This window comes from Acidaminococcus intestini DSM 21505, from assembly GCF_000425045.1.
Taxonomy (GTDB): Bacteria; Bacillota; Negativicutes; order Acidaminococcales; family Acidaminococcaceae; genus Acidaminococcus; species Acidaminococcus intestini.
On sequence record NZ_AULA01000015.1, the window covers coordinates 1 to 50,582 of the forward strand.

Genomic DNA, 50,582 nt, shown 5'->3' on the forward strand with positions numbered 1-50,582 from the left:
GAGGCAGAAGACTGAATTGGCTGCGAAGCGGGAGCTAAACAAATGGTTAGCTATGGTAATGGGCTACAACTTAGATGCTTTTAAAGGGATTTTAAGATCTTTTAAAGATTGGGAGGCTGCAATTATTCAAGCAATTATCCAGCCATACTCCAATGGATTCACAGAAGGCTGTAACAACCTGATTAAGACGGTTAAGAGAGTTGCATTTGGAATGCGTGATTTCAACAGATTTAGGAACCGGATTCTCTATGTGAATTGGCAAAAAAGGAACTCGGCAAATGCCTTGCCGAGTTCCTAAAAGGCGATTTAGTTGTGGGGCACCCCAACATTTGACAAAGAACCAAATAAAAAATCCCCAGTAATGAATCTCTCATCATTCCTTACTGGGGATTTTTGTCATCTCTCGATGAGGGGAGAAATTTCCGTGACCCCCTCCCCTCTAAGGGGAAGGAATCTTCTGCCGCCACACAAAATAAAAGAGGCGCCACCGAAGTGGCGCCTCTTTTGTTATCGTGTTTCACAAACACGAACCGTTGTGGGTTCTTAGATTAAAGGCCTTTTCTCAGTTTGAGGGCTTCAGCAATCGTGCCGATAGCTACGATGTAAGCACCTACACGCATGGTGGTGTTGTACTTCTTAGCAGCATCGTAAACGTTTGCGAAAGCTTTGACCATCATCTGTTCCTGTCTGTCAACAACTTCTTCTTCGGTCCAGAAGTATCTGTAGAGGTTCTGTACCCATTCGAAGTAGGAAACAGTTACGCCGCCGCCGTTAGCGAGAACGTCAGGAACAACTTCGATGCCTCTCTTATGGAGGATGACATCAGCTTTATCATCGGTCGGGCCGTTAGCAGCTTCGACGATCATCTTAGCTTTGATCTTGTCAGCGTTCTTTTCAGTGATCTGGAGTTCCAGAGCAGCCGGAATCAGAACATCAACATCCTGGAGAAGAACTTCGTCGCCGCTGATAGCGGTAGCACCAGGATAGCCTTTGATCAGGCCGTCATGAGCTTTGGCATATTCTTCAACTTTGTACGGATCCAGGCCGTTGGCATCATAGATACCGCCGGAGATATCGGACAGGGCAACAATCTTCAGGCCTTTATCGGCTGCGCATTTAGCAGTCCAGGAACCAACGTTGCCGAAGCCCTGGATAGCGATGGTTGCATCTTCCGGTTTGATGTTGTGGCGTTTCAGCAGTTCCAGCGTAGCGGTGATAACGCCACGGCCGGTAGCGGAGGTACGGCCAAGGGAGCCGCCCATGCAAACAGCTTTACCAGTGATAACACCCGGTTCGAACTGGCCTTTGATGATGGAGAATTCATCGGTCATCCAAGCCATGATCTGAGCGTTGGTGTTAACGTCAGGAGCAGGAATATCCATCTTTTCGCCGATAACCGGAGCAATCTTGTCGATGTAGCCACGGGTCAGTCTTTCGAGTTCGCCTTTGGAGAGCTTGCGAGGATCAACGATGACGCCGCCTTTGCCGCCGCCGTAAGGCAGACCAGCAATTGCGCATTTCGTGGTCATCCAGAAGCCCAGCGTCTTTACTTCATCCATGGAAACGTTCTGATGGAAACGAACGCCGCCTTTGCCCGGGCCAAGCACCGTGCTGTTGCAGGAACGATAGCCAGTGAATACTTCAACGTGACCATCATCCATCTTTACAGGGATGCTGACTTCAACCGTGCGTTCCGGGTTGGAGATGATCTTTTCGATGTTGGGATCCAAGTTGATCAGCTTGGAAGCTTCAGCCATAGGGATTTGTGCCATTTCAAATAAACTCATTTGTAGCGCCTCCTAAAAAATAGTATCTAATGAACCCTTACGAGCACATTATAGCACAATTCAGAGTTGACAGAGTATTTTTTTGTATTTTGTATACAATTTGTTTTTCTACATCGAAAAAGCTAGGCACAGCCTAGCTTTTCATTGTATTTGTAAATTGTTCGTAGACCTTGTCAAAAGGAATGCCAGCAATAATTTTTCCCTCATATTGCTTGGGCAGGGCCTTGATGACGCCGGCTAAATGACTCGAGGTGATGCCGCACTGGATGCTCAAAAACGCTTCCATAAAGGCCGCCAAGTGGTCGCAGCCCTTGAGCATGGCTCCGTCAATGGGTTCATAGCGGTCTTGGTTGTAGGCCTCGGGAATGTCCCCCGTAAGGAGCACCACACGCCCCTCTTTGCGGATCCGGTTCTGGAATTCATGCATGGTGAAGTTCATGATGTCGCCATGCCAGCTGTCAGGCAGGAGGGGCAGGAGGATTTCCTTCATCTGCCGGTTCTCGATTTCCTTGATCAGGTCATCAAGGCCTTCGATGGACCGTTTGATGGGCGAAATGATATCCCGCGTAAGGACTTCGGGCAGGTCATGCCAAAGTCCACCCAAAAAGTCATTGACGACACGGCTGCGGCAGGCCCCCAGCTTGCGGGCACAGAAATAACCCATGATGGCCACCACCAACACATGCCCCATGACGGAAGTCTCAGGTACGCGGGGCGACTGGCTCCAGCGCTTTTGGAACCGCAGTTTTCCAATGAGGTCGACGAATTTGCGGGTCTTTCCTTCCATGGCAATCTTCTGGACGCCGGCAAGGTTATAATGCTCTTCCAGTTCATCCCGAATGGTGCTTTTGATCTCTTCAACGCCAAAGATGCCTTCATTCATATGGTAGATGATGCGGAACTCCCATTCCGTGGCAAGATAGTGGGCAGCGCGGAGGATCTGCTTTTCAAGGCTATGATCCTTTTCATCATAATAATGGCGCATTTTTTTCATGAAGTGACTGCCTTTTAAGGAAGGAATGCGCTGCTCCAGTTCCCGGTAGACCCACTTATTGAGAAGAGGGCCCTTTTCACGCATGAGTTCATGGTAGATGGGCGGCTTGATGTCCGTCAGGACGACGCGGTGCAAAAATTCAAAGATGCCGCCTTCAACAAGGACTTCCCAATCAAGACGCGCTCCATGATCTTGTTCTTCACAGCGGGCAAGAACGTACATGATCATCATTTTATGGGCCTGCTTATCCAGTTCCGTAAAGCCCTGGGGCCGGATATGATCGTTCCAGCGCTGAATATGGGCAGCTTCAAAGATAAATTCAATAAGATCCCGGGGAAGTCCCAAGGTTTCAAGTGCGGTCATGGCAGCTCCTTTCCCCTGCTTTCCGGCAGGTGCCCTTCTTTATGGAATCATTCTTTTGATGCTCTTATTATACCCTTTTCTCATGGTCTCTGGGGGCATTTTTCGGGGCTCCATCGACTGTTTCACAAAAAATTCGTGCTTTTTTCCCTCTTTTTCAAAAATCACGGCCTTTTTCCGCAAAAATCTTTGTACAAATCCCGCCTATGCTATATAATGGTAAGACATCCTTAAAAATTTGCATGACCGCTGATTTTTAGCCAAATCAGCGCTTTTCTTGCGAAAATCCACTGATAGAGAAAGGTTGTGACACAACAAAGATGAAAGAGATGATCCGACTGGTAGGCATTACCAAGGAATTTGAACAAAATACCATCATCCCTACCTTGGACCTTACCATTGGCGACGGAGAATTTGTCACCCTCCTCGGCCCTTCGGGCTGCGGCAAGACGACCATCCTCCGCATGATTGCCGGCCTTGAGCATCCGACGACTGGTCATATTTATTTGGATGACGAGGACGTGACCTCCCTTGCGCCCTATAAAAGGAATGTCAACATGGTGTTCCAGCACTATGCCCTCTTCCCGCATATGACGGTTGAAGACAATATTCGCTTTGGCCTCATGATGAAAAAGGTGCCCAAGGAGGAACAGGATAAGCGCATCGATCAAGTGCTCTACCTCACGCAGCTGGAAAACCTCCGCTACCGCAAACCGCAGCAGATGAGCGGCGGCCAGCAGCAGCGCGTAGCCATTGCCAGAGCCGTCGTCAATAACCCTAAGGTGTTGCTTCTTGACGAACCGCTGGGTGCCCTTGACTATAAACTGCGCAAAAAGATGCAGCTTGAACTGAAGAATCTCCAGCGCGGGCTTGGCATCACTTTCATCTATGTTACGCACGATCAGGAAGAAGCCCTCACCATGAGTGATCGGGTCATCATCGTAAAGGACGGCCGCATTGAGCAGGACGACCCGCCTGCGGCCATCTACCAATATCCCAAGAGCCAGTTTGCCGCAGGCTTTATTGGTGAAAACAACTTCTTTGACATTGAAGGCGATGAGGACCACGTCCTTGCCGTAAGGCCCCAGTTCATCGAGGTCTCCAAGGAAAGCGAGGACCTTGAAGGAACGCCCAAGGAACCTTTCTATTATGGATCCGTTGTGGAACTGCTGTTTACGGGGACTTTTGATAAGGTCTTTATCCGGCTGGACAACACCAACCAAATGGTGACAGCCTACCAATATTATGATGACAAGAAACGGTGGAAGGCGGACGACCGCGTTGGCATCAGATGGAACGCCGAAGAAGCCGTGAAGGTGATAAAATGAAGCGGGGAAAGCTCCTTGTCGTCCCGGCCATGGGATGGCTGACCCTCTTTTTTGCCCTGCCCCTCCTTATCGTCGTGGTCGTGTCCTTTGCGTCCCGTACCGCCTACGGGCAAGTCGTCTTTAACTGGACGCTCGCAAACTACACTCGCTTTTTCGAGCCTCTGTACCTGACGATTTTTGCATCGACCCTCGTCACGGCCTTCGTGACAACGCTCCTTACTTTTGCCATGGGCTACCCCGTAGCCTACACCATTGCTATGATCCTGCCCAAAAAGTGGCAGCAGGCGGGCATCATCCTCGTCATGATTCCTTTTTGGATCAACTTCCTGATCCGCTCCTTTGCGTGGGTCATCATCCTGCGTTCCCAAGGACTTGTCAATACGTTCCTCCTCTACATGGGATTCATTGAAAAGCCGCTCAACCTGCTCTATAATGACGCAGCCGTCCTTCTGGGCATGGTCTACGCCTTGCTTCCTTTTATGGTGCTTCCCATCTATGTTTCCCTGGAACAGATGGATAAAAGGCTCCTGGAAGCAGCCAGCGATCTTGGTGCCCCGCCCAGCGTGGCCTTCCGCAAGGTGACCCTGCCCCTTACCATGCCCGGTGTAGCCGCAGGTTCCATCCTCGTCTTCATTTCTTCGTTGGGGATGTTCGTCGTTCCGGATATCATGGGCGGCGCCAAAAGCGCGCTCATGGGCAACATCATCCAGAACCAGTTCCTTGCTGCACGCGATTGGCCCTTTGGCAGTGCCCTTTCAATCATCCTGGCATTTTTGGCCCTGTTGATGATCCTTTTGTACTACAAGGCCCTTCAGGCCCAGAAAGGAGGCGCCCAGCATGCAAAAAACCTGGCGTAGTACGCTCCTTGTGGCCTACACCTTGGCCATCCTGGCCTTTTTGTACCTGCCGCTATTTATCCTTACCCTCTATTCCTTCAACGATTCCCGCATCAATGCCGTCTGGGCCGGCTTTACGCTCAAATGGTATGCGTCCCTGCTCAGCAATGACCGCGTCCTTGAGGCCCTGACCAATTCCCTGCTCATCGCTTCCATTACAACGGTCGTGACAACGATCATGGGAACCTTCGCTGCCATTGCCCTCCATCGCTACCAATACCGTTCGAAAACCGTTCTCAACAGTCTGCTCTACCTTCCGATCCTCATCCCGGAAATTGTCATGGGGCTGTCGCTTTTGATCCTTTTTTCCCAGCTCGGTCTTTCCCTTGGGAAACCGACCCTGATTGTGGCGCACATCACGTTCTGCCTGTCCTTTGTCATCATCACCGTCGGAGCCCGTCTGGAAGGAAGCCGGCAGGATATCGAAGAGGCCGCCAGCGACCTTTACGCGACGCCGCTGCAGGCCTTCCGCTATGTAACGCTTCCCATGATTGCGCCAGGCATCATCGCCGGGGCCCTCATGGCCTTTACCCTTTCCATCGATGACTTTGTCATCAGCTTCTTTGTGGCGGGCCCTGATTCGACGACCCTGCCCCTTTACATCTATGCCATGGTTAAACGGGGCATTTCCCCGCAGATCAACGCCCTTTCCACCTGTATGATGCTGGTCACGGTTTCCCTTGTGGTCGTAAGCCAGCTTTTGCAGATGAAGAGCCTCCATGATACCCGAAAGGAGTAAGCTATGAAAAAATTCCGCACCCTTTTTACCCTCATCTTGGCCCTTTTCCTCCTTGCTGCTGCCGGCTGCGGCGGCGGAAAGGAAACAAAAAAAGAAGAAGGCCGTGTCCTCAACATTTTTAGCTGGGCTGATAACTTCAATCCTGAAGTCATCAAGGAATTCGAGAAAAAATATGACTGCAAGATCAACTATGACGTCTTTGCCAATAATGAAGAACTCCTTGCCAAACTGCAGGCCGGCGGCGCCCAATATGATGTTATCCAGCCTTCGGACTACATGGTCACGACCATGAAAAAACTGGGCCTTTTGGAAAAACTCGACAAGAGTAAGATGCCCAATACGGAATTCGTCATGGATAAGCTCAAAAAGAATACCTTTGACCCCAATGGTGAATATTCCGTCGTCTACACCTGGGGTATGACAGGCATCATCTACAACAAGAAATACGTCAAAACGGCTCCGACCAGCTGGCAGGATCTGTGGAACCCTGTATACAAGGGACGCGTCATCCTCCTCAACGACAGCCGTGAAGTCATTGGCATGGCCCTCAAGAAACATGGTTTTTCCAACAACGCAACGGATCCGGGCCAGATTGACATTGCCTTCAAGGACCTCAAGACCCTGGCGCCGAACGTCCTTGCTTACGATACGGATTCCATCAAGCAGAAATTCATTGCTGAAGAAGCGTGGATCGGGATGATGTGGTCCGGCGATGCCCACTTTGTCCATAATGACAATCCCGATGTCGGCTTTGTCATTCCTAAGGAAGGAACCACCGTTTGGGCCGATACACTGGCCATTCCCAAAGGCGCCAAGCACAAAGAGCTGGCAGAAGCCTTCATCAACTTCCTCTACGATCCGGAAGTCAGCGTCAAAAACTATGAATACATTGGCTACAATGACCCGAACACGAAGGCCACTTCCCTTCATAAAAAAGACTTCATCAACGATCCCATGTTGAAGATGGCTGTTGACGAAATCGATAAGGGCGAATGGCTCACCGATATCGGCGATGCGATTACCCTTTATGACAAGGATTGGACGGAACTGAAGACCATCAAATAAATAAACTGGGACCGCTCTTGTGAGGGCGGTCTTTTTTTACGGCAAGAAAGACGCTCCTTACGGGGTATCTAGAATATCGATGGCTAAATGCCTTGTAATTTTTAGGAAAAGGACTACAATATTAAACGCGGCAGGGTGATTCCCCTGCCGCTGATTTTGCGAGGGGGTAATGACCATGACAGAAAAAGATTATGAAACCAAGGTCCAGGAGATTGCGCAAAGCGCCTGCTACGACAAGGCAGAGAAATTGGACCTTACCTATAAAGGCTACCACGTATTTGATGCCCAAGGGACTTCAAGTGTCCTTTCCGGCTATCCGCTCTTCATCCTTGCGGGAAAAGGAACGGTCCGCCGCGCCGATATCCATGAAACATACGATATCATGGGAGCACTGACGCAGGAAGCACGCTAAGAAAGTCAAAGGGCGTGCGAAGGAATGCAGATTTCTTCGCACGCCCTTTTTCTTGTCTGGGACAAGGTCCCATAGTATACTGAAGATATAAGAAATCATTTCATGAAGAAAGCAGCGTGATACAAGCATGGATTCTCAGCAAACTTCTGTTTTTTCAAATGGACTCCTCTGGTTTGGTGCCGGTATTTCCATTGCGGAAATCCTTACAGGCATGCTCCTCTCCCCTTTGGGATGGGAAAAGGGCCTCTGGGCCATCTTCATCGGCCATATCATTGGCGGTGCCGTCATGCTCGGAGCGGGCATCATGGGAGCCCGGAGCCGGTGCAGCGCCATGGAAACGGTCAGCTTTTCCTTTGGTAAGGAAGGCGCCAGGTTCTTTGCCGGCATCAACGTCATTCAGCTCATCGGCTGGACGGCTGTCATGATTGTCAGTGCGGCAGCAGCCGCCGAAATCATTGTGCCTTTGGGAATGGCGCTCTGGGACCTCATCATTGGCGCCCTCATTGCCCTATGGATTATCATGGGAATGACAACCCTTGGACGGGTCAACGTCCTTGTCATGACTGCCCTCTTTCTTTTGACTGCCGTCCTTTCAGGCACCATCTTTGGCGCTGACACTGCCGCGGCGCCAAGCGGCACCATCACCTTTGGAGGCGCCGTGGAACTAGCTGTCGCCATGCCGCTTTCCTGGCTCCCGGTCATTTCGGACTATACACGAGAAGCGGAAAAACCGGTGAAAGCAACCGTCGTCAGCTGCCTGACCTACTTTGCCGCCAGCTCCTGGATGTTTGTCATCGGTATGGGCGCGGCCCTTTTTACGGGTGAAAGTGACATTGCAAAGATTATGCTCGGTGCCGGCCTTGGCGTATCGGCCATCGTCATTATCCTCTTGTCGACGGTCACGACAACCTTCCTTGACGCTTATTCAGCGGGCGTATCCGGCCGGGCCCTGACAACATGCCTTTCGGAAAAAGGACAGGCCCTCATCGCAACGGCCCTTGGCACACTCCTTGCCATCACCGTTGACGCCAGCCGCTTTGAAGACTTTCTCTATTTCATCGGTTCCGTCTTTGCTCCTATGACGGCCATCATGCTGGCGGATTACTTTTTTATCCATGAAAACCACCAAAAAGAACGTGTAAGCGTCCTGAAACTCCTGATTTGGGCCATCGGCTTTGGCCTTTATCGCTATCTTCTCAATGCCGATACGCCGCTCGGCGTAACCTTCCCCGTCATTGTGGCCGTCATGGTGATGGATGTGGTTGTGAGTAAAATAGTAGGTCAGTCCAAAAATCGGGCTGATTTGAAGTAGAACGTGAGACCCTAACTTTAGAATAGATGAAAGGGAAACGGCGCGGCTTCTCATCCACCACCAATAAGGCATGCTTGCCTCATTTTATATGGCAACATGCAGCCTTCGCTTCCCGCCTTGGCAAAGGCAGATCGATGCTGCGCACCGAGTAACTAAGGCAGAACACGAAGGCGTGTCGTTCCGGAAGGTATCGCTATCTTTCTGCCTTTTCTGCCATCAACCACTTGCAAAAAATAGGTAAAATATAAGAGCCCTACCCCGAATCTGCGCTGATGTTCGGGGTAGGGCTTACTTGTAGGCTTATGTTTTTGGGTCTTTTGCCTTACGAGCAGGAGCAAGGCACATTCTTCGATGGTTCAAAGCCGTGAATCGCAAGACACCGCGAAGCGATTTGGCAGTAGGACCGTGTGACCAAAAAATCAATTCGGTGCCCTCCCTGAGGGCGGTTTGGTGCCGCATGTTTGGTTCTTTTTTCCTTAGCGGGGTTACTTTTACAACACAACACTGCCCTCCAGCGGCACGATGCTTGCTCTGACTCAAAATCAAAGCTTGACAGCAGCGCAGCCATGGCTGCTGCCAACACAAAAAAACTCCCCTTCCCGCAGGAAGAGGAGTTTTTTACTGTTAGGTTAGATGTGGAACAGGCCGAGAAGGGCACCGCAAAGAAGGGAAATCCAGGACAGGACCCACAGTCTCGGAGCACAGAACTTCAGGAGTTCCTTGATTTCGATCCCAGCAAGACCGCAGGCGAGGAAGGTCGTTGCAGCATGCGGGGTAACGAGAACGCCGTAGTTCTTACCAATGAGCATGGCCATAGCCATATCATGGGGATCAACACCGAACTGCTGACCAACGCCGATAGCCAGCGGCAGCAGACCAAAGAAGTAGGAGTCCGTACCGAGCATCATGCCGATAGGCACAGCAAAGATACCGAAGATATCCTGCAGGTGACCGCCCAGTGCCGTCGGAACGAGAACGATGAGCATTTTGGCCATTTCCTTCATCATACCGGTCTTGGACAGAACGCCCAGGAAGACACCGGAAGCAAGAAGGATCATCGGCATGGTCAGTGCCGTGGCAGCGTGCATTTTAATGGCACGAGCCTGATCGGCTGCAGAATGGAAGTTGGCGATCAGCGCAATGGCAAGGCCAAACATGAAGGCGGCATACATCGGAATCTTAGTGAAGCAGAGCAGGCCGATAACAAAGAGGGTCAACAGTCCGTTGAACCAAATCATCTTTGGACGAGCCATGAATTCCTTATCCGCATCACTCAAAGAGTCATCGCTGCTGTTGGAGTTTTCTTCAGAAAGTTCAGCGGCTTTGCCCGTCGGAACAAGGCCAGCACCGCGGCGTTTTTCCATGACGCCCATGTAGGCGGCAAAGGCAACGAGGATAACAAGGCCTACGCCCTGAAGAGGAATGAGTTCCTGCCACAGAACGTTGACGTCAGCATTGAGGACAACGCCCGTACGAGCGACAGGACCGCCCCAAGGAAGCAGGTTCATGATAGACATGGCAGCACCGATAATGCAGACGAGCACAACGGGGCGCATGTGAAGTTTCTTGTAGATCGGCAGCATAGCCGGGATGGTGATGAGCAGCGTGGAAGCAAGGGCGCCGTCAAGGTGGGAGATAACAGCGATGAGGCTCGTTGCAACCGTAACCATGACGATGTTGGAGCCCGCTTTCTTGACGAGCCAGTTAACCATCGGATCGAAAAGACCCATATCCCCCATCATGGAGAAGTAAACGATGGAGAAAATGAACAGAACTGCCGTGGACCAGGTCTTACCAACACCAGCCTTGACGAATTCAAAGATCTGTGCCGGCGTGAACCCGCAGATCAATGCGGCAATGACCGGTACAATAACAAACAGAGGCACAGGGTTCGATTTGGAACGAATCAGTGCCGCGACGATGATGACAATCATCGCAAAGCCAACAACACCCAAAAACATGATACAACCTCCTTAAGATTCTTTAGGTCCTAGAAACCGGGCGATGTCTCGGGGGCCGTTTTATGAATTGTAGGATAATTTCTTACTGTCAAGCGATCGGAAAGTATCGTTTGAAACAGTACGCCCTTCATCTTTCCTCTGAGAAGAGAATAGCATATGACAAACTTGAAAACTAATATAAGGTTTGAAATATTTTCTATAAGCTTATCCTTATGTTATGTCTATTTCCCTAGGAAGAATCAGGTGTTTCGGGTTTCGCTCTTATTTATCGAATTTAAGTTATTTTAAGAAAATTTTAAAATTAGGGATATCTAACCTTTTATTTTCAGTCATTTTCTTTTTTTTCTTCATTTTCCCGTCCCCTTTTTTGGCATCCAAGAAATCAAGAATAAGAGCGTCAAGGGGGTCCTCATGTTTTAGCTGTTTTTCCATAACACGCCGCTGTCAAAAGCGGCATGGATAAGCGCCCTATCTAAGCGTTCTTCCAAAAAAAGCTGACCCCCTTCTTTGGGGATCAGCTCATATGGTTGAAGTTTGCCGGTTAGGTCGACAGCCCTTGAAAAAGAGACTCCATACGGTAAAGGAAGATGGATAGGATGAGCAGGTCCGCACAGCCGCCAGGACTGATGTGACGGGCCACAAAATCATCGTTGAGCTTCCATACGGCAGCAAGTCCTTCTTCCGTAAAGGCCCCGCCCTTTTGTAGAATGTCCTGGGCTGCCTGTTGAGCATAGTATAGGGTTTGCCGGTCGCTCCGACTGAGGATATTCGTGTCTTCCACGCCAGCCATGAGGCGCAGGAGGGTTTCAATATAAATCTCATTGGTCCCCTTTTTTTCAGTAAAGAGTTCCCGTAAAGCCGGCAGGCCAATGGATGAAACAGCGGGGAACCCATCCATCGCTTCCCCGCGGATCCCGCGGCAGCCTTCCTTTATGTAAAGGACTTCCCCATGGGTGTGGGGATGATAGGGATCGATCTTGCGGAAGTCTTCTTCAAGGATGGGCGTCACGGTCTCCCCTACTTCCTTAAGGATGGTTTCGCCTTTGACCCTATGGTCCCGCTTCAGGGCCCGCAGCGTAAAGGCAGAGACCGTTCCTAAAGAAAAGATGATGCCTTTATGGGTATTGACGTTTCCCGTAGCCCGGAACATGGCCTTTTCCGCGGCAGCCCCCATGGGGCGCAGGGTACGAAAGAGCGCCTCACCACTTCCCGCAAAGTTCCATCCCGTTTCGGCCATGCTGAGGAGATGGGGCAGGATTGCTTCCGTGCTTTTTTTGAAGGTTTCCTGGTCCATATCATCATGAGCACCAGGATTGTCAAGGTCCACCAGACCCGGTTTGGGGGTTGCTGTCACTTCTCCCAAAAGGGCTTCTTTCATGGAATCCTGGGTATGGGAAAGGACGAAATCGGTTAGGATCCGCTCCACATTACGGATCAGGACGGGCAGGCTGTGTTTGCGGCTCCGGGCACAGCCTTTGGCGGGCTCACTGCAGACAAAGCAGCGCCGCTCAGGAAGGCCAAGTTCCTCCCGCGACAGCTTCCGTCCGTTGGTATCAAGGACATCCATATCAAAAAGACGGCCCAAACGGTCCTCATTTTCAAGGCGTGCCGCAATGTCTTTCACGGTTCCAGCGGCCCCGTCGAGGACATAGTATTTTTCATAGCCGGTCTTATAATCGATGACTTTATGAAAAAGGATGGGAATCCCTGCTCCTACAAGGGCCTTTTCCAGACGGCGTACGCCTTCTTCAAACCCTATACGGATAAGGGGCGACACCTTCTGCGGTCCAGGGATGTTCATCGTAAAAAACAGCAGCGGTTTGTGGAACCGCTCGAGGAGCTTCCGCTGAGCCAAGGCCCGTCCGTCCCGAGCCCGCAGCATATCGGGGACTTCCACGCGAAGTTCCGGAGGTACAGTGAGTTTATTTTTCATTCGTCGGATTGATCCTTTCTTTTTTCCCAAGGGTCCTGATGAGTTCGATAAAGGCCCGGGCATAGGGGCTCAGGTACGCGTCTTTTCTCGTGCAGACATAGCAGTAGCGCTTATTGGCAACGCCCAGGAGCGGATAAAGGACACAGTCACCCTGCTCCATAAAATAATGGTCCAAATAGACATCCGGACAGATAAAGACAGCATCCATGGTGCTGACAAGCCGCTTCCCCACTTCGATGCTGCTGGTTTCAAGGACCAAATGGGGTTTGATGTCGTATACGTCAAAAAGGGTATCCTGGACCTTACGGACGTTATGCCCTTCTGTAATGGAAATAAAGTCTTCATTCTTTGCTTCCGTAATATGGATGGGCACACCGGGATCGATGCGCTGGGCCAGCATGGTCAGCTTGTTGGCGACCAGTACGACGTCTTCGGTCTCGACAAGTTCGTAAATGAGTTCGTCGTTTCCCGGTGACGTCGTCATGATGGCAATATCGACATCGCCGTTGAGGACGGATTTTTCCGTAATGTTGCTCCCTGCTTCCTTGATTTCCAGTTTGATGTGGGGATAGCGCTGGCGGAATACGGGCATGACCCGGGGCAGCATCTGCATTGCCCGCTGAATAGGGATTCCCAGACGCAGGGTGCCGTACCCTTCATATTGGATGTCCGAGACTTCATGAAGCAGGTTCGTACTGATGGTAATGATCTTTTTTACGGCCGCAATATACTTTTTCCCCGCTTCTGTAAGCACGATGGGTTTAGTATTGCGAAGAAAGATCGGTGCACCAAGATATTTTTCCACAGCCTTGATGGTCTGGCTCAGGGCCGGCTGTGAAACATGCATGGTCTTGGAGGCATTGGTGATGCTGCCTTCCTTGATGATTTCCATGATATACTGCGCGTGCTTCAAGTTAAGTCCCATTCTTTGCTTCTCCTGTACAGGTTAGGATGGATCATTTCTCCGTGCTCTAAAAAAGCCCTCTTAGGGCTTTGCTTTTGCTTGGTTCCGGCAGGAGAAATGCATCTCATTTAACATCATTTGGTCCCGTATTCAGAATGTTTCTTAATTTCACGTCAATTAAGAAAACAGTGTCAATCGGGCCAACCCACAAGGGATGCGGGGTTTGACAATATAATAAGATTCGACTTATGGTCATTATACCATTATTTATATTAGTTTTCCAATTTTTCCTGTGCTACTATCAAGGTGTAAGACTGTAAACAGTTCTTTTCTAGAAATGAAGGAGGAATTTTCATGGAATTAAAGAAGGCAGCCATGGCTGGCACCGTTGAGTCCTCCGATGCCCAAATCACCGTTGAACCCGGTACGAATGGCATCGAACTCAATATTGAAAGCAGTGTCATCCAACAGTATGGCAGACAGATCAAGGCTGTTGTCTTGGAAACCCTGAAGAAACTCGATGTTAAAAACGCTAAGGTTTCCGTAGTTGACAAAGGTGCACTCGACTGCACGCTGAAAGCACGTGTAGAAGGCGCCGTTTTCCGCTCCATCAATGATGATCCGGATACGCCGAATCCTTGGGAGGTCTTATAATATGGCAGTGATCAATACGAACCCCAACTTCAAGCGTCTCAGAAGATCCATGATGTTCTTGAACGCTCAAAAACCGAGCCTCATCAAAGACCCGTATGTATATAAACCCGATTCCATCATGCTTGACCTGGAAGACGCCGTGGCTGAAAACCAAAAGGATGCCGCCCGCTATTCCCTGTTCCATGCCCTGAAGGAAATCGATTATCATGGCTGCGAACGCGTTGTCCGTATCAACGGCCTGGAAACTCCGCACTGGAAGGAAGATATCCGCGTCTGCGTAGCTGGCGGGGCCGATACAATTCGTATTTCCAAAACGGAATCCGCTCAAGATGTTAAACTCGTAGAAGAAGCCATCACGGCTGCTGAAAAGGAATTCCATAAGGAAGTGGGTTCTACCCTCATCATGGCCGCTATCGAATCGACGAAGGGGATCCTCAACGTCTACGATATCTGCCAGGCTTCTGACCGTCTTTTTGGTGTAGCCCTTTCCGGCGGCGACTACACCCGTGACCTGCAGACCTCCATTTCCAAGACCGGTGTCGAACTCATGGGCGCCCGTCAGCAGATGGTCATTGCTGCACGCGCTACGGGCCGTATGTGCTTTGATACGGTCTATACCGACCTGGATGACATGGAAGGCTTCCGCAAGGATGTCGAAATGATCAAGACCATGGGCTTTGACGGCAAATCCATCATCAACCCGCGTCAGATTCCGGTCTGCCACGAAGTCTTCACGCCGAACGAAAAACAGATTCGTTGGGCTGAAGCCGTTGTCCGCGAAATCGACACCAAGAAGGCGATGGGGATTGGCGTATTCACCCTGAACGGCAAGATGCTTGACGTAGCTTTCTATGATGGCGCAAAAAGAACGATCGCCCTGGCAAAAGCTGCCGGTGTTTATAAGGGGGATTTATAATATGAAGAATGCAGTAGGTAGAGAAATTCCAGAGGAAATCCTGAAAGCAACCGGTAAGGAACCGTTCCAGGGAAGCTTCTCCAAACACCTCGTTGCTTATCAGGCTGCCACCCATACGGTTGCACCTGTAATTGACCCGAGTTACAGCAAAGTTGTCGATTCCATTGAAGATGTCCTGAAAAAATGCGGCATCAAAGATGGCATGACCCTCTCCTTCCATCATCATTTCCGTGAAGGGGACTATGTTGTCAACATGGTCATGGAAGCCGTCCACAAGATGGGCATCAAAGACCTGACCATTTGCGCGACTTCCCTGGGTAAGGCCCAGACCCCGATTGTCCCGATGATCGAAGATGGCACCATCACGAACATCCAGGCTTCCGGCGTGCGCGGCAAGATTGGTGAAGCCATTTCCAACGGCAAACTGAAAGGCCTTGCCATCATGCGCGGTCACGGCGGCCGTGTCCGTGCCATCGAATCTGGTGAAGTCCATGTTGACATTGCCTTCATTGGTGCTCCTTGTGCCGATGATATGGGCAACTGCCGGGCTTTCGGCAGCGCTAACGGCAGTGACTGCGGTGTTCTCGGCTATGCAGCCGTAGATGCCCAGTATGCTGACAAAGTTGTCGTTGTCACCGATACGCTCGTTCCCTTCCCCAACGTTCCTGCTTCCATTGACATGACGAACGTTGACTACGTTGTCAAAGTTGACGCCATTGGCGATCCCAGCAAGATTGCTACGGGGGCTGCCAAACCGACAACGGACCAAAGAAAGCTCCTCATGGCCAAATACGCGGCTGATTTTATGACCTATATGCCTTGGTACAAAGATGGTTTCATCTACCAGACCGGTGTTGGCGGGGCTTCCATTGCTTCCACCAAATACCTGGCTGACCATCTGAGAAAAGATGGCATCAAGATTGGCGTAGCCATGGGCGGTATCGCTCAGCCGATCTGCGAACTGCAGCATGAAGGCCTCATCGACAAGATTGCTGATACGCAGGATTTTGATACGGCTGCCATTGAAGACATCAAGACGAACCCGAACCATTATGAAATCACGACGAGCCAGTATGCTGACCCCTTCAACAAGGGCGCTTACGTCAATAAACTGGACTTTGTCATCCTCGGTGCCCTCGAAGTTGATACGAAATTCAATGTCAACGTTGTTGTCGGCTCCGACGGTGTCATCACCGGGGCACAGGGCGGTCATCCGGATACGGCTGCCGGTGCTAAATGCACCATCGTCATTGCGCCTCTGCTTCAAGGCCGCAGCCCTGCAATCTGCACGGAATGCACGACCATCACGACGCCGGGTGAGACCGTTGACGTTGTTGTCACCGATTACGGCATTGCCATCAACCCGAAACGTACGGACATCATTGAAGCTGCCAAAGACTGCGATCTGCCGATCTGCACCATTGAAGAGCTTCGCGACAAAGCTTACGCCATGGTTGGCGAACCCGACCCCGTCCAGTTTGATGACCGCGTTGTCGGTATCATCGAAGCCCGTGACGGCTCCATCATGGATGTTGTCCGCAAAGTAAAACCTTACGAATTTAAATAATCTGTATGCTGAAAAGCCGCTCCCTTAGGGGCGGCTTTTTTTAGACATTAGGACCTAGTTTGCAGCCTCTTTTCTTTTCATTATAAAAGGGTCCCTTGCCTTATCCCCTCGTTTCAGCCTTTTCGATTATTCATTTCCCTGAACATAAAAAGAACCTGTAAAAACGAAATGTCAGCGTTCTTACAGGTTCTTCTTTTTATTTGTTACACTTTGGCTTCATCCTTGGTCAAAAATCCAAGGGCAATGATCATCGCATTGAAGATCCAGAAATATATGCCCAGCTGTAGATTAAACAGGGTATAATCCGTCATCCCTGCGACAAAGATGCCTACAAGGGACGCAATATAACCGCAGGCAAGGCCGCGGATCCAGGGCTCTGCCTCACGATGCCGGATGCTGCGGGCAAGGACCGCCAACTGATACATGATGTACAGGAAAAGGGCAAGGCCCGGAATGCCCAGCTCGGCCGCAATGTTGGTCAAAAGATTGTGGCTATGGTACATGATGACGCTGGGATCCACATAACCGAAATTATAGTCAGGGAAGGCAAATTGATAGCCGTACCAGCCCACGCCAAAAGGATGCTCCTCAATCATGGAGGTCGCACTGTCCATGTACATCAGACGCAGCTCTGCCGATGTATCCTTGATGGAAAAGATGGACATGATGCGGGCCGACAAACGGTCCCAGCCAATCCACAGGACCCCTAGTCCCCCACCGATGAAAGGCAGGAACGCTTTGTGGTAAAAAGCGCCGGCAAAGACAAAGAGGACAAAGAATAGGGCAATCCAATTGCCGCGGGAGAACGTGAGGATCAGACAAGTAATGGCAAGAAGAAAGATCACTGCAAGGGAGGCCCTTCTCTTGCCGCCTTTCAAGGGAGCAAAGAGGCCTTCACTGTAGGCCGCGGTCATGACAAGGAAACTGGCGAGGATATTGGGGTTTTCCAACGTTGAGACAGCCCGTTTGGTCATGAGCGGGAACGCGGCGTGATCGATCCATTCCGCATCCTGGATGGCAATGACACCAAAAAAGTACTGATAGATGCCGTAAAGCGCCACCAGACCGGCCGAGACCATAAAGACCTTGACAAGAAACAGGGACCGCCGGCCCGTACTGCCGTAACGCAGGACAAAATAGAATGAGCCGGCCTTGAGTCCTACCACAACAATCCAGTTATAGGCGCTTAAAAAAGGCTCCTGGGACCAACAAACACTCACAGCAGATAGGAGAAAGAGCGCCCATAAGGGGCGGCTGATCTTTTTGGGAACCGTCACCTTGGGCCAGAACTGTCCCGTCTTTAGGATATTCGCAAAATTCAGCACCACCATGACGAGAAACAGGCCAATGGCAAGATTCAGATGGATCGGCAGAAGGAAAACATACGCCACAAGGAGTCCGTAAAGGATCTGGTTCAGGTTCCAAGATTCGGGAAAGATTTGTTTATGTGTCATAGGAAATCCTCTGAGAGGCCCTTTGCCTTGAAGGTGCCCACAAGATAAAGGGAGCCGCAGACAAGGACCACATCATCCGGTCCGGCCTCATGGACCGCCGTTTCGAAAGCAGTCTTGAGATCATCCATAGGAATGGCCTTTTTATGTAGGCGACGGGCAAGGACATCGGGCTTTTCGGCCCGCGTGCCGTTATCAGCAAGAACGGTATAGATCGTATCCGTATCCCGGAAGAGGATCTGGGCCACTTCGCTTACATCCTTATCCCCCATCATGCCAAAGATGAAATAACGATGGCCATGGGGATAATAGGTATCAAGGGCCCGCCGCAGAACCGTCACGCCGGAAGGATTATGGGCCCCGTCCAGGATCACGTCGGGCCGTTCATGGATAAGTTCCATGCGGCCTGGCCAGGTCGTGAGATCCATGCCCTTGAGGATCTTCTTTTCTGTAATGGCAGGATCCTTTTTTGCCAGCACTTCCGCGGCTTTAAGGGCCACGGCAGCATTCACGATCTGATGGGCGCCGGCAAGATGGATGGTAACTTCCCGCTCACCGGAATGAAACGGATAGAGGAAGAGCTGTTCCTGCATGGATCCAGCAAGCAGGGTTGCGGAAAAATCCTCACCATAGACATAAAGAGGTGCCGATTTTTCTTCACTTGTGACCCGAATGACTTCAAGGGCACTGCCGTCAGCGGCGGTCACAACAGGAACGTGATCCTTGATGATGCCGGCCTTTTGTTCCGCAATGGCTTCAATGGTCTTTCCCAGCCGGTCCGTATGCTCCAAGGTAACGTTCGTAATGACGGAAAGCTCTGGCACAATGACGTTCGTCGAATCCCAAAGGCCGCCCATGCCGACTTCGATGACGGCATAATCCACCTTTTCCTTGGCAAAATAAAGGAAGGCCATGGCGGTAATGACTTCAAACTGGGTCGGCTGTTCGCCGCCATTTTTGAGGAATGTATCGACAGCAGCCTTGGTTTCTTCCGTCACAGCAGCAAAATCCTCATCGGAAATATCAACGCCGTCGATGGACATACGCTCATTATATTTAACAAAGTGGGGCGACGTATAGCACGCTGTCTTTTTCCCCGAAGCCGTGAGGATATGGGACAGGTAGGAAGCCACGCTCCCCTTTCCGTTGGTTCCCGTTATATGGATGGTCCGGATCTTGCGTTCCGGGTGATCCAAGAGTTCCACAAGGCCCGTGATGCGTTCCATACCGAGATGGATGCCAAATTTACCAAGACTTTCGATATACTGCATCGCTTCGTTGTAGTTCATGATTCTCCTCCGGTCCCATTAAGGCAAGGACCGCGCCAGAAGGCCAGGGCAGGCTTTTCCTGCCCGGACCCAGATTGAGGTTACTGGAGTTTTTGAAGTTCCTTCAGTTGGTCTTCAAGGGCGGTAAGACGCGCCTTGACGTCTTCTTTCTTCGCTTTTTCCTTTTCCACGACCGCTTCCGGAGCTTTGGCGAGAAACCCTTCATTGGAAAGCTTGCCCTCAATGCGGGACAGTTCCTTTTTGGCCCCGTCAAGTTCCTTCGTCAGCCGCTTCATTTCCTTTTCCACGTCAATGAGACCCTTAAGGGGCAGATAGACCTTGGCGCCTGTCACAACGGCTGTCATGGCGTTTTCCGGCGCTTCGTCATTGATATCGCCCAATGTCAGCGTGTCCACCGTGCCCAAGCGTTCGACGTATTCCGGATGGCCTTCAAAGACGCTGCGGAAAGCAGGTTCCACCAAGATCGTGGCCGGCGCTTTCTTCCCAGGGGCAGCGTTTACTTCGGCCCGCATGTTGCGGATGGCTTTGATGGCATCCATCATGACCGTCATTCCGCTTTCCACGCTTTCATCCATGAGGGATTCATCCGCCACAGGCCACGGCGCAATCATGATGCTCTCCCCTTCATGGGGCAGATGCTGCCAGATTTCTTCCGTAATGAACGGCATATAAGGATGCAGCAGCTTCATGGCATCGCCCAGGACGCGGCAGAGGACGAATTGAGCCGTTGACCGTTCTTCCGGATGCTCCTTATCATAAAGGCGGGGTTTGATAAGTTCGATGTACCAGTCACAGACTTCACCCCAAATGAAATCGTAGATGAGGCGGCCGGCTTCTCCGAGTTCAAATTTTTCGAGGAAGCTTGAAACGTCCTTGATGGTGTGCTGCAGGCGGGACAGGATCCAGCGGTCAGCAAGGGTCAGAGGCGCCCGTTTAGCCGAAGCATCATACCCATCGAGGTTCATGAGGGCAAAGCGCGACGCGTTCCAGATCTTATTGGCAAAGTTTCGCGTTGCTTCGATGCGGTTCCAATAAAAACGCATATCGTTGCCCGGCGTATTGCCTGTAATGAGCATGAAGCGCAGCGTATCGGCTCCATATTTGTCAACAACTTCCAAGGGGTCAATGCCGTTACCCAGGGATTTACTCATCTTCCGGCCCTGTTCATCGCGGACAAGACCATGGATGAAGACATGCTTAAAGGGAATTTCCTTCATAAATTCCATGCCCATGGTGATCATGCGGGCAACCCAGAAGAAAATGATGTCATAGCCCGTCACCAGGACGCTCGTCGGATAAAACTGCTGCAGTTCGTCCGTCTTGTCCGGCCAGCCAAAGGTGGAAAAAGGCCATAGACCGGAACTGAACCAGGTATCAAGGGCATCTTCATCCTGATGGATGTTGTGGCTGTGGCAGTGCGGGCATTCCGTCAAATCCGTCCGGGACGCCATCTGCTTTCCGCAGTCGTCACAGTACCACACAGGGATACGGTGACCCCACCAGATCTGGCGGGAAATGCACCAGTCATGGATGTTGTCCATCCAGTTCGTATAGGTCTTCGTGAAACGGTTCGGCACAAACTGGATGCGCCCGTCTTCAACGCATTCCACGGCGGCCTTCACGAGGGGTTTCATTTTGACAAACCACTGCGTGGAAATAAGGGGTTCCACGACGTGGTGGCAGCGCTGGCAGTGACCGACAGCATGGGGCGCGTCTTCGATCTTGACGAGAAGACCCAAGTCCTTCAGGTCCTGGACGATATGCTTGCGGCATTCGTAACGGTCTTCCCCTTCGTATTTGCCGGCGTCCGCCGTCATCTTGCCGTCAAGACCGATGACCGTCAGACTGGGCAGCTTCTGGCGCTGCCCCACTTCATAGTCGTTGGGATCATGGGCCGGCGTAATCTTTACGGCGCCCGTACCAAATTCAAGGTCAACGTATTCGTCGGCCACAATGGGGATAAGGCGGTCCATGATGGGAAGGCGAACCTGTTTTCCCACAAGGTCCTTATAGCGTTCATCCTTGGGGTTTACGGCAACGGCCGTATCGCCGGGAATGGTTTCCGGACGGCTCGTGGCAATTTGGAGATAGCGCCCGGCTTCCCCTTCGATGGGATAATTCACATACCACAGATGGCCCTCGTCATCCTGGTGTTCCACTTCAACGTCAGACAGGGCCGTACGGCAGTTGACGCACCAATTGATGATGCGCGTTCCCTTATAGATGAGGCCTTTTTCATAGAGGCTGACAAAGGCCTCACGGACAGCACGGGAAAGTCCTTCATCCATGGTAAAGCGCTGACGGTCCCAGTCGCAGGAAATGCCCAGGCTCTTGAGCTGAGTCACGATGCGGTCGCCATATTCTTCCTTCCACTGCCAGACCCGTTCCAGGAATTTTTCACGGCCCAGGTCATAGCGAGTGAGGTTTTCCTTCTTTTTCAGTTCCTCTTCCACTTTGATCTGCGTGGCAAGTCCCGCGTGGTCATACCCGGGAAGCCAGCAGGTATTGTCCCCCATCATACGATGCCAGCGCACGAGGATGTCCTGCAGGGTATTATCAAGGGCATGACCCATGTGGAGCTTACCGGTGATGTTGGGCGGCGGAATGACCACACTGAAGGGTTTCCGGCTCTTATCGACGGGTTGATGGAAAAAGCCATGTTCCACCCAATATGCATACCATTTCTTTTCCACTGCCGCCGGGTCATAGACCTTGGGGATGTTGTTTTCTTCTGCCATACTTCCAAAAGCCTCCTTAGCCTGTAAAAAAAATAAACCCGTCCCATCAGATAGGACGAGTTCGGTCGCGGTACCACCTATTTTCCCAATTGCTTGGGCAACTTGAGGACGTAACGAGCCAAACGGGCGGGCTTACTTTGGTTCAGCACGCCAGCTCCCGGGCGACTTCAAGGGATTTTCCTAGATGCTTGCACCGGCCGCATCTTCTCTTAAAAGGAAAGGGCCCCCTACTCCTCCCGTTCAACGCTTTTTACATATATAGCTTATTTTACCAAGGAGCGCGGGGAATGTCAATCTTTCCGCCGGTTCCAAAAAAGGAACCTGCAGCTGCTGCCACAGGTTCCCTTGTGCTATTTGACGATGATCACCGGTACGGGCGACAGCTGGGCCACCTTGCTGCTCACGCTGCCCAGGAGGAATTCCTCCACGCCTGACAGACCGCGTTTACCGATGACAATGGCATCGGCACCTTTTTCCCTAGCCACGGTAACGGCCATTTCAGCGGCGTCGCCAAATTCCATGTCGAACTCGGCTGCACCAGCAAAATCCTTCAGTTTGTCCTTTGCCGTATCAAGGACCATCTTACCAATCTGGGTTGGTTTCACGCTCGTATCCTTGACGGGCTTATTGCCAACGACAATGAGCTGGTTGACTTTATTGCTCGGCACCACATGGATGACAATGAGTTCACCGCCCACAGCCTTTGCCATATCCGCCGCCGTTTCAAGAGCACGGAAACTGGTTTGGGAACCATCAATCGGAACGAGGAATTTCTTGAACATAAGACCACCCCCTAGTTACGGCGTCTTTTCTTTCCTCTGCCTATTTCACGATAAGGACAGGGACAGCGGCGTACTGCGCCACGCGGGAGCTGACGCTGCCCAAGAAAAATTCAGCGATGCCGGACAGGCCACGGCTTCCGATGACGATGGCATCTGCATGTTTGTCCTTGCTGAGTTCAATAATCCGGTCCGAGGCATGGCCCACATCCATGAGATAGTCGACCTTGCCCGTAAAGCCTTCCATCTTGGTTCTTGCCGTGTCAAGAACACTGCTGCCAATACGGGTCAACTGGTCATTTTCTGCAGCAACAGCCGTCTGGTCCAAGCTGTTGATATAAAGATCGGCACTGCTGTAAGTCTGGACGATATGAGCTACAATGAGCTCACCGTCATACTTCACAGCCAGATCCTTTGCCGTTTCAAGGGCTCTCCAGCTCGTCGAGGAACCATCAACAGGAACTAAGATCTTCTTGAACATACACCTCTACCTCCTTACCTTAGGGGAACCTCCCTATTCCTAGCGTCAGGTACCATACCTGCTATTTGACGATGGTCACCGGACAATGGGCACTTTGGGAAACCTTTGTGCTGACACTGCCCAGGAAGAATCCGGCAAGGACGCCCATTCCGCGATTGCCCATGACGATGAGGTCCGCGTCAATGGTCTCTGCCACTTCGCAGATTTTTTCCGCCGGATCGATATCGACATATTTCTTGAAGGTGATCTTGTCATAGCCTGATTTTCCTGCCTCCCGCTGTGCCAGTTCAAGCGGGGTCAGGCGGGCCGATTCAATCTCGTTGCCGTCCTTATCCTTCACAGCCGGTTTGATACGGCTCAGGTCGTAGGGAATATCCACATTGAGGACAACAATCTCACTTGCAAAATGTTTCCCCAACTCAATGGCAAAATTCATGGCACGCAGGGAAATATCGGACCCATCAATGGGAACCAGGATCTTTTTCATCATAGGAAACTCACCTCCATAAATACGCGGGCCGCAGTCCTTATTTTACGATGAGGACCGGCACCGAAGCATACTGGGAAACCTTGGAACTGACGCTGCCCAGGAAGAATTCGGCAATGCCGGACAGGCCGCGGCTGCCGATGACAATGGACGTGCAGGCCTTTTCCTTGCTGACAGCAATGATCCTCTCGGACGGATGACCGACTTCAAGAAGGAATTCTTTTTTGCCCTTGAAGTCCTGCATTTTTTCCTTGGCCGTTTCAAGGACGCTGTTGCCGATCTTTGTCAGTTCTTCATTACCTTGGCTGATGGTGGCCTGATCTAAGGGCACAACCAAGAGTGCAGCATTGTTATAGGGTTGAATGACATTGACAACAACCATTTCCCCACGGAATGCTTCGGCCAGTTTCTTTGCTTCTTCCATGGCTTTCCAACTCGTTTCAGACCCATCAACAGGGACCAGGATCTTCTCAAACATATAACCACCTCCAAGTGATCTGCTATTCTTATCCTTATTGTCCTTATTCGCCCTTCGTTTTGGGAACCCTTTTATTTTTACCGTATTGTGAGAAAAATTTTTCCTATAAGAAAATATATGACAAAAGTTACACAATAGAGGTAAACTGTCTCTATTAACCTTATATTATGCTCAATTTGTTTCTCATTAGTCCCTTCTTTCCCATCTCATGATCTTCTTATTTGATTATCATCAAAATTCCAAGCTTTTTTCTAAAAAAGGAAAAATTTTCTTTTCTCCGACCATCGTGTATAATGATGGCTGAAAACTGATTGATTGAGGTGTCACTGTGGAACTTTTTATTTTTATTCTTCTCCTTTCCCTTATGTCCTTTTCCGTCGCCTTTTTGGTCTACGGATTCTGCCTCCGTTTTTTCGGGGCTTCAGGGACTAAGTCAAAGATTGCCCAATGGACGCTGACGCCCCTTGTGGTCATCTTATGGAACCTCCTCGTCATTACGCGCAATGACATTTCCCGCGCCATCTTGGGCGCCCTCCCCATGGTCGCCCTTGCAGCCTTTGTCATCTACTACAAAATAAAGCATGGCCAAGACGACGCACCGGAACCGCACGAGTTCATTGAGAAACGGACCAGTGCCAAGTCCTTGAAGCACAAGGAAAAAATCCGCAAACGGGAAGAAGCAAAGCGGGCGCGGCGGGAAAAGAACAAATAAGGGGCAGCCCTGTAAAAAGGAAAAGCTGTGAAGCAAGAACACGCTTGTTTCACAGCTTTTTTACTAGCCAATGATGAGGACGCCCAAGGGATAACCAACAAAGGCCATCGCCAGAAGGGCCAGAAGGGAAAAGATACCGCCCCAAATAAACATATCCCGAGCCGTTGTCCAGCCCGAGCTGATGGCCACGGTATTGATGGTCGACTGACCGGCAGGCGTCATGTTGCAGATCCCAGCTCCAAACCCAATGAGGCAGACGACGGCACCAACGGCCACCGTTCCCTGCGGCAGGGCCTGCAGGACCGAAAGGGCCACGGCACTGACCACAGTCGTCGTAACGATATTCGATGAAAAATTCGTTTCAAGGATGCACCAAGCAAAGAAGAAGAGAATGATGCCTTCTGCAGGAAGTGAAGCGGCTACAGGGCCCAACATAGTGCTCAGCCATTCCTTGATGCCCATCTCCTGGTTGGTCAGGGCCGACCCCAGCATAGTGGCAGCCCCGGTCATGAGGATAGCCGCCCAAAGGATCCCGTTGGAAACAGCTTCCTTGAAGCTTAGGAGCGGCTCCCCGTTTTCCCGGAGGATAAAAAGGAGGATGCAGCCCAAAAGGGGCGGCATGGCCGTCGTATAGCGGCTGAGGCTCTTATAAAGCCAAGGGCTCACGCCACGCAATAGGCTCGGTCCCACCCACAGGATGACGGTCAGCGCCATGACGGCAAGGATCATGACTTCCCTGCGGCTTGTCTTGGGAACGAGGGTTTTCAGTTCCATCGCTTTTCTTAGGTCCATCTGCGCAAGATCACTGGGGCGATAGATATAGCGGAAAACGGCAATGAGGGAAAGGACAAGGACCAGCCCCGTCGGGATGCCGACAGCCATATACTGAAACTGGTTCACCTCAATCCCCGCAGCCGCTTTGTAATAGCCAATGGCAAGGGTTGGCCAGACATGTCCAATGGCAGTCATGCCCGACGAAAGGCTGATGCAGAAAGCCGTCCCCAGCATGAGCATATTGCCAGTCTGGCTCTTTTTCTTTATTTGAAGCACTTCATAGATATCCTCCAAAAATGGCATAAAGGCCACAAAAAGGACAGATGGGCTGATGAAAAGTCCCATGAAGGTCACGGAAAATAAGAGGAAAGAGACAAAGCACCAAGGGCCTTTCCGGGCAAAGCGGTTCGTGACAAAAGCCACAGCGCAGCGCCGGACAAAAAACGTCTTTGACAGCGGATAAACGAGAACAAAAGTAAAGAGCAGGAACGCAACCGTCACATTTCCAAAGGCGCCCCGAAAAACAGCGGGAAATCCAAAATGAGGCAACAGGCCCAAAAGAAACAGGGTAATGAGGCTCGGCCAATCAATGGAAATGGTGATCCACATCATGAGCGATGACAAAAAGACGCCCAAAACAGCGAGTCCTTCCAGCGTAAGGGGCGGCGTCGGGGTAAGGCGCGAGACCGCAAAGCCAGCGGCCAGCGACACGATCATCCAAACGAGGTCCTTCGTCTGTTTCGTCATTTGGCGGCACCGTCCTTCCGGTCATTCTGGAGAATGACAAAGCCTTCACTTTCCTTGGAAAGCTGGAAAAGGAGCTTCTGCATGGCCGTATCGGACAAGTCTCCCAAGATGGTGAGGTCAAAGGTCACGGAGTGGGTCCCTTCGTTGAAGGACATGAGTTCCATATACTGCATGTTGAAGCCATAATCACCTACCATGCTGAGGATGCTGCTCATGGCGTTGGGCTCGTCCGGACGGGTCAGACGAATCTTGACGCGCCAGCCGCCGGGAGTCGTGTCAATGCCGGCAGAAAGTTCCTTGAAAAGATCCGGATTCCAATCAAAGAGCAGGCCATATTGAAACATGCGGCTTGTTTCCATGATTTTCCGCACCACGGCAAGGTATTCCGGCAGACGGTCAGCTGGAACATCCGCCCCCAAACGGTCCAAGATGGCCTTTTCCCGGTCCCTCCGATAGATTGTGGTCTCCCCTGCCGCCTGCTTTGCCTTGGCCACTTCCAAAGAGCAGTCCATACGGCGCAGGATGAGTGTCTTGATCTGGGGATCAAGGGCATCGATTTCTTTTCTCACATCTTCTAATTTCATATTCTTGCCTTCCTTTCTACTTTCCTGCTGGATTCCTACAAAAAAGCAAAAGTGCCTGAAAAGGGATTCCAGGAACACTTTTGCTGAAGGAGTCAATTACGCTTCTTCAATTCTTTTGACGACCTCGTCACCCACTTCACTTGTCGTGGCCGTACCGCCCATGTCAGGCGTGAGAATTGTTTTTTCTACGAGCATGGCTTCGATGATTGCAAGAAGCCGGCGACCCCATTCAGGGTGGCCGAAGAAATCAAGCATCTGGCTGGCAGACCAAATGGAAGCCAAGGGATTGGCCTTTCCCGTACCGGCAATATCCGGTGCGCTTCCGTGGATGGGCTCAAACATGGATGGATAGGTCCTTTCAGGATTGAGGTTTGCCCCGGCAGCAAGGCCCATGCCGCCTGAAATGGCGGCGCCAAGGTCAGTCAGGATGTCCCCAAACAGATTGGAGCAGACCACCACTTGGTACCGTTTGGGATCTTTGACCATGAACATGCTCGCTGCATCGACCAGATAGGAATGGGTTTCCACTTCGGGATATTCCTTTCCCAGTTCCGCAAAGATCTGGTCCCAGAAAACCATGGAATAATTGAGGGCATTGCCCTTACTGATGCTGGTGAGGCTGCGGTGTTCCTTTTTAGCCAGTTCATAGGCATAGCGCATGATGCGCTCTGTCCCAAAGCGGGAGAAGACCCCGTTCTGGATGACTGTTTCCCGCGGCGTGCCCGGATAGAGCCAAGCTCCGGAACCAGCGTACTCTCCTTCGCTGTTTTCCCGGATAAAGACCATGTCGATATCTTTTTCCGTAATCCCCACTAGCGGGCAGGGTGCACCTTTAAGAAGCTTGACAGGGCGCAGGTTGACATACTGATCAAAATCGTGACGGATGCGCAGAAGCAGGTCACGGAGGGAAATATGGTCCGGAACACCGGGATAGCCCACCGCGCCCAAATAGATGGCATCAAAATGGCTCAGCGTCTCGATGCCGTCCTCAGGCATCATCTTTCCCGTCTTTAGGTAGTATTCACAGCCCCAGGGAAATTCCGTAAATTCGAAGGAAAAACGACCGTCTTTTTGAGCCACGGCAGCAAGGGCCTTTTGCCCTTCCCGCAGGACCTCCGGTCCAATCCCATCGCCGCCGATGACAGCCACACGATACACGGTTTTTGTTGACATCATTCCACCTCCTTTATCCCTTACGAAAGGGAACACGTCACAGGAGAAAAATTCAGGGCCGCAGCCGCCTTGGCTCCTGGTTCAGCGACCTTTTCCAGCCATTTGAGGTCATAAGGTTCAAATGTCACGCGGCTGTATTTTTCCACGTCAAGGACGGTTCCATCCCAGTCCGAATCGATCCGTCCCGTCTGTTTGATGAGGATGTCGTACAAAATGGCGCAGTCCCGACCATCGCTGTCTTTTTCAAAGATCGTGCTGTAGGGCAGCGTCTTATGGTAGACAAGTTCCAGGTCCTTGTACGTAAAGTGGAACCCGCAGCGCATGCGGCAGCCGTCAAGGCCAGTATACCGAGCCACTTTCCTAAGATCCTGAAGGATCTTGTCCCCCTGCCTGTCATAGAGGTTTTCCGGCGTTGTTTCCGTATAGTCGAAACGGAACTGGATGCTCGGCGCATGGACCTTACGGAAGCGTTCCATAAAGGGTACAAGCTGCTCCTTCGGATAGTTCTTATAAAGGACGCAGTTGATCCGGAAACGGACAGGCAGCTTTTCCAGAAGGGAATCATTGGATTCCTGGACGAAATGCTGCATATGGCGCGAAATGTTAAGACAGGTAATCTTCTGCTTGTTCCGCTCCAAAAAAGCCAGGATTTCTTCCTCGGTCTGGGTCTGGGACACGGGCAGGGTCGTATTGATATAGACCTTGTGCGTCAATGAGACCTTATCGAGCATCTGCTGCAGACTTTCGAGATTGGCCAACGGTTCACCGCCTGTAAAGACAAAATCACAATACGGCGTCAGACGGTCCATCGTTTCCATGCTTTTTTTGATGGCTTCCAGGGAAAAGCCCGTGCAGTCTGCATATTCTTCCTTATTGACGCAGAACGGGCAGTTGTTCTTGCAGTCATAAGGTACAAAGACCGTGACCGTCGCACCGCCTTCTCTCGTCTTATACGGGAAGGACTTTGCCGCTGCGGCCAGTTTGGCATCAAGTGTTCTTGTTATCATCAAAATCCCCTCAACCTTTTTTAGCTTCAGGCGCCAAAAGCGGCGCCCTGTGGACAAGGGGAAAACACAGGATGGCGCACTTTCCCCCCAAAATCTCACTATTGTTTATTCTACCATAAAAAATTGGTAGATTTCAATTTTTTGTTTCTTTCTCTGGCAGCTGCGCCCATTTTTACAGGAAAAAAGAGTTTTTTCTCCGCCAAAGGGAGGCAGCGATGTATAATAGAAGGATCCTACGCATTCGAGGTGAATTCCATGATTTCCATCCTGCCCCAAGGTTTCAATGATTTCCATTGCAAGGCTGGTGCCTGCCGCCATACATGCTGCCAAAAATGGGAAATCGATATTGATGACGATACAGCAGACTACTACCGCGGCCTTAAGACGCCCCTGGGCAAAAAAATCCAAGACCATATGGAAAAAGGTCCTGACGGCTGGCATTTCAAATTAACCGATAAGGGCTTCTGCGCCCTTCTGCGGACGGACGGACTTTGTGAAGTAATTACAGCGCTGGGGGAAGATAAGCTCTGTGACATCTGCACAGTCCATCCCCGCTTTTTCACCTATGTCGATGAATTTATTCTCTGCGGCACGGGCCTTTGCTGCGAAGCCTCATGCGAGCTTCTTTTGGCCCCTCACGAACCGCTTACCTTTACGGAAGAAGACACAGCTTTTATCTATACCTTCAAGGAACTTTTGGACTTCATGGGCTTTTCCCTGCCGGAAAGCCTGACCCACTATGCCCCGCTTTTCAGCAGCAAATCCTGTCAAAGCATCTTGGCTGACCTCATGATTACCGAACCCATTGATGAAGCATGGACGGAAGAGATCCGCAGCCTGCAGGGCATGATCCCCGCCTTACTGGAAAAAGTGGCTTCCTATGAAAAGACCTATGACCCCATTTCCTTTGACCGGATCTATCAATTTATTTTTTACCGTCAGCTTGATAAAGTCGAAGCCTACGGCCTTGATGCGGTCCGCGCCTATGCCCGGCGCAGCACGGACTTCATCTTCATGGAAACAGCCCTTCACGGCAACCTTGAAGAAGCCCTGCGCCGCTGGTCCGAACAGATTGAATATGATACAGATAATGTGGATTGGCTATTGGAACGGCTTTAATTTTTACTCAGTCCAAAAATCGGGCTCATTTGATGAAGTACGCGAGTCCATTGCTTAAAAAAGATTTTATGGAAACAATGGCCTCCTCATAGCCTATTGTACGATGAACCTTCCCACGTTTGGGGATAGCATACGCCTGGGCGCTTCCTTTCCCAACCTTGTGTCATCCCCTCCAGCGCCCAGCTTATCAAAGCGGAAGCTTTTTGCGATCTTCATTCCATAGGGCCCATCTACTTTGTCTCCCACGGGCCTCAATCTCCTCAACGTACCGGCCTCTGGCCGTAAGGAAACTCACGCGTCGCTCATTTACTTTTGGGAGCGCCGCTTCAAAGAACCTTCGCGCATCAACTCCCACGGCGCTATACCAGTGGGATTGCTGCCGTCGTTGGAAGCGGGGTTCCTCACAAAAGGAGCCATCTGACCCGAATTGATAAAAGGCAAATGGAAGAAAGAACGGAAGGCAAAAGATGATAAACTAACCCCTAAACCGAACGTAAGCGCTGGTTCAGGTTAGGGTTCTTAGGGATTAGTTGGATCTAGTGAGCCTCTGCTCTTTTTGAAATCAGGATCAATGAGACAGCCCTTGGGAGGAAATTTTTTGATGCCCTCTGACAAAGAAAAAGCCTCCACCTTTTGGTGGAGGCTTTTTGCTTTTACTCGTCTTTTTTCGGTTTGAATTCTTCCAAGGTCAGTTGCTTATCGCTTGCCAGCATCTCCTGTGCCAACCGGTCAGGATACGGATGGGCATAGACGATGCGCTCAATCCCGGCATTGATGAGGATCTTGGAGCAGACAACACAGGGCTGATGCGTGCAGTACAGCGTCGCGCCTTTGGTGGACACGCCGTTTACAGCCGCCTGGATGACGGCATTTTGTTCGGCGTGGATACCGCGGCAAAGTTCGTGGTTCTGACCGCTGGGGACATGGAGCTGCTCCCGAAGGCATCCCACTTCCTCACAATGGGCGATGCCCTTTGGCGTTCCATTGTAGCCCGTGGCAAGGATCTGCCGGTCCTTGACCAAAACGGCACCTACTTGTCGGCGCAGACAGGTGGAGCGCTTGGCAACCACCTCAGCGATTTCCATAAAATAACTGTCCCAGTCCGGTCTTTTCATAGGTTACTCCAGCGTACCAAAGACGCGGTCGCCGGCATCACCAAGACCGGGAACGATATAGCCATTTTCATTCAGATGGTCATCAAGGGCTGCCGTATAAATGGGCACTTCCGGATGGCTGCGGTTGACAAGGGCAACCCCTTCCGGCGCGGCCACAAGGCACATAAAGCGAAAATGTTTGTAGCCATCCTGCTTGAGCATGGTAATGGCAGCTTCGGCACTGCCGCCCGTAGCGAGCATGGGGTCGATGAGGATGATTTCCGCATCCTTGTCTTTAGGCATCTTGCAGTAATATTTGATGGGCTGCAGCGTTTCCTCGTCGCGGGTAAGGCCAATATGGCCCACTTTGGCTTCCGGCACAAGGTCCATGACCGCATCAAGGAATCCCAGACCGGCGCGGAGAATCGGCACCACCGTGATTCCCGATACATCAAGTTCATAGCCCGTTGTTTCAGCAAGCGGTGTCGTGACTTTCTTGTGACGGACAGGCAGATCACGGGTCACTTCAAAAAGCAGCAGCTGGGCAATTTGGTCAAGGAGCTGTCTGAAATCCTTTGGCTGCGTGTTCTTATCTCGGAGACGGGTCATTTTTTCTTTAATCAAGGGATGGTCAACGACATGGATTTGCATCTTCATTTCTCCTTTATCTTGTTCACTTTAATGGGATAATAGGGCCCCATCGTATCAGGGTCAGCGCAGGTGCTTATCCGGATATACGGCCCGGGCACCACCAATGAGGGGCGGACGGGTAAAGGCCGCCGTGAGAACGGCTTCGCCCAATTTCTTTCGCGAAAGGCGGACAGGAACGGCGACGGGTTTAAGGTGCATGCCGATCAGGGTCTGACCAATATCAAGCCCCAAGTCAGCACGAAGGGCAAGGACCACTGCCGGTTTGGAAAAGCCCTCATAGGCCGCCGTTGCCCAAGCGCCGCCCGCGTGTTCCACGGGTCGCACCGTCACTTCCTGGAGTCCCAGTTTTTCCATGGTCTTTTCCTCGACAACAAGGGCCCGATTCAGGTGCTCGCAGCACTGGGCCGCCAGCATGATCTTATGCTTTTTGGTCACTTTATGGACAGCGGCAAAAAAAGCTTTTGCTGCTTTAAGGCTGCCCCCCGTACCAATACGGTTGCCTAAGATCTCACTCGTGGAGCAGCCAATGACAAGGACGCTTCCTGCCTTGGCATTTCCCTTGCGGATCAGTTCTTCAATGGATTCTTCCAGTTCCTGTACCAATTCTTCCAGTTTCACATTCAAGACCTCTTTTATTTTTCAAGGGCCATGATCTTTTCCACACGGCCTTCATGATAGCTGCCAAGGAAGGAAGCATTGAGATAGGCTTCCATGATTTCCTGGGCAAGGCCCGGCCCCAGAACGCGGGCCCCCATGCAGAGCACATTGGCATTGTTGTGCTGTCTGGCTTTGGCAGCCGAATAGCAGTCATTGCAAAGGGCTGCGCGGACGCCCTTCACCTTATTGGCCGCAATGCTCATGCCGATTCCCGTGCCGCAGATGAGGATGCCTTGATCCCCTTTGCCGCTGGCAATGGCTTCTCCCACCTTTTGGGCATAGTCCGGATAATCGACACGCTCCTGTTTATGGATTCCATAGTCCTCCACTTCATAGCCTTTTTCAATGAGGACCTTCTTCAAGGTTTCCTTAAGTTCAAAGCCGCCGTGATCGCAGCCCATAATGATCTTCATCATCGTTCCCCCTTTGCTTGGTTACGGTTGGATTACTCTACCTTTCATTTTAACACAAAGGCTTCTTCTTGTTGTCACTTAATTTTATACATCACTTTTGCATGATTTTGCACAAAAAAGCTGTGAAGAAATCCGTCCATTCCCTCACAGCCATATTTGATTGTATTCCAGGAGCCTGCGCTCAGGACCAGTGAAAAAGGAATGTCCTGCTTATTTTTCGAAATATTCAGCGCTTTTTCCCACGTCCCTGTTCTTTCATCTTTCCGGCATCCCTTCCATGACAAGGGTTCGCAAACATTCAGGAACGGCGCCGCTGCGATGATAAAGAAGGCCTCCTTCGGCCCAGATGATGTTATGCCCGGCCGATTTGCGCAGGCGGTTCATGATGGCAAGCCCCATCTGATCCTCACGCACCCCTTCTCCCAGGATGAGATCCACGCCTTCGCTGTCAAAGGCGCGCAGGTCATGGAAAAGCGTTCCGGCGTAAGCTTCAAGGGTGGCCCCTCCATTATGGATGACAAAATTGCCGCCCTTGGGGAAATGGTCCACCGTCGCCTTCAAGGCAATGACACCGGTCCGAAGACCATGGGCTTCGGCCATGATGGCAAGGCGGATGAGGCCCAAAGAAGCTTCCGGTCCTTCCACAAGAAGCATGGGAGCGGTCGGGGCATAATGCCGATACTTCATGCCCGGTGCCTTGGGTGTTTCCCCTTTTTTGACAAGCCCTGGGTCCAAGGCCACGCGGCCCATGGCCATCTTGATCATTTCCCGTGTAATTCCGCCGGGCCGCAGGATCACCGGATCCTTGCCCGTCGTGTCAATGATGGTCGATTCGACACCGATGTCGCAGGCACCGCCATCAAGGACGCCGGCAATGATACCGTCCATATCAAGGAGCACATCCTGAGCGGTCGTCGGACTCGGTTTTCCTGATTTGTTGGCTGAAGGGGCTGCAATAGGGCATCCCGCCGCCCGGATCAGGTCCCGTGCAACAGGATGGCTGGGAAAACGCACAGCCACCGTATCAAGGCCAGCTGTCACGACATCAGGAATCTTATCCGATTTCGGCACAATGAGGGTCATCGGGCCGGGCCAAAAGGCCTCCATCAAGGCTTGGGCCATCGGCGAAAGCCCTTTTGTAAGCGCCTCCATATCCTCTTTTTCGGCAATATGGAGAATCAGGGGATTATCGGCCGGACGGCCCTTAGCGGCAAAGATTTTCCGGCATGCCATACCGTCAAGGCCATTGGCCCCAAGGCCGTAGACCGTTTCCGTCGGGAATGCGACAACTTCCCCTTTCCGGATCAAGGCGGCCGCTTCCGCTATGGCTTGGTCCCGCTTAGTTTCCAGTTTCCATAATTTTGTCTGCATAGGTTGTCCCCTCTTTTGCTGCTAGGACCATGCGGTCAATCCCCGCATAGTCAAGAAAGACGCGGGCCGCGCCGCAGCCGTTTTGAACAAGAAGGTCTGCAGCAGCCGCGCCTTCACCAATGCCCACTTCAAAAGCAAACAGGCCATCTTCCTTAAGATAAGCCATGCCTTCCCGCACGATGCGACGGTAAAAATCAAGGCCGTCTTCCCCGCCGTCAAGTGCGCCCAAGGGTTCCTTCCGCACTTCCGGAGAAAGGCCGGCCAGATCCTTTTTGGGAATGTAGGGTGGATTGGAAACGATGAGATCAAACTTGCGGCCTTCAGGCACCTTTTCAAAAAGATCGGATACGATGATTTCACTGCGGTCCGTGACGCCCAGATTCTTGGCATTCTTCCGTGCGACCGCAACAGCCCCTTCTGAAATATCGACGCCAAGGCCCTGAGCCTCCTTCCGCTTTAGCAGGAGGGAAATCAAAATGGCTCCGCTTCCCACGCCGAGTTCCAAGATATCAAGGGGCCCGTCGGCTGTCACGGCAAGGATCTTTTCGACAAGCAGCTCCGTTTCCGGACGAGGAATGAGCGTATCAGCAGTCACGGCAAAGGTATAATCGAGAAACCCTTTCTCGCCGAGGATATAGGCCACGGGTTCCCGCTTTGCCCGGCGCATGACGTAGCCTCGATACGCCGCCAGTTCCTCTTTTTCCAAGGGCTGGTCAAAATGGGTATACAGGTCGATGCGCCGCATCCCAAGAACGGCGCAAAGAAGCAGTTCCGCATCAAGGCGCGGCGACTCGATGCCTTTATCCTCAAAATAAGCCTTGGTCCAATTGAGGATCCGTAAGATTGTCCACATCTCCTGCATCATTTCACCTGCTGTAATTTTTTTGTCTGTTCTTCCGTCATGAGGGCCCCTAGGAGTTCATCCAAGTCTCCGTTCATGACATCCGTCAATTTATGGAGCGTCAGGCCAATGCGATGGTCCGTAACGCGCCCTTGAGGGAAATTGTACGTCCGGATGCGTTCACTCCGGTCCCCGGTTCCAACCTGGCTGCGGCGCTCGCTTTCCTCGGCCGCGCGCTGTGCTTCCTGGGCCGCCCCGTAGATACGGGAGCGAAGAACGCGAAGACACTTTTCACGGTTCTTTGCCTGGGATTTTTCATCCTGGCACTGGGCCACGATGCCTGTGGGGATATGCGTCATACGCACAGCCGATTCCGTCTTGTTGACATACTGCCCGCCGGCACCGCCAGCGCGGTAGGTGTCGATGCGGATGTCGCTCATCTTGATATCAACATCCACTTCCTCAGCTTCCGGCATGACCGCCACTGTTGCCGTCGACGTATGGATACGTCCCTGGGCTTCGGTTTCGGGAACGCGCTGGACACGGTGGACGCCGCTTTCAAATTTCATGTGGCTGTAGACGTCGCTGCCGGACACCATGAAGATGACTTCTTTGAAACCACCAAGCCCCGTAGGACTGGAATCCATGAGTTCCACGCGCCACCCCTTGGTTTCGGCATAGCGGGTGTACATGCGGAAAAGGTCCCCAGCAAAAAGGGCCGCTTCATCGCCGCCGGCACCGGCGCGGATTTCCATGATGATGTTCTTTTCATCATTGGGGTCTTTAGGCAGAAGGAGGATGGTCAGCCGCTTTTCATAGTCTTCCAGCTGCGGGGCCAGTTCCTTCATTTCCATTTCGGCCATGGCCGCCAGTTCCTCATCGCTCTCTCCCATTTCCAGAAGGGCCTGATCGTCATCATAGGTCTTCTGTAATTTTTGGTAGGCCCGATAGGTTTCCACCACATCGGTCAGTTTTGCGTGGGCCTTGGTATATTTCTGCCACTGCGCCTGGTCACTGATCACGGAAGGATCGCTGATCTTTGCTTCCAGGTCGATATAGCGGTCTTCTAAGGCCTGGAGTTTATCCAAATGTTCAAACATGGCTTTGTCTTCCTTTATTCTTGTTCATGGCTTTCGTCAGGAGGCAGGACTGCCTTGAGGGAGGCAATGGCCACCTCAATCTGACTGTCATCCGGTTCCCTTGTCGTCAGTTTCTGCAGGAGCAGACCCGGCAGAATGGCCCGGCGTACCCAGGGATGCTCGATATGGTTGCCCGCATAGCGAATGATTTCATAACTGATTCCCGCCACGACAGGCATGAGCACAATGCGGCTCATGATCCGTACGGGAAGGCTGGGCCAGCCCAAAAAGGCAAAGATGAAGATGCTGATGAGCATGACAATCATGAGGAAGTTCGTCCCGCAGCGGGGATGGAGCGTCGAAAAAGGACGCACGTTCTCCACGACAAGGGGGAGTCCGTGTTCATAGGTGTAGATGGTCTTGTGCTCGGCTCCATGGTATTGGAAGACCCGCTGAATCTCTTGCTGCCGCGAAATGCCCCCTATATATAGAAGGAAAATGCCCAGACGCAGGAACCCCTCGACAAGGTTCAAGGCAACAGGCCCGACTCCGCGGTCCTGTAAAAGCCGCATGGCCCCGGTCGGTACAACGACAAATAAAAGGACGGCAAGAAGGACGCTCACCGTAATGGTAAGGGCCATTTCCTTATCGTCCAGCTTTTCTTCTTCTTCACCCGATATCTGGGCCGAATAGGACAGGGCCTTCATTCCATCAACCAAGGATTCAACGAGAGAAACGACGCCTCGCAGAAACGGTTTTTTAAAAAAAGGATAACGGTCCCTGATACTTGAAACCGGTTTGACATCTACGGCAATTTCCCCATTTGCCTGCCGCACGGCAACGGCCATCTTTTCCGGCCCCTTCATCATGACCCCTTCAATGACAGCTTGGCCGCCGACACTGAGTTTTTTCGTCATTTTGGTTCTTCTCCGTATAGCAATACAGCAGAGCCAAGGCTCTGCTGTCGGTTCGCATTTTTATTTGGAATCCTTGCCGTATCTCTTGTTGAACTTTTCGATGCGGCCTCTTGCGGACATATCACGCTGCTTGCCCGTGTAGAACGGATGGCATTTGGAGCATACATCTACGCGGAGTTCCTTTTTTACGCTGCCCGTCTTGAACGTGTTGCCACAGCCACAGATGACCGTGCATTCACCATAGTTAGGATGAATTCCTTCTTTCATGTCTTTGACACCTCTTTCTCATATTACACCAATATATCCAGACATTAATGCCTTAGTATTGTACCACACAAGAAAGAGCGACGCAAGGCATTATTTGTTGGGAATTTAAAGCTTTCCCGCTTCCACAAGGTCCAGGATGGTCTTCATGCCGCTGGTGAGCCATTTATTCTTATGATAGAAAAGCTGGCGGTACATGTGCATGTGAAAGCCCGGTACGTTGACAATCTTGAGTTTATCCCGATAATAGGAATTTTCCATGACGTAGCGGGGCAAGAACGTAAAGCCCATGCTGCGCTGCACCATATCAAGGATGAAATCCGTATCCCCCACTTCCAGAAAAGGCTGGATTTCAAGATTCTTGGACGCCAGGAATTGATCCAGGGCACGGCGGTAGTTGTCCTCTTTTTCTGTAAGGAAGAAAGGCTGACTAATGAGTTCTTCAAGGGCCACTTCGTTTCGGTAGACCAAAGGTGAATCAATGGACCCAATAAAGACAATGTCCTCTTTTTCCTCAAGGACCTTTTCCCATTTGACGTTGTAGACCTTTTCATCAAGGATATAGACAAAGTCCACTTGGTTATGGTCCATTTTATCCAGAAGGGCGGATGGGCTGTCGAGCGTAATCGTCAGGTTCATGTGGGGATAATTTTCCCCGAAGAACTGAATCAATTTGGGCATCTTGCATTTGCACAGGGACTGGATCATCCCGAGGTGAAGCGTCTCAGCTGGCGGTTTTTCCTGCATCACGACGCGGATCTCTTCTAATTGATGGAGCACGGGGACAATGCGCTGGCAAAGTTCCTTCCCCGGCTGGGTGAGACCTACCTGTTTTCCCATACGGTCAAAAAGACGCACGCCAAGTTCCTGTTCCAGCCCATGAATTTGTACACTCAGGGCGGACTGCGAGTATCCTAAATCTTTCGCTGCTTTTGAGAAACTTTGCAATTCCACAATTTTCAAAAAGCTCCTCAATTGTCTTAGTTCCATTTTATTTCCACGCGCCTTTCGCTTTCATATTTTTTCATTGCTCATTTTAATTTTATTAATTTGATTTATATTATACCATATAGTATAGTGAAATTACAGAAAAATCAAACGTGATGTTCCTGACCGATGGAACCAGTTTGATTCATTTACAAAAGGGGAGGATTTTATTTCATGAAACTCGGTCTTGTTCCAAAAATCATCATTGGTATCATCCTAGGTACCCTCATCGGGCAGTACATGCCGACAGAGGTCTGCCGCCTCGTTGTCACCTTATCGGGGATCTTCAGTAACTTCCTGAAGTTTGTCATCCCGATGATGATCCTGGCTTATGTCACGATGGGGATTGCTGACCTGACCCAAGGCGCCGGCAAACTGCTTCTCATCACGGCCCTTTTGGCCTATGGTTCCACCCTCATTGGCGGCACGTTCTCTTTTTTCGTCGCTGACAATCTTTTTCCTTCTTTCATTAGCAGCAATGTTACGGAACAGCTTTCCAAGGTCGCAGGCGTTACTCTCGAACCGTTCTTTTCCATTTCCATTCCACCGATCCTTGACACGATTTCCGCTGTTGTGCTCGCCTTCATCCTGGGTCTGTCCCTGTCCGCCCTTAAAGGCAAAACCATTGGCGACACCCTCTATGGTACTGTAAAGGACTTTTCCGGCATCATCGACGCTGTTCTGACCCATGCCATCATCCCGTTCCTTCCGCTTTATGTCTGCGGAACCTTCGTCGATATGACCAAATCGGGCAAAACCTTTGTTATCCTGGGCGTTTTGTGGAAAGTCTTCCTTGTGGTCATCGCCATGCACTTCATCCTGCTCTTCGTTCAGTTCATGGTTGCCGGCACCATCGGCCACAAGAACCCCTTCATGCTCATGAAGAACCAGGTTCCTGGCTATACCACCGCATTGGGGACCCAGTCTTCTGCCGCCACCATTCCGGTCAACCTGGAATGCGCCAAGGCCAACGGTGTCAGCGAACAGATCCGTAACTTCGTCATTCCGCTTTGCGCCAACATCCATATGTGCGGTTCCATGATCACCATCACAGCCTGTGCCACGGCAGTCTGCCTCATGAACCAGATTCCTATCCATCTGGGCACGGTTGTTCCTTTCATCATGACCCTCGGCATTGCCATGGTTGCTTCTCCGGGTGCTCCTGGCGGCTCCATCATGACGGCCCTGCCTTTCCTTTGGATGATCTTTGGTAAACAGCTGGGTGACCCCAACGGCCCGATCTGCGCCCTCATGGTTGCCCTTTACATCACTCAGGATTCCTTCGGCACGGCCTGCAACGTTTCCGGTGATAACGCCATTGCCGTCGTCATTGATAAAGTTTATAAGACTTGGATCGAAAAATAAGCATTTCGCTTTCATTTTGCCAAGGGTGCCACTCCAATCTTGAAACAACGTCTTGCTTCATTGGATCAAAGGGGCACCCTTCCCTTTTACCCTAAAGGAGGGTTATCATGAACGTATTTGACATCATCGGGCCGATCATGATCGGTCCTTCCAGTTCCCATACAGCCGGTGCTGTCCGTCTGGGCCGCGTCGCCAACAAGGTCTTGAACCAGGAAGCACCCAAGGAAGTCATGGTTGAACTGTCCGGGTCCTTTGCCAAGACCTATCGGGGCCATGGCACGGATCGGGCGCTCTTAGCAGGTATCATGGGCTACCACAGCTATTCTGAGGAAATCCGCGACATTTTTTCCATTGCCGATAAAGCCGGCATCACCTATCGTTTTGTGCCCACCCAGATTCCGGGCAGTCATCCCAATACAGCCCGCATCCACGTCAAGGGCGTCAACGGCACCCCGGTTGTGGTCCAAGGGGCCAGCATCGGCGGCGGCAATATCCGTGTTGACTCCATCAATGGCATGGCCGTTGACTTCAATGGGGAACACAACACCATCCTGGTCCCCCATTACGACCGTCCGGGCGTCATTGCAGAAGTCACGAACATCATGTGGCAAAAATACAAAGACGTCAACATTGGAAACTTCAAGCTTTCCCGTCCTGTCAAAGGGGGCATTGCCATGATGACGATTGAAATCGATGGCATGCCGCCGGAAGGCATGATTGAAGATATCCGGACCGTGAAGAACGTGACCAACGTCTTTCTCATCCGTTCCATCTAATTGCCGCGTAAAGGAGAACCACCATGTTAAGTTATGATTCCATTGCTTCCCTCGTGGAAGCTGCTGAAAAAGAAGGAAAAAAAATCAGTGAAGTCGTCCTTGCCGATCAGGCTGCTGATATGGGCCTTTCGGAAGAAGAAGTCTTCGCAAAGATGGACCATGATGTCGATGTCATGATTGAGGCGGTCCAGTTTGGCAAACGGAAGGATCAAAAGTCCACGAGCGGTCTCACCGGCGGCGAAGGCTACAAAATGGATGTATACAGCACGGAAACCAAGGGCGGCCTTTCCGGCAATATTGTGAGCCGCGCCATGATGCGGGCCCTTTCCGTATCCGGCTGCAACGCTTCCATGGGGCGCATCGTGGCTACGCCGACGGCCGGCAGCTGCGGCATCATGCCTGGCTGTCTCCTTACCCTCATGGAAGATAAGGGCATGGACCGCAAGGATGTGGTCATGAGCATGTTCACGGCGGCAGCCTTCGGAATGGTCATCGCCAAGAACGCCTGCATCGCCGGCGCCCAAGGCGGCTGCCAGGCAGAATGCGGCAGCGCGGCCGGCATGACGGCCGCTGCCATGGTCGAACTATCAGGCGGTACGCCTTCACAATGTGCTGACGCCTGTGCCGTTGCCATCGCCAACCAGCTCGGCCTTGTCTGCGACCCTGTCGCCGGCCTTGTGGAAATTCCCTGCGTAAAGCGTAACGCCGGCGGCGTTGTCATCGCTTTCTCCTCTGCCGATATTGCCCTTGCCGGCATCGGCTCCTGCATTCCCGTTGATGAATGCATCATCGCCATGAGAAATGTCGGCAATGCCCTTCCTGCCAGCCTTCGAGAAACAGCAGGCGGCGGTCTTGCTGCCACGCCGACCGGTCGCCGCATGAAAGAACAAGTTTTTGGCAAAGATAAGGAGTAAGAACGTAAAAGACCTTCCAGCTGCCGCTGGAAGGTCTTTTTTTGTCAGATGGCCTTTTTCTCCCGCTTGACTTTTTGATTGTATTTTTGGCTCAGCTCGTTTATAGAAGCACCCTTCATCCAGTCTTCCACGGCGTCTGCCGCCTTTTCCAGGATCTGGGCAATCGTTTCCCGATCCGTTCCCTCAAATCGATGCAGGACATGGGAAACTACAGCTTCCTGGACACGCAGGGGATGGCCGATGCCCACTTTGATGCGAGGATAGTGTTCACTTCCCAGCGCCTTTTCAATGGACTTAAGCCCATTATGGCCACCGGATGTTCCCTGTTTACGGATCCGGAGCGACCCTACGGGAAGGTCCATATCGTCCTGGATGACTAGGACGTCTTCCGGCTGCAGATGGTAGAAACCTGCAAAATCACGGACGGCATCGCCGCTAAGGTTCATGTATGTTGTGGGTTTGATGAGAAGCACTTTTTCCGGGACCCGTTTTTCCAAATAAAAGGCCCGTTCTGCCTTTCTCCAATCCCCTTCCATACCCCAGCGCCGGGCCAGGATATCAGCTGTCATAAAGCCAATATTATGGCGCGTCATCGCATATTCCGGACCAATATTGCCGAGGGCAACTACGAGTTTCACTCCCTGTTCCTCCTTTTTAGGTGACAAAAGGAGCTGCTGCAGAGTGTGCTGCAGCAGCTCCCGAATGGCCCCAAAGCTCACGTTCCTTACTCCTCGAAGAGCTGGCTGATGGACAGCTGATTGTAGATGCGAAGGATGGTCTCCGCCAAAATAGGAGCCACGGAAAGTTGGGTAATCTTCGGATGTTTCTTATTCGGAGGCAGGGGAATCGTGTTCGTAACGATCAATTCCTTGATGTTGCTCTTGGCGATGCGGCTGAGAGCCGGATCGGTCAGGATGGGATGGGTGCAGCAGGCATAAATTTCCTTGGCACCGAACTTTTCAAGGGCTTTGGCCCCTTCCGTCAGGGAACCTGCCGTATCCACAATGTCATCCACCATGATGCAGATCTTGTCCTTGACATCACCGATGAGGTTCATGACTTCTGCCACACCCGGTTCCGGACGGCGCTTGTCGATAATGGCAATGCCGCAGTTGAGGCGCGTGGCAATCTTGCGGGCACGGCTGACACCCCCTAGATCCGGGGAAACAACAATCATGTCTTCATGACTGAACCCTTTTTCCTTAATGTAGTCAGCAAGGATTGGGCCGCCAGGCATATGGTCTACAGGGATATCAAAGAAACCTTGGATCTGGGCAGCATGCAGGTCAATGGTGACAACGCGGGTAATACCGGAAACAGCCATCAGATCAGCCATCAGTTTTGCCGTAATCGGTTCGCGGCCGCGGGCTTTGCGGTCCTGACGGGCATAGCCATAAAAAGGCACAACGGCCGTAATATGTCTTGCGCTGGCACGTTTGAAGGCGTCGCACATGATGAGCAGTTCCATGACATTGTCATTGACGCTGGGTCCGCAGGTCGGCTGGATAACAAATACATCCTTGCCGCGGACACTTTCATTGATCATGACCTGAACTTCGCCGTTGTTGAAACGGTTGATGACGGCATCCCCTACTTGTGTGCCCAGATACGCGGCAATTTCGCGTGCCAGGTCCGGATTGGCGTTACCGGAGAAAATCTTCATGTCATCGCCTGTCTTATTACCCAACATTCTTATACCCCCAACTATTTTGTAAAAAATTTATCAGTACGCTACCAATAGGTAAAGTATACAACGGGAGGCCGTCAAAAACAACCTCATTTTTCCCGATGCTTCTTAGCCCAACCCTCGAGGTTCACCTGTTTGCCCCGCGCTACGGCAAGTGCGTCTTCCGGCACATTCTTCGTAATGGTCGATCCGGCCGCGACATAACTTCCCCGACCAACGGTAACCGGCGCCACCAGGTTGCTGTTGCAGCCCACAAAGGCGTTGTCCTCGATGGTAGTGCGGTGTTTTTCCTTACCATCATAGTTGACCGTGATGGTGCCGCACCCCATATTGACGCCGCTGCCAATGTCGCTGTCACCGATGTACTGAAGATGGGGCAGCTTGCTTCCTTCGCCGACCGTGGAATTTTTCACTTCGACAAAGTTGCCGACCTTGACATGATCGGAAAGCACCGTATGGGGGCGCAGATGATTGAAGCAGCCCATCGTCACTCCATTTCCGACACGGCAGTCATGAGCATAGGCAAACTGGATGGATGACCCATGGCCGACGGTGACATTCGTAAAGCGAACATTGGGCCCAATGACGCAGTCCTCGCCGATTTCCGTCTCTCCTTCGAGGAGGGTAAAGGGATACAGGACCGTATCACGACCCACCTTGACCCCTTTTTCCACAAAGGTCGTGGAAGGATCCATGATGGTGACGCCTTCATCCATGAGACGGCCCACAATGCGCTCATTCATGACGCGCTGGGCCTGAGCCAGCTGGCGGCGGGAATTGATGCCCATGACCATGTCAAAGTCCTGGGTCTTGATGCCGCACACATCGCGGCCCCGTTTCAGGCATTCGGCCAAGATATCGGTCAAATAATATTCCCCTTGGGCATTGTCATTGGACAAGTTTTCCAGAAGGGTAAAAAGCAGCGGCATTTCCACGCAGTAAATCCCCGTATTGATTTCGTGAATCTTCCGCTGGGCCTCACTGGCATCCTTTTCTTCCACGATGCCCGTAACGCGGCCTACACTGTCACGCAGAATGCGGCCATAGCCGAAGGGATTGGGGGCGTCTGCCGTAAGGACACTGACGCCGGCACCGCTTTCAAGGTGCGTCTCATAAAATTTCTTCAGCTCCGCGCCTTCCAAAAGGGGCGTATCCCCGCAGAGGATGAGGGCCGTTCCTTTTTCCCCGCCCAAAAGATCCCGCGCCTGGAGAACGGCATGACCCGTTCCCAGCTGTTCTTTCTGGATGGCCACACGGGCCCGGGTTCCGAGGAACTCCGTGACCTTTTCCGAGCCAAACCCGACAATGACGATCTCATCATCGACACCGGCCTCCCCTGCTGCGTCAAGGACGTGTTCCAGCATGGGTTTTCCCGATAATTTATGTAGGACCTTAGGGAGTTTGGATTTCATCCGCGTTCCCTTTCCTGCCGCAAGAATTATGGCAGCAAATTCTGACATGGTTCGATAGCCTCCTCATGGATAGGCCCGCATAAAATCTGTTAGCGGACCTCGATAGTATATCCTGCTTGGCGTAGCTCTTCTTCAATCTCATTGACATGAGCTGCGTTCTTGGTTTCCAGTTCGACGGAAACGAGGGTTTCACCAAGAAGCAGGCTGCGATCCACCCGTTCGTGGGTGATGGACAGGATGTTAGCCTGCATTTTTTCAAGGTGTTTGATGAATTTTACAAGTTCGCCCGGCCGGTCAGCCATTCTCGTTTCTAATTTCACGCGGCGTCCCGTCCGCATGAGCCCCGTTTCGATAATCCGGGAAACGGTGTTGACATCAATGTTGCCGCCGCTGATGACAAGGGCCGTCTTGCCCGGTGTAGGGATAAGATGCTGCAGGGCAGCCGCAACCGGCATGGCACCGGCGCCTTCCATGACCAGTTTGCCCCGTTCGAGGACAAGCAGCATGGCAGCTGCAATATCTTCTTCCTTAACCAGAAGCATATCATCGACATACTTTTGGATCAAGGAAAAAGTCAGTTTTCCCGGCATCCCAACAGCACAGCCATCGGCAATGGTCTTGCCCGACGGATGACTGACCCATTTGTTCTGCTTCTTACCAAGATAAATGGCCGGGGCCTTTTCACTCTGCACGCCATAGACCTTGACATGGGGCGCCTTGTTCTTGACGGCCGTGGCAATCCCGGAAAGCAGTCCGCCGCCGCCAGCAGGAACAACAATGTTTTCAATATCAGGGCACTGTTCAAGGATTTCAAGCCCTACCGTCCCTTGACCGGCAATGACCATGGGATCATCATAGGGATGAACGAAATAAGCGCCGGTTTCCTTTTGGATTTCCATGGCCTTGGCCAAGGATTCGTCGAAAGTCTTGCCGTGGAGGACAACATTGGCACCATAGCCCTTGGTTGCCTGCACCTTGGCAAGGGGGGCGGCTTCCGGCATGACGACCGTGGAACGGATAGCGTTCATGGTCCCGCCGAGGGCAACGCCCTGGGCATGGTTGCCGGCAGAGGCTGCAATGATTCCGCGCTCTTTTTGTTCCGGGCTCAAAGTCATGATGCAGTTAGAAGCACCGCGGATCTTGAAGGAACCTGTGCGCTGGAGATTTTCAAGTTTCAGGTAGGTTTCCCTGTCTGCCAAAGTGGTAATCGTGTGGGACATGTCAAGGGGCGTCTCATGGACCAGACCTTTCAGACGGGCTCTAGCTTCTTCAATGGCGTTGAGTGTTACACTTGCTTCGTTCATGTTTGGTTTTCCTCCTTAAAAGAAAATCTTGAATGGGATAATGGGGATGGATTCTTATAACATTTCGGGAACGATGTCAACCGCTTTACTGGTTTCATCGACACCCCGAAGCGTCAGCAGGGATGCATATTCACGAACAAGTTTCTTGGCAGGTTCCTTGGCAGCAATGAAAAGATAGACGCCGACGACTTCCGCGCCCACTTCTTCGGCAAGTTCGCACAAGCCGTTGGCTGTACCGCCGGCACGCATGAAGTCATCGATGACAAGGACGCGGGCCCCATGGGGCAGGGCTTTTTTAGGAAGCGACATGGACTGGATCTTCTTAGTGGAACCAGACAGATAGCTGATGCTCACGGCCGGGCCTTCCGTAATACGCGCTTCCTTGCGGGCCATGACCATGGGAATATTGAACGCCTTGGCAGCAGACAGGCCCAAGGGAATGCCTTTTGTTTCAACGGTCATGATGTACTGGGGTTTCAGTTCGATGCTGCGCTGCATGATGATTTCTCCCAGACGCGATACAATCTGGGGATTGAGGATGAGGTCATTCATATAGATCATGCCGCCCGGCAGGACGCGGTCCGGTGAATTGAGGCGTTCACAAAGCTCACCCAAGAACTGATTGTCCGATTTGGCCGTGTGGTAAGGAATGAAACGGACGCCGCCGCTGGCGCCGGCCACCGTCTCAATGATGCCAAGGTCATAGGCAGCAAGACCGTTGCGAACAGTCTGCACATCCTCACTCAGCGTGGATTTGGCGACAGTGAATTTGTCGCAGAAATAGGAAAATGGAAACAGCTGGAAAGGCTTATCCGTCAGTTCCTTGGTCAGGGCCACGATCCTTTCCAAACGTTTTACTCTAGCCATAAGATCCCCTCTACTTTCTGATGCATGACTTGCGCTTATGTCTTTTTATGGTTCGTGTTTCTTGGTTGGTACCAGGTGCTGTTCTTCAATGACGCGGAGCAAGGTTCGTTCCGCATTTTCCATATGGGTCTTGACGGCCATCTGGGCTTTTTCCACGTCCCGCTGGGCAATGGCATCCACAATGGCTCGATGTTCCAAAAGCATTTCGTCAAGACGGCCCGGGTAAGGCATGCTCCGTTCACGGATGCTTGTGATCTGCTGCCGAAGGGTGCTGATGATGTTCATGCAGCGTTTATTGCGGCTGGCCTTATAGATGACATCATGGAAAGCCGTATCCATTTCAACGATTTTTGCATAGTCAAGACGGCTCACATACGTCCTTGTGGCAATGAGATATTTATCCATTTCCTCGATTTCAGAATCCTCGATGCGCTCTGCCGCAAGCCCTGCCGCCAAGGTTTCAAGGGCCGTACGAATCTCATAGACTTCATTGATGTCATGGATTGATACGTCGGCAACGTAAGCACCGCGCCGCGGAATCATGACCACAAGGCCTTCCTGTTCCAAGTTGCGGATGGCTTCCCGGATTGGGGTCCGGCTGACCCCCATTTCGTCAGCAAGCTGCAGTTCCGTCAGACGCATCCCGGCGGGAAAATCCCCGCTCAAGATGGCATCCCTGATATTTTCAATGACCACTTCCCGAAGCGGTTTATAAGTATCCAGGGGAATCTGCCTCAAATGTTTAACCATAATACTCCTCCGTACAAGCCACATCCAGAAGCAGGTCCTGGGAAAAAGTTTCCCGGAGCTTTTCCTTCAGTCGGCATGCCGTTTCTTCATCTTTTACAAGACCAAAGACGGTAGGGCCGCTGCCGCTCATCATGGCCTTTTCCGCACCTAGACGAAGCATCGCCTCTTTCAAGGCAACCAGAAAGGGAACCTTTTCCAAGGTAACCGCTTCCAGGTCATTATTGAGCGCAGAAAGAAGGGCCTTCGTGTCGTGGTGCTCGAGTGCGGCCACACAGGCATCGGTATCCGTTTCTTTCCGGTCCTTTACGCCGTCCAAGGCGCGATAGACCTCTGCCGTCGAAACCCCTAGGGCCGCTGGTTTGGCAAGGACCATCCAGAGCGTAGGTGACGGAGGCAGCGGTCTCATCAATTCCCCTCTTCCAAGGGCGCGCTGCGTCCCACCGGCAATACAGAAAGGAACGTCACTGCCAATTTCAGCAGCCGCTTCTTCCAATTGCCCCCTTGAAAGGGGCTTTCCATAGTACCGGTTGAGGATGCGCAGGACCCCTGCTGCATCTGCACTGCCGCCAGCAAGACCGGCAGCAAGATAAATGCGTTTTTGGATGTGGATGTGAACCGCCGGCTTTATTTTTGTCCATTTTTCAAAAACAAGGGCTGCTTGGTAAGCCAGATTGCGTTCATCACAAGGCAAGGCTGAGCTATCTATGGTCAAGGTAAGGGTAGGAGCTTCTTCCAGCGTAATCGTGTCCGCAAGGGAGATACTCTGCATGACCATATCGACATCATGAAACCCATCGGCACGGCGCTTTCCAACGCGCAGGGCCAGGTTGATCTTGCCAGGGGCGAATTCCTTCATGTTCACTTTCCACCTCTTTGTATTGTGTATTCATTGTACCGTGAAACGCCAATAAAAACAAGTAAATTGTGAACATTCGCAAGAATATTTTCAAAAAACGTTCTTGTTCAAAATGTCCATCTGTCAAAGTACATGAAAACATGATAGAATAGGACAAGCAACGAAAAAGCAAAACTGAATGAATGGGATAAGCACGGACTTAAGATGCATCCATCCTTTCCTGTGCCCGTTCCTGATCAAACAAAGAAGGTGACCTCCATGAAAAAACACATCATCAAGTATCTCCATTTTGCCCTGGGCTGTTTCATCATGGCCCTTGCCATCAACGTTTTCCTCGTCCAGCACCATTTCCTTTCCGGAGGGATTGCAGGTCTTGCCATGCTGATTTACTATATTGCAGGCTTTCCCATGGGCGTCACAAGCTTTCTGCTCAACGTGCCGCTCTTTTACATGGCCTATAAATTCATGAGCCGCAAATTCCTCGTGGATAGCCTCATTGGAACCGCGCTCTTTTCCATCTTCCTTGATGGGACGGCCTTCCTCTCCCACACAACCTATGTCACAGATCCCCTTCTTACCTGTATTGCTGGCGGAGCCCTTGAAGGCATTGGTGCGGCTTTGGTCTACCGTGTGGATGGATCGACGGGCGGCGTCGATATCCTAGGGTTCATTGCCAAGAAATTCTACAACATTGGAATCAGTACAACCAACTTTATCTTCAATGCCATTGTCGTTACTTGCGCCCTCTACTTTGTCGGCCTTGAACCGGTCCTCTACAGCCTCGTCCTGTTCTTCCTCTGCTTTAAGGCCACAAACGTCGCCATGGTGGGCTTTGACTACAAAAAAAGTGTGCTCATCATCACCCAGCAGCCTGATACGATCCGCAAGCTGGTCATCAGTGAAGTGAACCGAGGCATTACCATTCTCAAAGGGGCCGGCGGCTATACGGGAAAAGACAAGGAAATCCTTCTTGTCGTCGTAAAGATTCGCCAGTTGGGACACCTGCTGAAACTCATCGAGCGCGTCGACCCTGCTGCCTTTGTCCTCGTCCAAGACGCAAACGATGTCTTTGGACGGGGCTTCACCCAGCCCGATGTCTACCTGCCGCCAGCAGAAGGTGAAAAAGAAAAGCACGCATAAAGAAAGTCAGCCAAAGAAAAAAACGGCTTTCCATAGGTAAAAGAGCCTATGGAAAGCCGTTTTTCCCGTTAGGGCGTTTTTAGGACGTCCCATGCTGGAGCACCGTGCCAGAGCCGTTATGTCAAGGGCCATGGAGCAAGCAAAAAAGCGTCCATTCCTTTTTCCTTTATTTGGATGGCCTCAGATTCCCTTTTCTTCCCTGCCATAGGAGCATCCAAAGGGCCAAGAAAACCGGATCAGAAGCGGGCTTTCCTTGTTCCTCCGTCTATTCGAAAAAAGGTTCTATAATAAATGTTGGGGTGAGGAAATATTCTTTCCTCACCCCATTTTTGCATAAAAAAGTGGACATAGACGGCATCCACTCTTACAATTAAATCGCCAAACCTAAATGAAAGGAAGATGGCCTATGTCCACATTTGATTATATAGCAAATTCCTTGAATGTCAAAGGTAACGTAATAAAAAAATGCATCCACAGTGAGCAACAAATTGAATTTATTATGGAACTGAATCGAGCTGTTGTCCAATGCCCTAATTGTCATGCGAAGACCGATAGAATCAAGGATTACCGTTGGCAAAGGATTGCTATCG

At 51.6% G+C, this 50,582-nt stretch carries 50 protein-coding genes, 1 pseudogene and 1 other annotated feature; of the genes and pseudogenes, 17 read left to right on the forward strand and 34 right to left on the reverse strand.

Features of this window, described 5'->3' with window-relative positions:
- Positions 1-298 (forward strand): transposase (locus tag H503_RS0105990; RefSeq protein WP_162141334.1); only part of this gene is annotated, 298 nt, incomplete at its 5' end.
- 250 nt (positions 299-548) lie between these two features.
- Here the strand turns inward: H503_RS0105990 and H503_RS0105995 are convergent.
- Together H503_RS0105995 and H503_RS0106000 are read right to left on the reverse strand one after the other, a co-directional pair.
- Complete coding sequence (locus tag H503_RS0105995; protein WP_009016244.1) at positions 549-1,787, reverse strand: Glu/Leu/Phe/Val family dehydrogenase; 1,239 nt, start codon at positions 1,785-1,787, stop codon at positions 549-551.
- Between the two features lie 133 nt (positions 1,788-1,920).
- Positions 1,921-3,144, reverse strand: coding sequence for an HD domain-containing protein (locus H503_RS0106000; RefSeq protein WP_016459695.1), 1,224 nt, complete (start codon positions 3,142-3,144; stop codon positions 1,921-1,923).
- A gap of 317 nt (positions 3,145-3,461) precedes the next feature.
- On the opposite strand from H503_RS0106000, the gene H503_RS0106010 reads away from it, so the two are divergent.
- The 6 genes from H503_RS0106010 to cytX all read left to right on the forward strand — a co-directional run bounded on the left by H503_RS0106010 (position 3,462) and on the right by cytX (position 8,893).
- Complete coding sequence (locus H503_RS0106010) at positions 3,462-4,469, forward strand: ABC transporter ATP-binding protein (RefSeq protein WP_014128220.1); 1,008 nt, start codon at positions 3,462-3,464, stop codon at positions 4,467-4,469.
- Positions 4,466-5,326: an ABC transporter permease gene (locus H503_RS0106015; RefSeq protein WP_009016247.1), complete on the forward strand. Its 861-nt coding sequence runs from the start codon at positions 4,466-4,468 to the stop codon at positions 5,324-5,326. The genes H503_RS0106010 and H503_RS0106015 overlap by 4 nt, the downstream gene beginning before the upstream one ends.
- Positions 5,307-6,104, forward strand: a complete 798-nt coding sequence (locus H503_RS0106020) for an ABC transporter permease (protein ID WP_026385573.1) — start codon at positions 5,307-5,309, stop codon at positions 6,102-6,104. The genes H503_RS0106015 and H503_RS0106020 overlap by 20 nt, the downstream gene beginning before the upstream one ends.
- A gap of 3 nt (positions 6,105-6,107) precedes the next feature.
- Entirely contained in the window at positions 6,108-7,169 is a 1,062-nt protein-coding gene (locus H503_RS0106025; RefSeq protein WP_026385574.1) for a polyamine ABC transporter substrate-binding protein, read from the forward strand.
- Positions 7,170-7,344: 175 nt separating this feature from the next.
- A complete protein-coding gene (locus tag H503_RS0106030; protein WP_016459697.1) occupies positions 7,345-7,581 on the forward strand; it encodes a hypothetical protein in 237 nt (78 codons plus the stop codon).
- Positions 7,582-7,708: 127 nt separating this feature from the next.
- Positions 7,709-8,893: a putative hydroxymethylpyrimidine transporter CytX gene (gene cytX / locus H503_RS0106035; RefSeq protein ID WP_009015464.1), complete on the forward strand. Its 1,185-nt coding sequence runs from the start codon at positions 7,709-7,711 to the stop codon at positions 8,891-8,893.
- A gap of 629 nt (positions 8,894-9,522) precedes the next feature.
- On the opposite strand, the gene H503_RS0106040 is transcribed toward cytX, so the two are convergent.
- The 4 genes from H503_RS0106040 to H503_RS0106055 all read right to left on the reverse strand — a co-directional run bounded on the left by H503_RS0106040 (position 9,523) and on the right by H503_RS0106055 (position 13,712).
- Entirely contained in the window at positions 9,523-10,854 is a 1,332-nt protein-coding gene (locus H503_RS0106040) for a CitMHS family transporter (protein ID WP_009015465.1), read from the reverse strand.
- A 279-nt stretch (positions 10,855-11,133) separates the two neighbouring features.
- Positions 11,134-11,286: a hypothetical protein gene (locus H503_RS12450; protein ID WP_021737052.1), complete on the reverse strand. Its 153-nt coding sequence runs from the start codon at positions 11,284-11,286 to the stop codon at positions 11,134-11,136.
- Positions 11,287-11,395: 109 nt separating this feature from the next.
- Positions 11,396-12,787 (reverse strand): triphosphoribosyl-dephospho-CoA synthase CitG, encoded by a 1,392-nt coding sequence (gene citG, locus H503_RS0106050; RefSeq protein WP_016459698.1) that lies wholly within the window; start codon positions 12,785-12,787, stop codon positions 11,396-11,398.
- Positions 12,777-13,712 (reverse strand): LysR family transcriptional regulator, encoded by a 936-nt coding sequence (locus H503_RS0106055; RefSeq protein WP_009015467.1) that lies wholly within the window; start codon positions 13,710-13,712, stop codon positions 12,777-12,779. Before H503_RS0106055 ends, citG begins: the two co-directional genes overlap by 11 nt.
- 333 nt (positions 13,713-14,045) lie before the next feature.
- Between H503_RS0106055 and citD the strand changes: the two genes are divergently transcribed.
- Genes citD through citF form a run of 3 tightly spaced genes read left to right on the forward strand, consistent with a single transcriptional unit; the run spans position 14,046 to position 16,828 of the window.
- Entirely contained in the window at positions 14,046-14,345 is a 300-nt protein-coding gene (gene citD, locus H503_RS0106060) for a citrate lyase acyl carrier protein (protein ID WP_009015468.1), read from the forward strand.
- 1 nt (position 14,346) lies between these two features.
- Positions 14,347-15,261, forward strand: a complete 915-nt coding sequence (locus H503_RS0106065; protein WP_009015469.1) for an aldolase/citrate lyase family protein — start codon at positions 14,347-14,349, stop codon at positions 15,259-15,261.
- A 1-nt stretch (position 15,262) separates the two neighbouring features.
- Entirely contained in the window at positions 15,263-16,828 is a 1,566-nt protein-coding gene (gene citF, locus H503_RS0106070) for a citrate lyase subunit alpha (RefSeq protein WP_009015470.1), read from the forward strand.
- 203 nt (positions 16,829-17,031) lie between these two features.
- On the opposite strand, the gene H503_RS0106075 is transcribed toward citF, so the two are convergent.
- From H503_RS0106075 to H503_RS0106105, 7 genes are all read right to left on the reverse strand, one after another.
- Complete coding sequence (locus H503_RS0106075; protein ID WP_009015471.1) at positions 17,032-18,282, reverse strand: O-antigen ligase family protein; 1,251 nt, start codon at positions 18,280-18,282, stop codon at positions 17,032-17,034.
- Entirely contained in the window at positions 18,279-19,568 is a 1,290-nt protein-coding gene (locus H503_RS0106080) for a bifunctional folylpolyglutamate synthase/dihydrofolate synthase (RefSeq protein WP_009015472.1), read from the reverse strand. Before H503_RS0106080 ends, H503_RS0106075 begins: the two co-directional genes overlap by 4 nt.
- Positions 19,569-19,648: 80 nt before the next feature.
- Entirely contained in the window at positions 19,649-22,306 is a 2,658-nt protein-coding gene (locus tag H503_RS0106085; protein WP_009015473.1) for a valine--tRNA ligase, read from the reverse strand.
- Between the two features lie 48 nt (positions 22,307-22,354).
- Positions 22,355-22,559 (reverse strand) — a binding site (T-box leader).
- Between the two features lie 97 nt (positions 22,560-22,656).
- Positions 22,657-23,088, reverse strand: a complete 432-nt coding sequence (locus tag H503_RS0106090) for a universal stress protein (protein ID WP_014128212.1) — start codon at positions 23,086-23,088, stop codon at positions 22,657-22,659.
- Between the two features lie 40 nt (positions 23,089-23,128).
- The gene (locus H503_RS0106095) at positions 23,129-23,566 is read right to left on the reverse strand and encodes a universal stress protein (RefSeq protein WP_009015474.1); all 438 of its coding nucleotides are present in this window, start codon (positions 23,564-23,566) and stop codon (positions 23,129-23,131) included.
- A 61-nt stretch (positions 23,567-23,627) separates the two neighbouring features.
- Complete coding sequence (locus tag H503_RS0106100) at positions 23,628-24,056, reverse strand: universal stress protein (protein ID WP_009015475.1); 429 nt, start codon at positions 24,054-24,056, stop codon at positions 23,628-23,630.
- Positions 24,057-24,093: 37 nt separating this feature from the next.
- Positions 24,094-24,531 (reverse strand): universal stress protein, encoded by a 438-nt coding sequence (locus tag H503_RS0106105; RefSeq protein WP_014128211.1) that lies wholly within the window; start codon positions 24,529-24,531, stop codon positions 24,094-24,096.
- Between the two features lie 328 nt (positions 24,532-24,859).
- Between H503_RS0106105 and H503_RS0106110 the strand changes: the two genes are divergently transcribed.
- The gene (locus H503_RS0106110) at positions 24,860-25,243 is read left to right on the forward strand and encodes a hypothetical protein (RefSeq protein WP_014128210.1); all 384 of its coding nucleotides are present in this window, start codon (positions 24,860-24,862) and stop codon (positions 25,241-25,243) included.
- 63 nt (positions 25,244-25,306) lie between these two features.
- On the opposite strand, the gene H503_RS0106115 is transcribed toward H503_RS0106110, so the two are convergent.
- The 4 genes from H503_RS0106115 to H503_RS11890 form a co-directional block, all read right to left on the reverse strand.
- Positions 25,307-26,764 (reverse strand): SLC13 family permease, encoded by a 1,458-nt coding sequence (locus H503_RS0106115; protein ID WP_009015476.1) that lies wholly within the window; start codon positions 26,762-26,764, stop codon positions 25,307-25,309.
- On the reverse strand, positions 26,761-27,348 hold the full coding sequence (locus H503_RS0106120; RefSeq protein WP_016459701.1) for a chorismate mutase: 588 nt from the start codon (positions 27,346-27,348) through the stop codon (positions 26,761-26,763). The genes H503_RS0106115 and H503_RS0106120 overlap by 4 nt, the downstream gene beginning before the upstream one ends.
- 96 nt (positions 27,349-27,444) lie before the next feature.
- Entirely contained in the window at positions 27,445-28,521 is a 1,077-nt protein-coding gene (locus H503_RS0106125) for a tartrate dehydrogenase (protein WP_009015478.1), read from the reverse strand.
- Between the two features lie 20 nt (positions 28,522-28,541).
- Complete coding sequence (locus H503_RS11890; RefSeq protein ID WP_016459702.1) at positions 28,542-29,528, reverse strand: 4Fe-4S cluster-binding domain-containing protein; 987 nt, start codon at positions 29,526-29,528, stop codon at positions 28,542-28,544.
- 255 nt (positions 29,529-29,783) lie between these two features.
- On the opposite strand from H503_RS11890, the gene fliB reads away from it, so the two are divergent.
- A complete protein-coding gene (gene fliB, locus H503_RS0106140) occupies positions 29,784-30,647 on the forward strand; it encodes a flagellin lysine-N-methylase (protein WP_016459703.1) in 864 nt (287 codons plus the stop codon).
- A 653-nt stretch (positions 30,648-31,300) separates the two neighbouring features.
- On the opposite strand, the gene H503_RS0106150 is transcribed toward fliB, so the two are convergent.
- From H503_RS0106150 to H503_RS0106195, 10 genes are all read right to left on the reverse strand, one after another.
- The gene (locus tag H503_RS0106150) at positions 31,301-31,762 is read right to left on the reverse strand and encodes a deoxycytidylate deaminase (protein ID WP_009015481.1); all 462 of its coding nucleotides are present in this window, start codon (positions 31,760-31,762) and stop codon (positions 31,301-31,303) included.
- Positions 31,763-31,765: 3 nt separating this feature from the next.
- Positions 31,766-32,392, reverse strand: a complete 627-nt coding sequence (gene upp, locus H503_RS0106155; RefSeq protein WP_009015482.1) for a uracil phosphoribosyltransferase — start codon at positions 32,390-32,392, stop codon at positions 31,766-31,768.
- A gap of 60 nt (positions 32,393-32,452) precedes the next feature.
- A complete protein-coding gene (locus H503_RS0106160; RefSeq protein WP_009015483.1) occupies positions 32,453-33,010 on the reverse strand; it encodes a TIGR01440 family protein in 558 nt (185 codons plus the stop codon).
- 14 nt (positions 33,011-33,024) lie between these two features.
- Entirely contained in the window at positions 33,025-33,462 is a 438-nt protein-coding gene (rpiB, locus tag H503_RS0106165) for a ribose 5-phosphate isomerase B (RefSeq protein WP_016459704.1), read from the reverse strand.
- A gap of 255 nt (positions 33,463-33,717) precedes the next feature.
- Positions 33,718-34,833 carry an L-threonylcarbamoyladenylate synthase gene (locus H503_RS0106170; RefSeq protein ID WP_014128203.1) on the reverse strand — a complete coding sequence of 372 codons (1,116 nt, stop codon included), beginning with the start codon at positions 34,831-34,833 and terminating at the stop codon, positions 33,718-33,720.
- Positions 34,802-35,698: a peptide chain release factor N(5)-glutamine methyltransferase gene (gene prmC, locus H503_RS0106175; protein ID WP_009015486.1), complete on the reverse strand. Its 897-nt coding sequence runs from the start codon at positions 35,696-35,698 to the stop codon at positions 34,802-34,804. The genes H503_RS0106170 and prmC overlap by 32 nt, the downstream gene beginning before the upstream one ends.
- Positions 35,695-36,774, reverse strand: coding sequence for a peptide chain release factor 1 (gene prfA / locus H503_RS0106180; protein ID WP_026385576.1), 1,080 nt, complete (start codon positions 36,772-36,774; stop codon positions 35,695-35,697). Before prfA ends, prmC begins: the two co-directional genes overlap by 4 nt.
- Before the next feature lie 14 nt (positions 36,775-36,788).
- Positions 36,789-37,670 carry a DUF1385 domain-containing protein gene (locus tag H503_RS0106185; RefSeq protein ID WP_009015488.1) on the reverse strand — a complete coding sequence of 294 codons (882 nt, stop codon included), beginning with the start codon at positions 37,668-37,670 and terminating at the stop codon, positions 36,789-36,791.
- Positions 37,671-37,730: 60 nt separating this feature from the next.
- Complete coding sequence (rpmE, locus tag H503_RS0106190) at positions 37,731-37,937, reverse strand: 50S ribosomal protein L31 (protein ID WP_009015489.1); 207 nt, start codon at positions 37,935-37,937, stop codon at positions 37,731-37,733.
- 105 nt (positions 37,938-38,042) lie between these two features.
- Complete coding sequence (locus tag H503_RS0106195; protein WP_009015490.1) at positions 38,043-38,924, reverse strand: LysR family transcriptional regulator; 882 nt, start codon at positions 38,922-38,924, stop codon at positions 38,043-38,045.
- A gap of 171 nt (positions 38,925-39,095) precedes the next feature.
- Between H503_RS0106195 and H503_RS0106200 the strand changes: the two genes are divergently transcribed.
- From H503_RS0106200 to sdaAA, 3 genes are all read left to right on the forward strand, one after another.
- A complete protein-coding gene (locus H503_RS0106200) occupies positions 39,096-40,286 on the forward strand; it encodes a dicarboxylate/amino acid:cation symporter (protein WP_009015491.1) in 1,191 nt (396 codons plus the stop codon).
- 107 nt (positions 40,287-40,393) lie between these two features.
- A complete protein-coding gene (gene sdaAB, locus H503_RS0106205) occupies positions 40,394-41,062 on the forward strand; it encodes an L-serine ammonia-lyase, iron-sulfur-dependent subunit beta (protein WP_014128201.1) in 669 nt (222 codons plus the stop codon).
- A gap of 23 nt (positions 41,063-41,085) precedes the next feature.
- On the forward strand, positions 41,086-41,976 hold the full coding sequence (sdaAA, locus tag H503_RS0106210; protein ID WP_009015492.1) for an L-serine ammonia-lyase, iron-sulfur-dependent, subunit alpha: 891 nt from the start codon (positions 41,086-41,088) through the stop codon (positions 41,974-41,976).
- A 44-nt stretch (positions 41,977-42,020) separates the two neighbouring features.
- Here sdaAA and pth read toward each other — a convergent pair whose 3' ends face one another.
- The 7 genes from pth to ispE all read right to left on the reverse strand — a co-directional run bounded on the left by pth (position 42,021) and on the right by ispE (position 48,852).
- Positions 42,021-42,614, reverse strand: a complete 594-nt coding sequence (gene pth / locus H503_RS0106215; protein WP_227077592.1) for an aminoacyl-tRNA hydrolase — start codon at positions 42,612-42,614, stop codon at positions 42,021-42,023.
- A gap of 86 nt (positions 42,615-42,700) precedes the next feature.
- Positions 42,701-43,666: a ribose-phosphate diphosphokinase gene (locus tag H503_RS0106220; RefSeq protein ID WP_014128199.1), complete on the reverse strand. Its 966-nt coding sequence runs from the start codon at positions 43,664-43,666 to the stop codon at positions 42,701-42,703.
- An 86-nt stretch (positions 43,667-43,752) separates the two neighbouring features.
- The gene (gene glmU / locus H503_RS0106225; protein WP_009015495.1) at positions 43,753-45,123 is read right to left on the reverse strand and encodes a bifunctional UDP-N-acetylglucosamine diphosphorylase/glucosamine-1-phosphate N-acetyltransferase GlmU; all 1,371 of its coding nucleotides are present in this window, start codon (positions 45,121-45,123) and stop codon (positions 43,753-43,755) included.
- Positions 45,124-45,164: 41 nt separating this feature from the next.
- On the reverse strand, positions 45,165-46,379 hold the full coding sequence (ilvA, locus tag H503_RS0106230; protein ID WP_009015496.1) for a threonine ammonia-lyase: 1,215 nt from the start codon (positions 46,377-46,379) through the stop codon (positions 45,165-45,167).
- A gap of 54 nt (positions 46,380-46,433) precedes the next feature.
- A complete protein-coding gene (gene purR / locus H503_RS0106235) occupies positions 46,434-47,246 on the reverse strand; it encodes a pur operon repressor (RefSeq protein ID WP_009015497.1) in 813 nt (270 codons plus the stop codon).
- A gap of 45 nt (positions 47,247-47,291) precedes the next feature.
- Positions 47,292-47,996: a GntR family transcriptional regulator gene (locus tag H503_RS0106240; protein ID WP_009015498.1), complete on the reverse strand. Its 705-nt coding sequence runs from the start codon at positions 47,994-47,996 to the stop codon at positions 47,292-47,294.
- Positions 47,989-48,852 carry a 4-(cytidine 5'-diphospho)-2-C-methyl-D-erythritol kinase gene (gene ispE / locus H503_RS0106245; RefSeq protein ID WP_035196077.1) on the reverse strand — a complete coding sequence of 288 codons (864 nt, stop codon included), beginning with the start codon at positions 48,850-48,852 and terminating at the stop codon, positions 47,989-47,991. Before ispE ends, H503_RS0106240 begins: the two co-directional genes overlap by 8 nt.
- A 258-nt stretch (positions 48,853-49,110) precedes the next feature.
- Between ispE and H503_RS0106250 the strand changes: the two genes are divergently transcribed.
- Both H503_RS0106250 and H503_RS12560 read left to right on the forward strand, forming a co-directional pair.
- Positions 49,111-49,992 carry a YitT family protein gene (locus tag H503_RS0106250; protein ID WP_016459708.1) on the forward strand — a complete coding sequence of 294 codons (882 nt, stop codon included), beginning with the start codon at positions 49,111-49,113 and terminating at the stop codon, positions 49,990-49,992.
- A 406-nt stretch (positions 49,993-50,398) separates the two neighbouring features.
- A pseudogene (locus H503_RS12560) lies at positions 50,399-50,582 on the forward strand (ISL3 family transposase); the annotation flags it as partial.

Bases quoted from the DNA above. Each gene is read 5' to 3' on its own strand.
- H503_RS0106000 (WP_016459695.1), bottom strand. From the start codon at position 3,144: ATGACCGCACTTGAAACCTTGGGACTTCCCCGGGATCTTATTGAATTT.
- H503_RS0106020 (WP_026385573.1), top strand. From the start codon at position 5,307: ATGCAAAAAACCTGGCGTAGTACGCTCCTTGTGGCCTACACCTTGGCC.
- prfA (WP_026385576.1), bottom strand. From the start codon at position 36,774: ATGTTTGAACATTTGGATAAACTCCAGGCCTTAGAAGACCGCTATATC.
- H503_RS0106040 (WP_009015465.1), bottom strand. From the start codon at position 10,854: ATGTTTTTGGGTGTTGTTGGCTTTGCGATGATTGTCATCATCGTCGCG.
- H503_RS0106150 (WP_009015481.1), bottom strand. From the start codon at position 31,762: ATGAAAAGACCGGACTGGGACAGTTATTTTATGGAAATCGCTGAGGTG.
- H503_RS0106200 (WP_009015491.1), top strand. From the start codon at position 39,096: ATGAAACTCGGTCTTGTTCCAAAAATCATCATTGGTATCATCCTAGGT.
- upp (WP_009015482.1), bottom strand. From the start codon at position 32,392: ATGCAAATCCATGTCGTTGACCATCCCTTGATTAAAGAAAAAATGACC.
- rpiB (WP_016459704.1), bottom strand. From the start codon at position 33,462: ATGAAGATCATTATGGGCTGCGATCACGGCGGCTTTGAACTTAAGGAA.
- citD (WP_009015468.1), top strand. From the start codon at position 14,046: ATGGAATTAAAGAAGGCAGCCATGGCTGGCACCGTTGAGTCCTCCGAT.
- H503_RS0106115 (WP_009015476.1), bottom strand. From the start codon at position 26,764: ATGACGAAACAGACGAAGGACCTCGTTTGGATGATCGTGTCGCTGGCC.
- sdaAB (WP_014128201.1), top strand. From the start codon at position 40,394: ATGAACGTATTTGACATCATCGGGCCGATCATGATCGGTCCTTCCAGT.
- rpmE (WP_009015489.1), bottom strand. From the start codon at position 37,937: ATGAAAGAAGGAATTCATCCTAACTATGGTGAATGCACGGTCATCTGT.
- H503_RS0106170 (WP_014128203.1), bottom strand. From the start codon at position 34,833: ATGCAGACAAAATTATGGAAACTGGAAACTAAGCGGGACCAAGCCATA.
- H503_RS11890 (WP_016459702.1), bottom strand. From the start codon at position 29,528: ATGATAACAAGAACACTTGATGCCAAACTGGCCGCAGCGGCAAAGTCC.
- H503_RS0106075 (WP_009015471.1), bottom strand. From the start codon at position 18,282: ATGACACATAAACAAATCTTTCCCGAATCTTGGAACCTGAACCAGATC.
- glmU (WP_009015495.1), bottom strand. From the start codon at position 45,123: ATGTCAGAATTTGCTGCCATAATTCTTGCGGCAGGAAAGGGAACGCGG.
- fliB (WP_016459703.1), top strand. From the start codon at position 29,784: ATGATTTCCATCCTGCCCCAAGGTTTCAATGATTTCCATTGCAAGGCT.
- H503_RS0106125 (WP_009015478.1), bottom strand. From the start codon at position 28,521: ATGTCAACAAAAACCGTGTATCGTGTGGCTGTCATCGGCGGCGATGGG.
- H503_RS0106195 (WP_009015490.1), bottom strand. From the start codon at position 38,924: ATGGAACTAAGACAATTGAGGAGCTTTTTGAAAATTGTGGAATTGCAA.
- H503_RS0106025 (WP_026385574.1), top strand. From the start codon at position 6,108: ATGAAAAAATTCCGCACCCTTTTTACCCTCATCTTGGCCCTTTTCCTC.
- purR (WP_009015497.1), bottom strand. From the start codon at position 47,246: ATGGCTAGAGTAAAACGTTTGGAAAGGATCGTGGCCCTGACCAAGGAA.
- ispE (WP_035196077.1), bottom strand. From the start codon at position 48,852: ATGAAGGAATTCGCCCCTGGCAAGATCAACCTGGCCCTGCGCGTTGGA.
- H503_RS0106080 (WP_009015472.1), bottom strand. From the start codon at position 19,568: ATGAACTACAACGAAGCGATGCAGTATATCGAAAGTCTTGGTAAATTT.
- H503_RS0106105 (WP_014128211.1), bottom strand. From the start codon at position 24,531: ATGTTTGAGAAGATCCTGGTCCCTGTTGATGGGTCTGAAACGAGTTGG.
- H503_RS0106015 (WP_009016247.1), top strand. From the start codon at position 4,466: ATGAAGCGGGGAAAGCTCCTTGTCGTCCCGGCCATGGGATGGCTGACC.
- H503_RS12450 (WP_021737052.1), bottom strand. From the start codon at position 11,286: ATGGAAAAACAGCTAAAACATGAGGACCCCCTTGACGCTCTTATTCTT.
- sdaAA (WP_009015492.1), top strand. From the start codon at position 41,086: ATGTTAAGTTATGATTCCATTGCTTCCCTCGTGGAAGCTGCTGAAAAA.
- H503_RS0106090 (WP_014128212.1), bottom strand. From the start codon at position 23,088: ATGTTCAAGAAATTCCTCGTTCCGATTGATGGTTCCCAAACCAGTTTC.
- prmC (WP_009015486.1), bottom strand. From the start codon at position 35,698: ATGATGCAGGAGATGTGGACAATCTTACGGATCCTCAATTGGACCAAG.
- H503_RS0106250 (WP_016459708.1), top strand. From the start codon at position 49,111: ATGAAAAAACACATCATCAAGTATCTCCATTTTGCCCTGGGCTGTTTC.
- cytX (WP_009015464.1), top strand. From the start codon at position 7,709: ATGGATTCTCAGCAAACTTCTGTTTTTTCAAATGGACTCCTCTGGTTT.
- H503_RS0106240 (WP_009015498.1), bottom strand. From the start codon at position 47,996: ATGGTTAAACATTTGAGGCAGATTCCCCTGGATACTTATAAACCGCTT.
- citG (WP_016459698.1), bottom strand. From the start codon at position 12,787: ATGAAAAATAAACTCACTGTACCTCCGGAACTTCGCGTGGAAGTCCCC.
- H503_RS0106120 (WP_016459701.1), bottom strand. From the start codon at position 27,348: ATGAAATTAGAAGATGTGAGAAAAGAAATCGATGCCCTTGATCCCCAG.
- H503_RS0106185 (WP_009015488.1), bottom strand. From the start codon at position 37,670: ATGACGAAAAAACTCAGTGTCGGCGGCCAAGCTGTCATTGAAGGGGTC.
- H503_RS0106055 (WP_009015467.1), bottom strand. From the start codon at position 13,712: ATGGGACTTAACTTGAAGCACGCGCAGTATATCATGGAAATCATCAAG.
- H503_RS0106100 (WP_009015475.1), bottom strand. From the start codon at position 24,056: ATGATGAAAAAGATCCTGGTTCCCATTGATGGGTCCGATATTTCCCTG.
- citF (WP_009015470.1), top strand. From the start codon at position 15,263: ATGAAGAATGCAGTAGGTAGAGAAATTCCAGAGGAAATCCTGAAAGCA.
- H503_RS0106095 (WP_009015474.1), bottom strand. From the start codon at position 23,566: ATGTTCAAGAAGATCTTAGTTCCTGTTGATGGTTCCTCGACGAGCTGG.
- H503_RS0105995 (WP_009016244.1), bottom strand. From the start codon at position 1,787: ATGAGTTTATTTGAAATGGCACAAATCCCTATGGCTGAAGCTTCCAAG.
- H503_RS0106010 (WP_014128220.1), top strand. From the start codon at position 3,462: ATGAAAGAGATGATCCGACTGGTAGGCATTACCAAGGAATTTGAACAA.
- H503_RS0106085 (WP_009015473.1), bottom strand. From the start codon at position 22,306: ATGGCAGAAGAAAACAACATCCCCAAGGTCTATGACCCGGCGGCAGTG.
- H503_RS0106220 (WP_014128199.1), bottom strand. From the start codon at position 43,666: ATGTTGGGTAATAAGACAGGCGATGACATGAAGATTTTCTCCGGTAAC.
- H503_RS0106065 (WP_009015469.1), top strand. From the start codon at position 14,347: ATGGCAGTGATCAATACGAACCCCAACTTCAAGCGTCTCAGAAGATCC.
- H503_RS0106030 (WP_016459697.1), top strand. From the start codon at position 7,345: ATGACAGAAAAAGATTATGAAACCAAGGTCCAGGAGATTGCGCAAAGC.
- ilvA (WP_009015496.1), bottom strand. From the start codon at position 46,379: ATGAACGAAGCAAGTGTAACACTCAACGCCATTGAAGAAGCTAGAGCC.